This window comes from Acidiferrobacterales bacterium, assembly GCA_028820695.1.
In the GTDB taxonomy this organism is placed as follows: Bacteria; Pseudomonadota; Gammaproteobacteria; order Arenicellales; family JAJDZL01; genus JAJDZL01.
Map to the genome: position 1 here is coordinate 1 of JAPPIB010000027.1, position 51,998 is coordinate 51,998.

Annotated in this window: 45 protein-coding genes; 33 read left to right on the forward strand and 12 right to left on the reverse strand. The window is 53.0% G+C overall.

From position 1 onward, the window contains the following. Nucleotides 1-143: 143 nt before the first annotated feature. Genes OXI60_03890 through OXI60_03900 form a run of 3 tightly spaced genes read right to left on the reverse strand, consistent with a single transcriptional unit; the run spans nucleotide 144 to nucleotide 3,065 of the window. A complete protein-coding gene (locus tag OXI60_03890) occupies nucleotides 144-1,481 on the reverse strand; it encodes an FMN-binding glutamate synthase family protein (protein MDE0308956.1) in 1,338 nt (445 codons plus the stop codon). Next, nucleotides 1,468-2,139, reverse strand: a complete 672-nt coding sequence (locus OXI60_03895; protein ID MDE0308957.1) for a hypothetical protein — start codon at nucleotides 2,137-2,139, stop codon at nucleotides 1,468-1,470. The genes OXI60_03890 and OXI60_03895 overlap by 14 nt, the downstream gene beginning before the upstream one ends. 26 nt (nucleotides 2,140-2,165) lie before the next feature. Continuing rightward, nucleotides 2,166-3,065, reverse strand: a complete 900-nt coding sequence (locus OXI60_03900) for a glutamine amidotransferase family protein (GenBank protein ID MDE0308958.1) — start codon at nucleotides 3,063-3,065, stop codon at nucleotides 2,166-2,168. A gap of 157 nt (nucleotides 3,066-3,222) precedes the next feature. On the opposite strand from OXI60_03900, the gene OXI60_03905 reads away from it, so the two are divergent. The 15 genes from OXI60_03905 to OXI60_03975 all read left to right on the forward strand — a co-directional run bounded on the left by OXI60_03905 (nucleotide 3,223) and on the right by OXI60_03975 (nucleotide 19,254). Continuing rightward, the gene (locus OXI60_03905; GenBank protein MDE0308959.1) at nucleotides 3,223-3,966 is read left to right on the forward strand and encodes a class I SAM-dependent methyltransferase; all 744 of its coding nucleotides are present in this window, start codon (nucleotides 3,223-3,225) and stop codon (nucleotides 3,964-3,966) included. Between the two features lie 435 nt (nucleotides 3,967-4,401). Then, entirely contained in the window at nucleotides 4,402-5,418 is a 1,017-nt protein-coding gene (locus OXI60_03910; GenBank protein ID MDE0308960.1) for a 2-dehydropantoate 2-reductase, read from the forward strand. A gap of 249 nt (nucleotides 5,419-5,667) precedes the next feature. Next, complete coding sequence (locus tag OXI60_03915; GenBank protein ID MDE0308961.1) at nucleotides 5,668-6,387, forward strand: DUF169 domain-containing protein; 720 nt, start codon at nucleotides 5,668-5,670, stop codon at nucleotides 6,385-6,387. A gap of 112 nt (nucleotides 6,388-6,499) precedes the next feature. Continuing rightward, the gene (locus OXI60_03920; GenBank protein MDE0308962.1) at nucleotides 6,500-7,645 is read left to right on the forward strand and encodes a ring-hydroxylating oxygenase subunit alpha; all 1,146 of its coding nucleotides are present in this window, start codon (nucleotides 6,500-6,502) and stop codon (nucleotides 7,643-7,645) included. Between the two features lie 117 nt (nucleotides 7,646-7,762). Further along, complete coding sequence (locus tag OXI60_03925) at nucleotides 7,763-8,521, forward strand: SDR family oxidoreductase (GenBank protein ID MDE0308963.1); 759 nt, start codon at nucleotides 7,763-7,765, stop codon at nucleotides 8,519-8,521. A gap of 45 nt (nucleotides 8,522-8,566) precedes the next feature. Continuing rightward, the gene (locus tag OXI60_03930; protein ID MDE0308964.1) at nucleotides 8,567-9,466 is read left to right on the forward strand and encodes a trypsin-like peptidase domain-containing protein; all 900 of its coding nucleotides are present in this window, start codon (nucleotides 8,567-8,569) and stop codon (nucleotides 9,464-9,466) included. A gap of 324 nt (nucleotides 9,467-9,790) precedes the next feature. Beyond that, nucleotides 9,791-11,464: a phosphoenolpyruvate carboxykinase (ATP) gene (locus OXI60_03935; GenBank protein MDE0308965.1), complete on the forward strand. Its 1,674-nt coding sequence runs from the start codon at nucleotides 9,791-9,793 to the stop codon at nucleotides 11,462-11,464. Nucleotides 11,465-11,530: 66 nt separating this feature from the next. Then, on the forward strand, nucleotides 11,531-12,205 hold the full coding sequence (locus OXI60_03940) for a protein-L-isoaspartate(D-aspartate) O-methyltransferase (GenBank protein ID MDE0308966.1): 675 nt from the start codon (nucleotides 11,531-11,533) through the stop codon (nucleotides 12,203-12,205). Nucleotides 12,206-12,761: 556 nt separating this feature from the next. Beyond that, the gene (locus OXI60_03945; GenBank protein MDE0308967.1) at nucleotides 12,762-13,046 is read left to right on the forward strand and encodes a Fis family transcriptional regulator; all 285 of its coding nucleotides are present in this window, start codon (nucleotides 12,762-12,764) and stop codon (nucleotides 13,044-13,046) included. A gap of 50 nt (nucleotides 13,047-13,096) precedes the next feature. Next, nucleotides 13,097-14,629, forward strand: a complete 1,533-nt coding sequence (gene purH, locus OXI60_03950; GenBank protein MDE0308968.1) for a bifunctional phosphoribosylaminoimidazolecarboxamide formyltransferase/IMP cyclohydrolase — start codon at nucleotides 13,097-13,099, stop codon at nucleotides 14,627-14,629. Nucleotides 14,630-14,645: 16 nt separating this feature from the next. Then, nucleotides 14,646-15,938 (forward strand): phosphoribosylamine--glycine ligase, encoded by a 1,293-nt coding sequence (gene purD / locus OXI60_03955; GenBank protein MDE0308969.1) that lies wholly within the window; start codon nucleotides 14,646-14,648, stop codon nucleotides 15,936-15,938. A gap of 20 nt (nucleotides 15,939-15,958) precedes the next feature. After that, on the forward strand, nucleotides 15,959-16,465 hold the full coding sequence (gene purE, locus OXI60_03960; protein ID MDE0308970.1) for a 5-(carboxyamino)imidazole ribonucleotide mutase: 507 nt from the start codon (nucleotides 15,959-15,961) through the stop codon (nucleotides 16,463-16,465). A 2-nt stretch (nucleotides 16,466-16,467) separates the two neighbouring features. After that, nucleotides 16,468-17,034, forward strand: coding sequence for an L-threonylcarbamoyladenylate synthase (locus tag OXI60_03965; protein MDE0308971.1), 567 nt, complete (start codon nucleotides 16,468-16,470; stop codon nucleotides 17,032-17,034). 25 nt (nucleotides 17,035-17,059) lie between these two features. Beyond that, a complete protein-coding gene (gene hemF / locus OXI60_03970) occupies nucleotides 17,060-17,980 on the forward strand; it encodes an oxygen-dependent coproporphyrinogen oxidase (protein MDE0308972.1) in 921 nt (306 codons plus the stop codon). Continuing rightward, nucleotides 17,980-19,254 carry a 3-deoxy-D-manno-octulosonic acid transferase gene (locus OXI60_03975; GenBank protein ID MDE0308973.1) on the forward strand — a complete coding sequence of 425 codons (1,275 nt, stop codon included), beginning with the start codon at nucleotides 17,980-17,982 and terminating at the stop codon, nucleotides 19,252-19,254. The genes hemF and OXI60_03975 overlap by 1 nt, the downstream gene beginning before the upstream one ends. A 12-nt stretch (nucleotides 19,255-19,266) precedes the next feature. Here OXI60_03975 and OXI60_03980 read toward each other — a convergent pair whose 3' ends face one another. The 3 genes from OXI60_03980 to hspQ all read right to left on the reverse strand — a co-directional run bounded on the left by OXI60_03980 (nucleotide 19,267) and on the right by hspQ (nucleotide 21,742). Further along, a complete protein-coding gene (locus OXI60_03980; GenBank protein ID MDE0308974.1) occupies nucleotides 19,267-20,553 on the reverse strand; it encodes a TolC family protein in 1,287 nt (428 codons plus the stop codon). A 112-nt stretch (nucleotides 20,554-20,665) separates the two neighbouring features. Further along, nucleotides 20,666-21,319, reverse strand: a complete 654-nt coding sequence (locus tag OXI60_03985) for a protein-L-isoaspartate O-methyltransferase (GenBank protein MDE0308975.1) — start codon at nucleotides 21,317-21,319, stop codon at nucleotides 20,666-20,668. 96 nt (nucleotides 21,320-21,415) lie between these two features. Then, the gene (gene hspQ / locus OXI60_03990; GenBank protein ID MDE0308976.1) at nucleotides 21,416-21,742 is read right to left on the reverse strand and encodes a heat shock protein HspQ; all 327 of its coding nucleotides are present in this window, start codon (nucleotides 21,740-21,742) and stop codon (nucleotides 21,416-21,418) included. Nucleotides 21,743-21,869: 127 nt separating this feature from the next. Here hspQ and OXI60_03995 point away from each other — a divergent pair, with 127 nt between their 5' ends. After that, nucleotides 21,870-24,083: a UvrD-helicase domain-containing protein gene (locus OXI60_03995; GenBank protein ID MDE0308977.1), complete on the forward strand. Its 2,214-nt coding sequence runs from the start codon at nucleotides 21,870-21,872 to the stop codon at nucleotides 24,081-24,083. 457 nt (nucleotides 24,084-24,540) lie between these two features. Here the strand turns inward: OXI60_03995 and recQ are convergent, their stop codons facing one another. Further along, nucleotides 24,541-26,367: a DNA helicase RecQ gene (gene recQ / locus OXI60_04000; GenBank protein MDE0308978.1), complete on the reverse strand. Its 1,827-nt coding sequence runs from the start codon at nucleotides 26,365-26,367 to the stop codon at nucleotides 24,541-24,543. Nucleotides 26,368-26,732: 365 nt separating this feature from the next. Here recQ and OXI60_04005 point away from each other — a divergent pair, with 365 nt between their 5' ends. The 5 genes from OXI60_04005 to OXI60_04025 all read left to right on the forward strand — a co-directional run bounded on the left by OXI60_04005 (nucleotide 26,733) and on the right by OXI60_04025 (nucleotide 31,567). Further along, entirely contained in the window at nucleotides 26,733-27,308 is a 576-nt protein-coding gene (locus OXI60_04005; GenBank protein MDE0308979.1) for a phosphohydrolase, read from the forward strand. Between the two features lie 44 nt (nucleotides 27,309-27,352). Further along, nucleotides 27,353-28,279 carry a branched-chain amino acid transaminase gene (locus OXI60_04010; protein MDE0308980.1) on the forward strand — a complete coding sequence of 309 codons (927 nt, stop codon included), beginning with the start codon at nucleotides 27,353-27,355 and terminating at the stop codon, nucleotides 28,277-28,279. Further along, nucleotides 28,261-28,497 (forward strand): zinc-finger domain-containing protein, encoded by a 237-nt coding sequence (locus OXI60_04015; protein ID MDE0308981.1) that lies wholly within the window; start codon nucleotides 28,261-28,263, stop codon nucleotides 28,495-28,497. The genes OXI60_04010 and OXI60_04015 overlap by 19 nt, the downstream gene beginning before the upstream one ends. A 111-nt stretch (nucleotides 28,498-28,608) precedes the next feature. Further along, complete coding sequence (locus OXI60_04020; protein MDE0308982.1) at nucleotides 28,609-30,201, forward strand: hypothetical protein; 1,593 nt, start codon at nucleotides 28,609-28,611, stop codon at nucleotides 30,199-30,201. Between the two features lie 34 nt (nucleotides 30,202-30,235). Then, nucleotides 30,236-31,567: a malonyl-CoA decarboxylase gene (locus OXI60_04025; protein MDE0308983.1), complete on the forward strand. Its 1,332-nt coding sequence runs from the start codon at nucleotides 30,236-30,238 to the stop codon at nucleotides 31,565-31,567. Nucleotides 31,568-31,602: 35 nt separating this feature from the next. Here OXI60_04025 and OXI60_04030 read toward each other — a convergent pair whose 3' ends face one another. After that, nucleotides 31,603-32,214, reverse strand: coding sequence for a c-type cytochrome (locus OXI60_04030; GenBank protein MDE0308984.1), 612 nt, complete (start codon nucleotides 32,212-32,214; stop codon nucleotides 31,603-31,605). Nucleotides 32,215-32,381: 167 nt separating this feature from the next. On the opposite strand from OXI60_04030, the gene yihA reads away from it, so the two are divergent. Next, nucleotides 32,382-32,987, forward strand: coding sequence for a ribosome biogenesis GTP-binding protein YihA/YsxC (gene yihA / locus OXI60_04035; GenBank protein MDE0308985.1), 606 nt, complete (start codon nucleotides 32,382-32,384; stop codon nucleotides 32,985-32,987). 7 nt (nucleotides 32,988-32,994) lie between these two features. Here yihA and polA read toward each other — a convergent pair whose 3' ends face one another. After that, complete coding sequence (gene polA, locus OXI60_04040; protein ID MDE0308986.1) at nucleotides 32,995-34,845, reverse strand: DNA polymerase I; 1,851 nt, start codon at nucleotides 34,843-34,845, stop codon at nucleotides 32,995-32,997. A 482-nt stretch (nucleotides 34,846-35,327) separates the two neighbouring features. Beyond that, complete coding sequence (locus OXI60_04045; protein ID MDE0308987.1) at nucleotides 35,328-36,206, reverse strand: hypothetical protein; 879 nt, start codon at nucleotides 36,204-36,206, stop codon at nucleotides 35,328-35,330. A 208-nt stretch (nucleotides 36,207-36,414) separates the two neighbouring features. Between OXI60_04045 and OXI60_04050 the strand changes: the two genes are divergently transcribed. The 8 genes from OXI60_04050 (at nucleotide 36,415) to OXI60_04085 (ending at nucleotide 46,404) form a co-directional block, all read left to right on the forward strand. Then, a complete protein-coding gene (locus OXI60_04050; GenBank protein ID MDE0308988.1) occupies nucleotides 36,415-37,341 on the forward strand; it encodes an ATP-binding cassette domain-containing protein in 927 nt (308 codons plus the stop codon). Next, complete coding sequence (locus tag OXI60_04055; protein MDE0308989.1) at nucleotides 37,310-37,738, forward strand: hypothetical protein; 429 nt, start codon at nucleotides 37,310-37,312, stop codon at nucleotides 37,736-37,738. The genes OXI60_04050 and OXI60_04055 overlap by 32 nt, the downstream gene beginning before the upstream one ends. After that, a complete protein-coding gene (locus OXI60_04060; GenBank protein ID MDE0308990.1) occupies nucleotides 37,738-38,694 on the forward strand; it encodes an acetoin utilization protein AcuC in 957 nt (318 codons plus the stop codon). Before OXI60_04055 ends, OXI60_04060 begins: the two co-directional genes overlap by 1 nt. A 260-nt stretch (nucleotides 38,695-38,954) precedes the next feature. Continuing rightward, nucleotides 38,955-40,064 (forward strand): glycine cleavage system aminomethyltransferase GcvT, encoded by a 1,110-nt coding sequence (gcvT, locus tag OXI60_04065; protein ID MDE0308991.1) that lies wholly within the window; start codon nucleotides 38,955-38,957, stop codon nucleotides 40,062-40,064. A 32-nt stretch (nucleotides 40,065-40,096) separates the two neighbouring features. Continuing rightward, nucleotides 40,097-40,477, forward strand: coding sequence for a glycine cleavage system protein GcvH (gene gcvH / locus OXI60_04070; protein MDE0308992.1), 381 nt, complete (start codon nucleotides 40,097-40,099; stop codon nucleotides 40,475-40,477). A gap of 100 nt (nucleotides 40,478-40,577) precedes the next feature. Then, on the forward strand, nucleotides 40,578-43,520 hold the full coding sequence (gcvP, locus tag OXI60_04075) for an aminomethyl-transferring glycine dehydrogenase (GenBank protein MDE0308993.1): 2,943 nt from the start codon (nucleotides 40,578-40,580) through the stop codon (nucleotides 43,518-43,520). Between the two features lie 518 nt (nucleotides 43,521-44,038). After that, nucleotides 44,039-44,779: a TRAP transporter small permease subunit gene (locus OXI60_04080; protein MDE0308994.1), complete on the forward strand. Its 741-nt coding sequence runs from the start codon at nucleotides 44,039-44,041 to the stop codon at nucleotides 44,777-44,779. Continuing rightward, nucleotides 44,776-46,404 (forward strand): TRAP transporter large permease subunit, encoded by a 1,629-nt coding sequence (locus OXI60_04085; GenBank protein MDE0308995.1) that lies wholly within the window; start codon nucleotides 44,776-44,778, stop codon nucleotides 46,402-46,404. The genes OXI60_04080 and OXI60_04085 overlap by 4 nt, the downstream gene beginning before the upstream one ends. 35 nt (nucleotides 46,405-46,439) lie before the next feature. On the opposite strand, the gene OXI60_04090 is transcribed toward OXI60_04085, so the two are convergent. Further along, nucleotides 46,440-47,114, reverse strand: a complete 675-nt coding sequence (locus tag OXI60_04090) for a GPP34 family phosphoprotein (GenBank protein ID MDE0308996.1) — start codon at nucleotides 47,112-47,114, stop codon at nucleotides 46,440-46,442. A 265-nt stretch (nucleotides 47,115-47,379) separates the two neighbouring features. Between OXI60_04090 and OXI60_04095 the strand changes: the two genes are divergently transcribed. The 3 genes from OXI60_04095 to OXI60_04105 are packed head-to-tail and all read left to right on the forward strand — an operon-like array spanning nucleotide 47,380 to nucleotide 50,491. Next, the gene (locus OXI60_04095) at nucleotides 47,380-48,309 is read left to right on the forward strand and encodes a hypothetical protein (GenBank protein MDE0308997.1); all 930 of its coding nucleotides are present in this window, start codon (nucleotides 47,380-47,382) and stop codon (nucleotides 48,307-48,309) included. Then, entirely contained in the window at nucleotides 48,306-48,899 is a 594-nt protein-coding gene (locus OXI60_04100) for a hypothetical protein (protein MDE0308998.1), read from the forward strand. Before OXI60_04095 ends, OXI60_04100 begins: the two co-directional genes overlap by 4 nt. Further along, nucleotides 48,896-50,491: a rhodanese-like domain-containing protein gene (locus OXI60_04105; protein ID MDE0308999.1), complete on the forward strand. Its 1,596-nt coding sequence runs from the start codon at nucleotides 48,896-48,898 to the stop codon at nucleotides 50,489-50,491. Before OXI60_04100 ends, OXI60_04105 begins: the two co-directional genes overlap by 4 nt. A gap of 21 nt (nucleotides 50,492-50,512) precedes the next feature. Here OXI60_04105 and OXI60_04110 read toward each other — a convergent pair whose 3' ends face one another. Beyond that, the gene (locus tag OXI60_04110; GenBank protein MDE0309000.1) at nucleotides 50,513-51,649 is read right to left on the reverse strand and encodes a carboxylate-amine ligase; all 1,137 of its coding nucleotides are present in this window, start codon (nucleotides 51,647-51,649) and stop codon (nucleotides 50,513-50,515) included. Between the last annotated feature and the right edge of the window lie 349 nt (nucleotides 51,650-51,998).

Genomic DNA, 51,998 nt, shown 5'->3' on the forward strand with positions numbered 1-51,998 from the left:
CCCCTGTCCCTACGCTGGCGGTGAAATCTCAAAAGTCCAGCGAACAATCGCTTATTGTCACTTTCGAATTTCCCAGCTTTACTCTCCGATTGAAAGGTTTGATATTCCTTAATGAATAATGTGAACCTGCCCTTTGGTTGCGCCTAGTCTTTGCCCGGTATCCACGACGTCCCGGCCAGGGGAACCTGTGCCATCGCCGCAGCCTCGACGGTCAGTGCCACCATGTCTTCAGGCTCCAGGTTCAGAACATGACTCTTCCCGCAGGCGCGGGCCAAGGTCTGCAATTCAAGCACCATGGTGGCGAGATAATTCCTAAGCCACCTTGCGCCTTGCTTTGGGTTCAGACGGGATTCCAGCTGTGGATCCTGAGTCGTGATTCCGACCGGGCACCGACCTGTATGACAGTGGTGACAGAATCCCGGCGCGGTACCGATCGCCGCATAGCCCTCTTCGAATACCGGGCGATTGCAACCGAGAGCCACCATCGCCGCACTGCCGATCGAAACCGCGTCAGCTCCCAGCGCAAGTGCCTTGGCGACATCAGCACCTGACCGAATTCCTCCGGAAACAATCAACTGAACCTTGCGGTGCATGTCCAGCTCAATCAACGAATGCACGGCCTGGCGTACTGCGGGCAGTGTCGGGATGCCGACGTGCTCGATGAATACATCCTGAGTGGCAGCGGTCCCGCCCTGCATACCATCCAGAACAATGGCATCGGCACCGGCTTTGACCGCAAGCGCGACATCATACTTGACCCGGGTAGCTCCGACCTTGATCAGGATTGGAATCTTGTAGTCGGTGATCTCTCGAAGTTCCTGAATCTTGATTTCGAGATCGTCGGGTCCCGTCCAGTCCGGATGTCGGCAGGCACTTCGCTGATCGATGCCTGTTGGCAGATTGCGCATTTGCGCGACTCGCTCGGTAATCTTCTGTCCAAGTAACATTCCACCGCCGCCTGGTTTGGCACCCTGTCCCACAACGACTTCCAATGCGTCAGCTCGACGGACGTCATCCGGGTTCAGTCCATAGCGCGATGGAAGCACCTGATAGATGAGGGTTTTGGAAGAGTTTCGTTCCTCGTCGGTCATTCCGCCGTCACCGGTAGTGGTACTGGTACCCATTTCACTGGCCGCCAAACCGATCGATTCCTTGGCGTTGGCGCCGAGCGCACCGAAACTCATGCCGGCAATAGTGATCGGAATGTCAAGATGAAGTGGACGTTCGGCATAACGGTTGCCGATGATGACATCGGTCGCACATGATTCCCGATAACCCTCAAGCGGATACCGTGACATCGATGCACCCAGGAAAACCAGATCATCGAAGTCCGCAAGCCGCCGCTTTGCACCAAATCCCCGGATTTCATAAACACCCTGGTCAGCAGCACGATGAATTTCTGCGAGTACATGTTCCGGAAACGTTGAAGACGGACGCAAAGCCCGTGTGTCGTAACGTGGTTTGGTGCTATCTGACGGCATCGGCGTTATCAATCTTGAAGTTGTATAGAGCTCGTGCGGACCCGTAACGGCGAAAGTCAGAAGCGGGATATTCAAACCCCGATTGCCGCAAGAGACCTTCGAGTGCTTCAGCATGTTCAGGTCGCATTTCCTTTTCGATGCAGTCCGAACCCAGATTGTCGACATCGCCGCGAACAAACACTTGCGCCTCGTATATCGAATCTCCAAGGTCATGCCCGGCATCTCCGCATATCACAAGCCGGCCCGACTGCGCCATGAACGCGCTGAAATGACCGACTGATCCGCCCACTACAATGTCAATGCCCTTCATCGAAATACCACATCGGGAACTGGTGTTTCCCTTGATAATCAAAAGTCCACCGTGACCGGATGCACCTGCATATTGAGAGGCGTTTCCTTCGATCACGACACTGCCTGACACCATGTTCTCGGCGACGCCCGGTCCTGCATTGCCGCGAACCGTGATATCGGCCCTCTGGTTCATGCCGGCACAGTAGTAACCGACGTGTCCCTCTACGGTGACCTGAACCTGCTGTGTCATGCCCACAGCCAACGCGTGGCGCCCTTTCGGGTTGTGGATGGTTACCTGCCTGACGCCGCAATCGTGCAGAGCCTGATTGACATGTCGCAAAGAATCTGTTGCCAGATCGAATTCCATTGATCCCACACCGACCTGCAAGACAGTCAGTCGCGTCCCCAACTGTAAATTTGAGCTGGCGAAGGTTCCCAGATGTTTGAGTGCTTGGCATCCGGAAGTTTTGCAATCGCGCGGTATTCCGACGACATTGCCACCCAATCATCGTTCTCGGCGAGTACGGCAGGCTTGCACGCGATCGGATCGCGCAGTACAGAAAATCCGTTTTGACTTCCGATTGCGAATGTATAGAACCCGTCAAGTCCGTCGATCGCGGCATGAAGCGCATCAACAACCGAATCACCCTGCGATAGTCTCCATGTGAGAAACCCAGCCGCGACCTCACTGTCATTGTCAGTCTCAAAACGGCCACCCTGTCGTATGAGATATTGTCTGAGCCGATTGTGGTTGGACAATGATCCATTGTGCACAAGGCACAGGTCAAGACCTGTTGAAAACGGATGTGAATGTTCGGTTGTGACCGCGCTTTCGGTCGCCATCCTGGTGTGTGCGATCGCGTGGGTACCGGCAAAATCCCTGAACCCGAATCTCTCGATCACTTCTTTTGGGTGCCCTTTTTCCTTATAGATCTCGATCGACTTGCCAATGCTCATGACTTGCAGGTCCGACCAGTGTTCCCGAATCCATGGTTCGACCAAATCAACCGCAACCCCACTCGCAAGAATAGCATGGCTTGCGTGGACCGACAACTTGAACTCATGCTCGAAGTGAGAGGAGATTTCCTCCTTGCGCCGATTCCAGCTTTCACCCGGGTCGGTACTGAATACAGAGACTTTCGAACCGTTCTCAGGTGCGGGACTTCGGTACAGGGCGACACCTGCGCTGTCAGGCCCCCGGTCACCCATTTCCTCCAGCATGTCGGCTACGAATTCACCGAGACGCGGTTCAAGATCGTGGTTTTTTAGATATATCCCTACAATTCCACACATTGAAGATTGCCAAATAACACCAGCATTGATTTGAGTATGTTCGGACGACACTGAACAACAGCTTGGAACTTTGAGCCGCCCGGTTTGTCGACGACAGCGACTGAACCGAAACAATTTCAGGTGTATATTGTAAACTGAAATCAATCGATTCTGATTGTTGAATTCAAGCGAATTCATCGTAAAACGACGCAAGGAAACCTGGCGCGAGAGACGCGCCCAAAGCAATCATTTCGGGGCTCGGGCCCGCTATACCGGTAATCTGATGAATCTTGTCGACAAAAAAGTTGATCTGTACGCAACCGCCCACTCCGCGCAACCGTCCTCACTGGTTCAGGAAATTGACGATTGGACTGTCGCCAATTCAGATGCATCGAGAATGCTCTCCGGTGCACTGCAGGGTGCGGTGTTGCAATTGCTTGCCCGATTGGTTGAGGCCAGACGAATATTGGAGATCGGGATGTTTACCGGGTATTCCGCCCTGACGATGGCGGAAGTTCTGCCGAACGATGGTGAATTGATCACCATTGATAACGACCCGGAGCGGGAAGCGGTTGCCAGGGCATTTTTCGCGAAAAGCCCTCATGGCGCAAAGATCACCATACGCATAGGCAATGCGCTGGATGTGATTAATGATATGCACGGACCGTTTGACCTGGTCTACATCGACGCAGACAAGTCAAATTATCTGAATTACTATGAAGCTGTTCTGCCGTTAGTCCGCGCCGGTGGCGTGATCGTTGCGGACAATGTACTGTGGAGCAGTGCGGTGCTGGACCCGAAAACTGAGGATGCGCGCAGCCTTCATGAGTTCAATCAGCGTCTCTCAGCAGACGGCCGGGTGATGAATGTTCTGTTGACGGTTCGCGATGGACTGATGGTCGCACAGAAAATCAGCGACTAGTGTGCAAATCGTGCTCGGCACTCGGAATGTGATCCAAAGTCTCTGTCCGGGGTTGGCTGAAAGTGCCTGGAACCTTTCTGCTTCAGTGTTCCGGCGCCGATGTCAGATGGTTCGAAGTGGTTGGCTCGATATCACGGCTCACCTGAAGAGAAAACGTTGAGGAGGGACGTACATCGTACCGCGTTCAATGCAAGTGAGACCGGTGAGTCAGCGAATATGTCCTGACTGGAGTTCAATTCTGTGGTGAGCGATCTGTCAAACAGAATGAACAAGGCGATTGCTCCATTTTGTATTATTATACGGACAGAATAACCACACAAGCAGTCTCGCTCGCGCACTTTTTTATTCCCGATTGGTTTGGTTTAAGGCGTTGGGGAAATCCTGGATCCGGATTCCTCATTCGCAGTGGTTTTGTTTTGAGTTCTGGAGAGTAGTATGAAGATATGTGTTGTTGGTGCTGGCTCGATGGGCGGCATGATGGGGGTCAAGTTTCACAATATCGGCGAGGATGTGACTCTGGTCGCCCGCGGTCCGCATCGGCAGGCGATGGAGGCGAACAATGGCCTTAAACTGATCATGAACGACGGTACAGTAGAGTTCGCGCAAGGTATCAAGACAACAAGCGACATCAGGTCGGTCGGCGAGCAGGATCTTGTAATACTCGGTGTGAAAGCCCATCAGATCGCGCCGATCGTCGATGACATCAACACCCTGCTCGGAGAAAACACCATACTGCTGACCATACAGAATGGAATCCTCTGGTGGTACTTCCAGCTGCATGGCGGGGAATTCAACAACCGGGTTCTGCAGACGGTTGACCCGGGCGGGTCAATCAGCCGCAAGATCGATCCCAGACACATTATCGGTTCCATTTCCTATCCGGCCGCGGAAATCAGCGAGCCCGGTGTGATCAGACATATCGAAGGAATTCGCATGCCGGTCGGCGAAATAGATGGTGTCGAAAAACAGCGGACCCGGGATCTATGCGACCTGTTGAACCGGGCTGGTTTCAAATCCGTAATTCTTGAGAGCATTCGGGCGGAGACCTGGCTGAAGGTTCTGGGAAATCTCAGCTTCAATCCCGTTAGCGCGCTGACGCACTCAACGCTGGTTGACATCTGTCAGTTTCCACCATCGCGGGATCTGATTGACAAAATGATGTCCGAATGCCGCGAGGTCGCCTTGCGACTGGGTGTTGGTATCAGACTTTCCAATGAACGAAGAATCGAGGGCGCAGAGAAAGTCGGAAAGCACAAGACGTCCATGTTGCAGGATGTCGAGGTGGGCAAGGCGCTTGAACTGGAAGCCCTGATCGGAGCCGTAATCGAGATTGCATCCATGACGGGCACAAAGGCACATCATATTGAATCTGTGTACGCGCTGGTTCAGTTGCTCAACCACATGATGCAGCAGGATGGTTTGTACGTGCAGGCAAGGCCACTTGGACAGTAGCCCTGCATGATGTGATCCCAGTGATGATAAGGCGGTAACTCAGCGATTGGAATGTGTCCGATGATTCTTGCTCACTCATGCCGTCCTCGTGACGCCGGGTTGCAGATTACCGGATGCAGAACAAGCAATGGTCGTGCAATGAGTGCGGATTGGTCACAACTTCCGGATGCAAGCTGGAACTGCGGCGAATCTGACAAGAGTCCGCATCCGATTTTTTTAACCTGATTCCATTCACTTCAGGAGAGACAGATGAATATATACCAGACAACCGATAGTCAGCTGAGATCACTGCTCGGGCTGACACATGCCCCGATTGCGATCACGTTCCTCGATCATGTTCCAGATGAGGTTCCCGGCTTTGGATCGGACTACCCTGAGCCGACAGACGATGGCCGCACCGGTGCGGTGGCAGCGGGCTGCGTTTTCTGGACCAAGGCACATGACAGGACGTTTGCAACCACGCCATCTGATCACGGCAATTGCAGTGTTGGCAGTCTTACCCACGGATTGATTTCGCTTGAAGAGGCAGCGACCCGCGCTGATGTCCAGGCGGTTTGTGAGGCGAAGTGGGTGGACCCGGAAATCTTCCCACACATTCCGACCGTCACTGAACGTCCGCAGAGCATCGTATACGGCCCGTTGGCGGATGCAACAACGGATCCCGATGTCGTTCTTCTGCGTCTTGTGGGGAAGCAGGCGATGCAGTTGCATTCGGCGATCCCCTCACTGCAATTTGAGGGCAAGCCGCAGTGTCACATCATACCCATCGCCCACGAACAGCAAAAACCGGCAGTCAGTGTCGGCTGCATGCTCAGCCGGGTGCGAACCGGAATGAACAACAACGAAATGACCTGCGCCATCCCGTTCGCACAGTTGTCGGATACCATGGAGTCCCTTGAGGAAGCATGTGCCGCTGACCGTCTGGTGGCGGAATATGCGAGCAGCGATGCTGCGCGATTTCGCGAGTGATCGAAATGTATGGGATCAGTTGCCAAATTTGATCTGAAAAATCCGCTCTTACGGTGATGCACTCAACTGCAAAATTGTCGATTTGCCTGCAGCCCGAAACCCGGCAACTGTGATGATGAACGCAACACTGAGCCGACAGCAGATTGAACTTGTTCGCCAAGGGTTTGATCCACAGCCTCAGCGCTCCAGTTCAATCAACAAGATATGCTATATCGACCCACACTACCTCGAGGTGGAAAGAGAGCATGTCTTCAAGAAGTCCTGGCAGTTTGTCTGTCATGAGGAGAAGCTCAGGAATGTCGGCGATTATGTCTGCGCCGAGATTCAGGGACACAGTATTTTTGTTGTCCGGTCGGACGACGGAAACTTGAAGGCCTTTTACAATGTCTGCCAGCACCGAGCTCATGAACTTCTGCAAGGAGAGGGGTCAACCCAACGGATTACCTGTCCCTATCACGCATGGGTATATCGACTGGACGGTACGTTGGTCAGGGCCCGCGGAAGCGAGCATTTGGAAAACTTTGATGTCAGCAAAATCTGCCTTACGTCCATCGGTCTTGAAACGTTCTGTAACTTCGTATTTGTGAATCTTGACCGCAGCGCACCCTCGCTGGCACTGCAGACCGAAAACCTGGAAAATGAAATTACGAGTTTTGCGCCCGATATTGCCCGACTGACTTTTGCCCATCGACTGACGTATCGAGTTCAGGCAAACTGGAAGGCGGTAGTTGATAACTTTCTTGAGTGTTATCACTGCCCGGTTGCACATCGTGATTTCTGCTCACTGATCGACATGCAAACCTATCAGGTGCGGACACATGGAATCTACTCGAGCCATATGGCCAAAGCCAAAAGTGCCAACAATGATGCCTACAGCATCGAGAACGCCAGTGTCGACGATCACGCGGTGTGGTACCTTTGGCCCAATATGACCTTGATGCGATACCCGGGTCGGGGCAACTTCATGGTATGGCGCTTTTATCCGATCAGCGAATCGGAAACCTGTGAGATCTTTGACTTCTTTTTAGAAACTGCGCATCCCAATGATGAAGAGAAGGAGGCGATCAGATTTATCGATGAGGTGCTCCAATCCGAAGACATCGCGTTGGTTGAATGTGTTCAGCGAGGCATGCGTACGCCGGCATTTGAACAGGGCCGCTATATGGTGGACCCGAAAGGGAGCGGTTTGAGTGAACACGCAGTCCATCATTTTCACAGCTTGCTGCTGAAAGCTTACGAACAGACAGGGAATCCTTAGGTGCTGACTCAGCCTGTCTTTTACCCGACTGGCCTGTCCGGTGCCGGTTTATTCATTTGTGGAGCGTTGATTCGGTTGATGTCGACTGCGACATATTCCGAGTCGGAGACGCTGTAAATGAGTCGAATGCTTGAGGGAAAGACCGCGGTCGTAACCGGTGGTGAAGGTGGGATTGGCCGGGCAATCTGCAGCCGATTTGCCAGCGAAGGTGCCAAGGTGGTGTCGGCGGATGTCGTTCAGCGTGCCGCACCACAGGAAAATGTTCGATTTGAGAATTTTGATGTTACTTGTGAACATTCAGCCCTGTTATTTTTTGAGGCATTGAGCACGCAATGGGATCGGCTTGACATTTTGGTCAACGCAGCGGGAATCGAAATTGAAAAAACAATCGAGGAAACCTCATTGGAGGAATGGAACCGTATCTTTGCCATCAATGTAACCGGTACATTTCTGGTATCAAAGTCCGCTCTTGCCCTGCTTCGAAAGTCGTCAGGTGCCAGTGTGATCAATTTCGGCTCTTACGACGGATTTATTGCTGACCCGAAGCTGGCAGCCTACTGTGCGACCAAGGGAGCTGTACATGCCTTGACGAGAGCGATGGCCTGCGATCACGGACCGGAAGGTATTCGCGTCAATGCCGTTTGCCCGGGTTACGTGGATACCCCGATGCTGGCCAGTTTCTTCGGTGACCATGCCGGTACGCAAGCGCAGGAAGTTGCTGCTCGGGAGGTACACCCCCTGAAGACATATGGGCAGCCCGAGGACATCGCCAACCTTGTCAATTGGCTGGCATCCGACGAGGCTCGCTATGCCAGTGGACAGTTGTGGGTGATCGACGGTGGTCTGAGTGCACAGGTGCAGCAAATGCGATTGTAATAGTGGCCGGTGATTTTCTGTTGACTGATGTAGGTGAGAGCAATCATGTTCGGTGAGGCTGTAGCAAAAGCCCTCCAATACACCAGACCGATGGTAATTTCAGCTTGTACGGAAAGCGGCGAATGCAGCAGTACGATCGGTACCTATGTCGTCCTCAACAATGAGGGGTGGATTCTTACTGCAGGACACCTTATGGAGATCATCCGCCAACAACACCAAGCTGTCCAGCTTCATGCAGGATATCGAGACAACGTCATCCAATTTGAGCGCGACGTGACCGCGGACAAACGTTATCGAAAAAAAGGGGTACGTACCTTTCAGAAACCCAGTGCGTCAAACCTGCGTCACCATTCGGTCTGGTGGGGAGAAGACGGGTTGCGTCTGGTTGAAGCGAGAATCTTGTTGCCGGCAGATTTGGCGATCGGCCGCCTTGAGCCAATCAGTCCCGATACGTTCACCCATTATCCGATGTTGAAAAATCCCGATAACCACTATCTGCCGGGCACCATGCTTTGCAAACTGGGATTTCCCCTGCATGCCATCACACCCGAATTCGATCCGACCGACAATACCTTTACCTTGCCGGCGGGCTCAGTGCCGCTTCCGGCATTCCCGCTTGAGGGCATTTTCACCAGGGTGATACAGTCCAGTTTGCCAAGCGGTAACAATGAGAAGTCGGGTACATTCATTGAAACATCAACCCCCAGCCTGATCGGAATGATGGGAGGCCCTGTATTCGATACGAATGCCGCCATCTGGGGAATACAATCTCATACGATGCATCATGGTCTCGATTTTCAGACTGTGGTTCGATCACGCTCTTCCAAGATTCACACTCAACAGTTTCTGAACACCGGACTTGCAGTCCATGCAACCGCGATCAGGGACTTTCTGAATGCGCATTCCATCAATTACCAGACTGAGACGTCGCAAGATTCAATTTGAATCATTACCGTATTCCGATTCCACCTATCCATCAGCAGATGCGCGTGAAGATTTCTGTCGCATTTGAAAAATTGTTGAGAATCAACTCTTTGTCGCTCAACATCATCGTAACGAGAACAGGACTTTCGCACACACAATCACGCGAACATTGTGAACCGATAAAACAACTCGAAAAATTCCCCAATCAGTTGATTCAGACTGCCTTGATTCAGGCCACATTGACAGTAAAAATAAGTGTTGAAAGTGGTATAAATTAACCCGAACCTTGATGCTTTTAAAGTTGCACAGAAGGCCCGGATTTATCTGGCCTCACACGCCAGCAAAATGACAGATATCAGTCAGTTACTCAGGTCCCAATTTGGAATCGACGTCCCTGAGATTTACCACAACCTCTCCTGGGCGGAACTGTTCAGGGCTTCTTTAAACCATGACCGCGGGCGTATCGATCGCCAAGGCGGGTATGACGAGCAAAAGGCATACGCCACCAAACTGAAAGCAGACGGTCCGATTGTCTTTCGTACAGACCCGGATTGCACCGGTCGACCGGTTTCAGATACATACGCCGTCGCCTGGCCGGAGGTTGAGTCCGAAATCTGGTGGCAGGACAGTCTGCAGAAGTTCGACCCGGACAAGTATCAGCAATTGCTGTCTCGGGTGATCACACATCTCAACGAGCACTGCGGCCGACTCTTTGTTCAGGACGTCATCGTCGGTCAGGATCCGGAGTGCTCAATTCCATATCGGATTATCGGTCAGTATGCGATTCACTCAATGTTTGCCAGAAACATGTTTATCACGTCTGACACCACCGGCGGTACTTGCGATGCATCTGCCGATGGTTGGACCATGCTGAATGTCCAGACGTTCGAATGCGATCCGGAACGCGACGGTTGTCGATCCTCCAGGGTCGCTGTTCTGGACTTTCGGAATCGGATCTGCCTCGTCGCAGGCCGGGCGGACTATTGCGGATTGGTCAAGAAGTCGATTTTCACCGTGATGAATTACCTGCTGCCGAAACAAGGCATTCTGTCCATGCACAGCTCGGCGAATATCGGCGCGGACAATCGTTCCGCAATTCTTTTCGGTCTGTCGGGAACCGGCAAGACCACACTGTCTGCCGATCCTCAGCGTAAACTGATTGGGGATGACGAGATCTGCTGGACGGATTCCGGGATATCGAATCTCGAAAATGGCTGTTACGCGAAGCTTATCAACTTGGATAAGGCCGCTGAGCCGGTCATCGCTGATGCGCTGTCAATGAAAGGGACGCTGATTGAGAATGTTCCCCATCTCGACGGTATCCCGTATGAGGAGACGGACCCGCAGGATTTTGATCTGTATGACAAGTCGATCACTGAGAACACGAGATTCTCCTATCCGCTTTCGTGCAATCCCAATCTCGCGGAAGGCGGACGCGGCGATCATCCGTCCACCATTGTCATGCTTACAGCGGATGCGTTTGGTGTACTGCCTCCGATTTCCATTCTGGATGAGGACGAGGCGATGTATCACTTTGTGCAGGGATTTACTGCGCGGGTTGCTGGAACCGAGATCGGGATCAAGGAACCCGAAGCCACCTTCAGTTCATGTTTCGGTGCGCCCTTCATGGCACATAAACCTATGGTTTACGCCAATCTGTTGAAAAACAAGATGCGACTTGCCAACGCACGCTGCGTACTGTTGAACACAGGGTGGATCGGTGGCTCCGCGGCAAACGCACCGCGCATATCAATCAGTGCCACACGGACGTTGCTTGATGCGGCGATGCGCGGAGACTTTCATAATGGCGCTTCAGGCATTCGGTTTTCGAAACATCCGATTCTGGGTATTCGTCATCCTGTTACCTGCCAAGGTCTGGACTCCTCCATCCTTGATCCGCGAAATTGCTGGAGCGATAAAGGCGCGTATGACCGGGCGACTCACCGGCTCAGAGACATGTTTCGCCACAATTTCAGCAAGCATCGGTTTGCGAGTGCCGGTGTACCGGAAATGATCTGACGGTGCCCCTTTGACCGATCACAATGTCACTGGGAAACTCTTTCGGGTTTGCGAAGCTTTCAAGTCATGACCGATCCGGAAGAATCTCATTTTCAGACCCTGCGCAGGGATATGTTATTCGTCATCGCAGCCCATGTGATGGCATCCAGCGAGCTTACGGGCCGCTCAGTTCTGTCAGAATCCGTCATGACCGCCATGCTGAATGTGAGACGTCATTATTTTGTGCCGGACCAGGTACGTCAGATTGCCTATGATGATTCCCCCCTTCCGATTGGACACGGCAAGACAATCTCCCAGCCATTCATTGTCGCATTGATGACCGATCTGCTTGATCTGGAGAAAGCGGATCGAGTGCTTGAAGTCGGAGGTGGACTTGGTTATCAGGCCGCGATAATGGGATATCTGGCGAAAGAAGTCCACACGGTCGAAATTATCGAGGAACTCGCTGATGCCGCTCGTGAAATAATGCACAGGCTGGACATTGACAATGTTCATGTACATCCGGGCAACGGCGAGTTCGGACTGAGTGAGCATGCGCCATATGACAAGGTGATCGTGTCGACATCGGCTGACCGGGTTCCGCAGGCCCTGGTCGATCAGCTCAAACCTGGCGGGCGATTGATCATGCCCGTCGGTCCGGAGGATGATGAGAATCTGGTCTTGGTTCAGAAGGGAAAAGCAGGTACATATACCGACCGAATTTTACCGGTACGGTTTTCCCGAATGACTCTCTCGCACTGACCGCGATACGTTTCCGCATCCGACCTGAATCGTCAGTTCCGACATCTGACCGGTCAGGACTGATGCCCGGTTGCGCTGCGCCGGAATCTGATAGAAGTTACGCAGCTGCTCGCGCCTAATTGTTACATGCTCTATCGCAATAAACATCACAATTGACAACATCTATGAGGCTGGATATCGAGTTACGCCGCAAAAAAGACGGGCGAAGTGCCACAATCTCAAGTGTTCAAAAATTTGCGAGTACTCAGGCCGGCACTGTTTGCGATGACGACTGCTATCGCCCAAACAACTGTCCGTCAGGATATGTAAAATTTAAGGGCGAGTCGTTACAAAACTGCAAAAATAAACGCTAAAATGATTTTGTATCCGAACCGCGATCCGTCCACTCAGTTACATCGAGTTCTGTTCGGAAAAATCGCCGGCTGGGGACTGTATTCCGTCAGCCAGGCAGGCGATGACCAATAATAATTTTTTGTATTTTGTAGTTGGGGGCCTAGTGGGTTGAGCACACATCATGGCGTCCAAACTGTATAGTTCGAAGGAGTGAAGGACAACAATGGGTTCAAAAAAGAAGGTGAAACCGCTAAGCCGCTATATCAGACGCTCATTGAAACAGTATTTCGATGATCTGAACGGTACAGACCCAAGCGGTCTTCACGTTCAGATGACGCAGGAACTGGAAAGACATCTCTTTGATTATGTGTTGAAGCATACGAACGGAAATCGAAGTCGGGCGGCAGCCATTCTGGGAATGTCCCGAAGTACGTTGCGCAAGAAGCTGACCCAGTACGAACTTGCCGCAGTGGAGTCTCGAACGCTCACCACAAACCGAGAGCGCTGAGGAGAGAATCGATTAACACCGAACATCTGATAAAACCTTCCAGGGCGCTGATCAGCGTATCCGACAAGACAGGCATTACCGACTTCGTCAATGTATTGGCTGAGACCGGTGTAGAGATACTATCGACCGGCGGGACAGCCCGGGCACTTGCAGGTGCCGGAATCGAGGTCAAGTCGGTATCCGATCACACCGGCTTTCCTGAAATGATGAGTGGCCGGGTGAAAACCTTGCACCCGAAGATCCACGGAGGCATACTGGGGCGAATGGATGTCGATCTCGACGAGATGCAGCAAAATGATGTCCAGCCCATAAATCTGATCGCAGTCAATCTTTATCCATTTGAACAGGTCTGCGGCGACCCAGCGGCAAGTTTCGAGACTGTAATCGAAAATATCGATATCGGCGGTCCGACAATGATCAGGGCAGCGGCCAAGAACTTCGTCTGGACATGTGTCATTGTTGACAGTTCCGACTATGAGGTGGTGACCCGGGAAATTCAGTCTCTTGGTGGAACCCGTCTTGAAACGCGGCGTCGACTGGCAGCCAAGGCATTTGCAAGAACGGCCTACTACGATTCAGTCATTGCGGACTATATGCGGCGGCAAGATGAGGATAACTCGGGTTATCCGGACACGCTGAGTCTCCCATTGCGCAAGATTCTGGACATGCGCTATGGAGAGAACCCGCACCAGTCAGCCGCATTTTATGCCACAGGCACTGATGCAGCCGGATGGCTTGAGAAGGCCAGGATGCATCAGGGAAAACCGCTATCTTACAACAATGTGGCCGACGTGGATTCAGCCTATTGCTGTATCGGCGACTTTGATGAACCCGCCTGCGTCATCATTAAGCACGCCACACCCTGTGGTGTCGCATGCGCCGCTGACGTTGCCACCGCGTACGAGTTGGCGTACCAGACCGATCCGACTTCAGCGTTCGGTGGCATCATCGCAGTCAATCGCACACTCGATACGTCGACCGCAAGACGGATTGTTGACAATCAGTTCGTTGAGGTCATTCTGGCCCCCGATGTCGAAAAAGAAGCCCTGGACCTGTTTGAGCGCAAGCAGAATATCCGGGTACTGGAACACACGCCCGGGAATCGGGCGTTGGCACCCGGTATGCTTGTGAAGTCAGCCTGTGACGGTGTCCTTTTGCAGGACTCCGATTCAGGAATAATGGCGCATGATGCGCCTCAGGTGGTGACTTCTACAAAGCCGGATGAACGACAGATGCAGGATCTGATGTTTGCTTGGCGCGTCGCGAAACACGTCAAGTCCAACGCGATTGTATATGCTAGGAATCGGACAACTGTCGGAATCGGTGCCGGTCAGATGAGTCGTGTCGACTCGGCGCAGATTGCCGCATCGAAGGCGGCGGCAGCAGGGTTGGAGGTTACCGGCGCGGTGATGGCATCAGACGCTTTTTTCCCGTTTCGGGACAGCATTGATGCGGCAGCAAGTGCAGGGATAACAGCAGTGATCCAGCCTGGTGGCTCCATGCGCGATGATGAGGTGATCGCGGCCGCGAATGAGCACAAGCTTGCGATGGTATTCGCCGGCATGCGTCATTTTCGCCATTGATCAGGAGTCTGATTGGATGCGGGTTCTCGTAGTCGGTGGCGGAGGTCGTGAGCATGCGCTGGCATGGGCAGCCAGGCGATCGGATCTGGTTGAGCACGTCTTCGTTGCACCGGGCAATGCCGGAACCTCGCTCGAGCCTGATACCACCAATGTCGAAATCAGCGCCGAGGACATTCCGTCTGTTTTATCCTTCGCACAACAAAACGCAGTTGATTTGACGATTGTCGGTCCGGAAGTCCCCCTGACACTCGGAATTTCAGACACTTTTGCCAGCCACGGTCTTCGATGCTTTGGTCCGTGTGCAAATGCCGCAAGGCTTGAAGGCTCCAAGGACTTCACAAAAAGATTTCTGAGTCGTCATGGCATACCGAGTGCGCAGTTCCAGACTTTTGATGACATTTCGCAGGCACGCGAATACATTGATCGTCGCGGAGCGCCGATTGTTGTCAAGGCAGATGGGCTGGCTGCTGGAAAAGGTGTCATTGTCGCCGAGACGGTCGCCGAGGCGAAACATGCGGCCACTGACATGCTGACCAACCTCAGGTTCGGAGCCGCGGGTGCAAATATTGTGATCGAGGATTTCCTTGCCGGAGAGGAAGCGAGCTATATCTGTATAGTTGATGGCGAGGACGTCATCCCACTTGCCTCGTCGCAGGATCACAAAGCAGTGTTCGATGGTGATACCGGTCCCAACACCGGTGGCATGGGGGCCTACTCGCCGGCACCGATTGTCGACTCGGCACTGGAGCGCAGAATACTTGATGAGATCATTCGGCCCACCGTGAGGGGGCTGATGAGCGAGGGCATCCGATACACCGGATTTCTCTATGCCGGCCTGATGATTGACGATCAGGGGAATCCACAGGTACTTGAATACAACTGCCGTCTGGGCGATCCGGAGACGCAACCGCTGATGCTTCGCCTGCGATCGGATCTGGTTGAATTGATCCTGGCGGCACTGGACAACAGACTTGCGGGGATGAATCCGAACTGGGACGAGCGTGCAGCGCTCGGTGTGGTCCTGGCGGCCAAAGGCTATCCGGGTGACTATTCGATAGGACATCGGATTACCGGCGCGGATGAAGTCAGCGCAGGGGATGTCAAAGTGTTTCACGCAGGTACTGCGTTTGATTCGGATGGCCGGCTGATTTCTGCTGGCGGTCGCATACTTTGCGTGACCGCATTGGCACCGTCTGTCAGGCAGGCGCAGACTCGGGCCTATGCGACGATTTCGCAAATGTCAATGGAAGAGGTGCATTTTCGCACCGATATCGGTAACAAGGCTTCGGCCTACACGTTGGTAGTTTGATTGGTAATCGGGAGGTTACGTTGAGCAATAGTTTTGTCGCTGTCATGATCGGGTCGGATTCCGATTTGAAAGTCATGAAGTCAACATTGGATGTATTGGATGATCTTGGGGTGTCCTGGGAGATAAGAATTCTGTCGGCCCATCGAACACCCGATCAGGTACGCGAGTATCTGGCGAGTGCCGATGAGCGCGGCTGTGCCGTGTATATTGCGGCTGCCGGATTGGCGGCCCACCTTGCCGGCGCGGTTGCCGCACACACGCTAAAACCCGTGATCGGTGTGCCGCTTGACGCAGGTACGCTGGGTGGACTTGATGCATTGCTTGCAACTGTTCAGATGCCTGGAGGAGTTCCCGTCGCATGCGTTGCGGTGGGAAGTGCGGGTGCGAAGAACGCCGCTTATCTGGCCGCCAGAGTTTTGGCGTTGGGCGACGATTCGGTGGCGGGAAGTCTTCGCAGATACAGAGATGACAATCGAGCGTCTATTCTCCAGAAAAACGAGCAGCTGCAGTCCGACCTCAAGAACTGACTGTGGGACAGTTGAGCGCGACCGGCGTTGCCAGAGCCGCTGATCTGATCGGAATGGGCGGCGTGGTTGCCTACCCGACCGAGGCGTGTTTCGGTTTGGGGTGTGACCCGGAAAACCGGTCAGCGTTGAAAAGGATCCTTCGGATCAAGAGTCGACCCGCGGGAATGGGGATGATTGTGATTGCGCATTGTATCGAGACTGTGCTGCCGTATCTTTCGATCAGACATGAGGGGATGCTCGATGAGCCGCTGGCGAGTTGGCCGGGTCCGTATACGTGGATCTTTCCAGCCAGCCGGAAGGCTTCGCAGTTGTTGTGCGCGAATCGCAGCACCATTGCAGTAAGAGTCACCGCCCACCCCATCGCCGCACAATTGACGCGGTTGGCCGACAGGGCCATTGTCTCAACTTCGGCCAATCGACATGGCCGGCTGCCGCTTCGGGATTATGGCATGGTTCGAAGGCAGATGGGGTCTAAACTGGATTTTGTCGTTCGAGGTCCGATCGGCAGGCAAAGAAATCCAACTGAGATCAGGGACGCACAGAGCGGCCGACTCCTGCGCGCTGCCTGATGACGCAATCCCGAGGTATCCTGACGTGACGGTGACTCCAGCCCAGAACCGGGAAGTTGAGAACTATCTCAGACAATTGCAGGATCGGATCTGTGATGAGCTTGAGTCTCTGGATGGTGTGGGCAGGTTTGACCGCGACGAGTGGGAATTTGTTGACGGTGGCGGCGGTGATTCGCGTGTATTGGAATCGGGGAAGGTGTTTGAGAAGGCTGGAGTGAACTTCTCTTCGATTCGCGGCGCCAGCCTGCCGGTGGCAGCGACTCAAAAGCGAACTCATCTGGAGAGCCGATCCTTTACCGCAACCGGCATCTCACTCGTAGTCCATCCACTGAACCCTTATGTACCCACGACGCATATGAATCTCCGATTCATTTGTGTAGAGGGAGGTGAGTGGTGGTTCGGCGGTGGTTTTGATCTGACGCCGTATTACGGTTTTGTTGACGATGCGGTTCATTGGCACCGGACAGCCGCCTCGGCCTGTGCCGGTTTCGGTGAAGACCTTTACCCGCGACTGAAAAAGTGGTGTGATGACTATTTTTATCTGAAACACCGGGAGGAGAATCGCGGCATCGGCGGCTTGTTTTTCGACGATTTCAAACAAGGCGGATTCGCCCGCTCGTTTGAGTTTGTACGCAGCGTCGGATCACATTTTCCAAAGGCGTATGCGCCGATCGTCAAAAAAAGAATGAATCAGGCTTTCGGCGACCGGGAAAGACAGTTTCAACTGATTCGTCGCGGGCGTTACGTAGAGTTCAATCTTGTATATGACAGGGGCACCTTGTTCGGACTTCAGTCAAAGGGCAGAACCGAATCAATCCTGATGTCGCTCCCGCCGAACGTTGTCTGGCGTTACAACTTCCAGGCGGAACCCGGTTCTGCGGAGCAGGAACTGACAGATGTTTTTCTCAAACCGCGCGACTGGTTGAGCGAGACCGGTGATCCGTAATGGGCAGGATGATTCTCGCAGTCTATCGCACACTGATGCTGATGCTGTTGCCTGTGATATTCGTTCGATATGTGCTGAAGGCCGGACTCACACCGACTTATCGGCGCAGGCTCACCGAGCGGTTCGGGGTTCTCCCCAACCGTATTCCCACCGGAATTATCTGGGTCCATGCGGTATCAGTTGGCGAGGTCAACGCTGCCGTCCCCATGATTGAAAATCTGCTCCAGACCCAGAATCGACCGGTGCTGGTCACCTGCGTGACACCGACCGGCTCGGCGCAAATCCGAAAGTCACTCAATGATCGGGTTGCTCATGTCTACGCCCCGGTCGATGCCGGTGTCATTGTCAGGACCTTCCTGCGCAAGTTCAAGCCAGTGATGATTGTGATCATGGAAACAGAAATGTGGCCGAATCTGATTCATTACGGGACTCGCGCGGGTGTTCCGGTGCTGTTCGCGAACATGCGTCTTTCCGACAGAACTTTTGCAGGAGCTGTCAGACTCAGGCCGTTCAGCAGGTATGTGCTCAATCAGGTCAGCGCGTTTTGTGTCCAGACTGAGGATGACCGTCAGCGAATCGCAGACATCGGAGTGCCTGACTCAAGGATCAGTGTGACAGGCAATCTCAAATTCGATGTCACAGCACCGCCGGAGGTACTGACGAGCGGAAAGCGGATCCGGGAGCGTCTTGGGGGAGATGATGTCCGTGTTGTCATATTGGGGAGCTCACACGACGGTGAGGAATTGAGGTTTCTTGACGTGTTTGAGCGGGTACGAGAAAAGTTCCCGATGCTTCTCGGGATTATCGTTCCGCGCCACCCGGAGCGATTTGACGCGGTCTATCGGATCATCGCCCAACGCGGTCTGCATGTTGTCCGCACAAGTCAATGGAGTGGTCAGTGGCCGCAAGAAGCCGACATCCTGCTGGTGGACTCAATGGGTGAGTTGATGAACTATTACGCCGCTTGCGATGTCGCCGTGGTCGGTGGAAGTTTTGTACCTGTCGGCGGTCACAATGTGCTCGAGCCGATGATGACGGGTACCGTGTCGATTTTCGGCCCGCAGATGTCAAATTTCCGGCTGATTGCCCGACTTGTACTGTCGGCGCAGGCAGGTCTTCAGGTATCTGGTATGGAAGAGTTGGCAGAAAGTATCGGGAAACTCATGGGAGATTCTGACTTACGGCAGGAAATGGTGGGCAGGGGATATCAGCTACTGGCGGAAAATCGGGGCTCAGTGACGCGCACGTGCGAAAGATTGCTGTCAGTGTTGTGAATTTTCCCGGTATCAGGGTCGTTCAAGCAGGTTATTCATCACCTCCAGATCGAACAGGTCAAGCGTGCCGGCCAGTTGTCTGATCACAATGGAGTTGTTCAGGTAATCATAGCGGGCGCGGTGCAGGTCGCGTGTCACCTGAAACAGATCGTGTCGTGCATTGAGCACGTCGATGGAGGCGACAGTGCCCACAAGAAAACTCTGCTCGGTGACATCCAACGCAATCTGACTTGCACTTCTTGCCGTTTCCAGCGCTCTGATCCGATTGTAGAGACTCACCAGATTGAAGTATGTGCGCGACACACTGCTTCTGACTTGCTGAGTCGCAGCAAGTTCTCTCTGAACCTGGGCCTTGTGATTCAGTGTTGCCTGTTTCCTGAGTTTCTGATGGTACCCGCCGACCGAGAATGACTTGCTGATGCTGAGGGTGATCTTGGATCGCTCTGGGTTCGGGTTTCTGGGTTTGTCAGCGAATTCCCGACGAGACAGTCCAAGCATCACATTGGGGCCTGTCCGTGCACCGGCGGCTTGGATTGCGTATTTCGATCGATTGACCAATTCACCCTGAATAGCGAGATCTGGATTGTTTTCCAGCGCCAGATCAATCCAGTGTTCGACGTTGTCGGGCATGAGTACCGGTACTATGAGATTTTCCGCGAGCCGATTCAGTTGATCGGGTCGACTGCCGGTTATTTCCATCAGTGAGATCCAAGCGGCTTCTATCGCGCTTTCGTCGCGGATTTGTGCCGCCCTTGCCAACGCCTCGCGCGCGGTCGCATTCTGTATGTCACTTTCGGTTCCCAGACCAACATCAAAGCGTGTTCGGGTGACTTTCAGAAACTCGGCGATCGCCTTGACCTCACTGGCGGAGGTGTCCAGATCATCCTGAGAGGCCAGAACGTCGAAATAGGCGACTACAACCCTGCGATACAGATCTTGCCGGGCTTTCTGAAGTCGAAGTTCACCGATGACCACGTCGGCTTCAGCCGAATCCAATGCCGGTTTGAGTTCGGCCATATAAAGTGGAACGTCGAGAACAACCTCTCCTGAGGTGGAATTGACCTCGTTGCTTCTCGCGATGCGCTGTTCTTCGTATCTCCCGCGCAACGACACGGTAGGAAATGCCCTTGATCGGATAATCGCATTGTCCAAGGAACTCGCTTCGGTGGCAAATTTCTGCGAATTCAATGTTGCGTCGTTTTCGAGCGCAAGTTGGTAGATATCCAGAAGGTCTGAAGCGAAGACTCCCGAAGTGAATATACAGCCGAGGATAAAGCCGATTGTTCGGCTGAACTTCATCGGACTTGGGCCGCTTGGCGACCTGAAGGGTTTGAATTGCATGCTGAACACCGCATATGCCAGCCTGCTGTGGATTTGACTGAAATCTTCACAACTTCGGCCCGGGATGAATCTAGAACACGAAACGACTGGGTTGCTCGATATGATCCAGTGCCGGCAGGATTGTCTCGAACAGATACGTGGTTTTCCATGAAGCCGGGCCTGTTCTTTCAACCAGAATTGCATTCATGACCGGTTCGTCGCCGACAATGGCCACCAGCCGTCCACCGACGTTCAGCAATTTGCGATAACTGTCCGGCAGTTCAATGACCGAACCGGATAGAAATATACAGTCGAACTGATGATCTGACTGCCATCCTTGCCCACCATCACCTTCGATGACCTGCACATTACTGGATTTGTTCTCGATGAGATGATCGGTTGCTGCTTCAGCAAGGGCTGGCCGGATTTCCACGGTTTGAACAAACTTCGCACAATGCGCCAACAGTGCGGCCATGTAGCCGCTACCGGTTCCAATTTCCAGTACCAGATGCTCCGGATCGGGTTCAAGTGCCTGCAGTAGTCTGGCTTCGACTTTCGGCTGCATCATGACCTGGTTATCGCCGATTGGGATATTCATATCGACAAAAGACAGTTCGCGATGCTCTTTCGGAACGAAATGTTCCCGTGGCACAGTCGAAACCGCTTCCAACACTTTGGGGTCCAGCACATTCCATGGCCGGATCTGTTGTTCGACCATATTGAATTTTGCTTGTTTGATGTCCACTACTGCGTCGATTCCGTGGATTATGCCTGAAGTTCGAGTAACCGAAAGATTTATAATGACCGGTTTCGAAGGCCAGCCGATCTCGCTTTCACTGGATCAGTGGAATTGCTCTGACGGGACCGTGTATTGACCGCCATCAAGATCACCGAACAGTTTTGTGACTGCCGGGTGATCGACAGGAATTCCTGTTTCGTCCGGTATCAGGTTTTGTTCAGAAACATAAGCAACATATGTGGACTTTTCGTTTTCAGCCAACAAGTGATAGAACGGCTGATCTTTTCGGGGACGTATTTCGTCCGGAATCGCATCATACCATTCCTCGGTATTGTTGAACTCTGGATCGACATCAAAAATCACACCTCTGAAAGCGTGGTACCGATGACGAACAACTTGCCCCAGTTTGAACTTCGCTGATACTGACATCTCGACCTTACCGATATTACAGTAGATTGTACTTTCATATATACGTTCCAATCGGTCAATTTCAAGTCAATTGCAACTTGGGTTTCCATCCTGACCATGCATCGTCGGCCATGAGGTTGGTTGAACTGTGACGGATGTCACGACTGTCCTTGAGGGGTTGAACGAGCAGCAGCGCGAGGCAGTTGTAGCCTCGCCGGGACCGTTGCTCATTACAGCCGGGGCTGGCAGCGGCAAGACAACCGCAATCACCCGACGGATTGCCTGGCTGATTGAGGCCAATGGCGTTTCTCCACATCAAATTCTTGCGGTGACCTTCACCAACAAGGCAGCGAGGGAAATGAAGGCGCGTGTGGAACAGCTGCTCGGGACAAATGCAGCACCCGGCGGGATCGCTACATTCCATGGATTCTCCTGCCGGTTTCTAAGGATCTATCATGAGGCCGCACGACTGCCGCGGGACTTCACGATACTGGACCAGGATGATCAGAAGTCATTCATCAACCGGTTGATCAACGACAGTCAGCTGAGGATCGGGAAGTGGAATGCCAAGGATGTACAGTCCTATATCAACGGCAAAAAGGAACGACAGTTACGCGCATCGAAAACGCATGAGCCTTCAAGTCGCCGTGAGGAGATCATGGGTCCGATCTACGAGCTTTATGAGCACGAGTGCAATATCCGGGGCCTGGTGGACTTTGCGGAAATCCTGCTGCGGACTGTCGAGGTGATGCAACGCAATGAGCTTGTGCGAAGTGAGATTCACGAGCGCTACCAACATATTCTGGTTGATGAGTTTCAGGACACCAATGCAATCCAGATTGAATGGCTGAAACTGTTCAGCAATCATCTGAATTACATTACCGCAGTCGGCGATGAGGATCAGTCCATCTATGGCTGGCGCGGAGCGGTAGCGAAGAATATGCTGAGTTTCACATCGCTTTTTCCGAATACCAGATTGATTCGTCTCGAAAAGAACTATCGGTCAACACAGACGATCCTGACTGCCGCCAACTCGGTCATAGCCCGAAACAGCGACCGGTTTGAGAAGAAACTGTGGACTGATCAGGATAGCGGGGAACCGATCGGGTTTTTCACTGCATCCGACCATCAGGATGAATCGTGGTTTGTTGCCGAGAAAGCCAAGGCCCTGCATGAGGCCGGGTTTGCGTATTCAGACATGACGATCCTTTATCGGACGCATGCGCAGTCAAACATTTTCGAGACGACGCTGTCCTCGTATCGGATTCCATTCAGGATCTACGGCGGTGTCCGGTTTTTCTTGAGAATGGAGATCAAGCATGCACTTGCCTATTTGCGACTGATTGTCGATCCTGACAACGGTCCGGCGTTTCAGCGGGTGATCAATGTACCGCCGCGCGGAATCGGTGAGGTCGCTCAGCGAAGGGTTTTCGAAGTTGCCAGGCACGAAGATATCTCCTTGATGCAGGCTGCGAGAATAATCGCGAACGATGGGTCGGAACAGTCGCGGATCAAAACCCCCTTGGGTGAGTTCATCGAGTTGATAGAACGTATGGAAACTGACTGTTCCGGTTTTGGTCTGACTGAGACGATCAAGCATGTCAATGCCCATTCGGGCCTTCGCGACCTCTACCTTTTGCGGGATACGGAAATCGACAAGCCGCGCGTAGAGAATCTCGACGAGCTGATCAACGCGGGCGCGAACTTCATTCAGATGAACATTGATCACGGGACTTCAGGTGAGTCGGCTGCCGACGGGCGTGAAGCAATCATTTTGTTTTTGGATACTGTGGCACTGGATGCAGGCGATACATTTGACGAGACGTCGGATACCCTGAGCCTGATGACCCTGCATCAGGCCAAGGGACTCGAGTTTCCTGTGGTCTTTCTGGTCGGCATGGACGAAAAGCTATTGCCTCATGCGAACGCGCTGGAATACGGCCGCGTACGTAGGACATTCGACCAGGTCGAAGAGGAGCGTCGCTTGTGCTATGTGGGTATGACAAGAGCAAAGAAGCAGTTGTACCTGACACGTGCCAAACTTCGCATGTATTTTGGACATCTCACTCCTTACGTACCATCGAGATTTATCAATGAGATTCCCAAACAGTGTATCCGGAAGGTGACACCGGATTTCGCTGCCGGACAGTCGGATTCCGATACATCTGTCGCGACATTGGACTTGGAAGAAGAACTGGAAGATCTGCGCGGCAGACGGGTTCGCCACAAGAAGTTCGGTGAAGGCACTGTGACCGACATCACTGTAGGACAAGGACATACGATTGTCCAGATAAGGTTTGAGGATGTTGGCGAGAAACTGCTGTTGTTGGAGCAGGCAGGGCTGGAATTCCTCGACAATTAGGAAAAGCCATCAAGCGCTTGGCCGGCTCCCAAGGGAATCCTGCATCACCGACCACTGATGTGGACGCTGCGCTGAGTCCGGAATTGAGACGTCAGTTACGCCATATCGCGTGCGTAAACGGTTTCGTGAAGATTCAACTCGCTGTCTTGTGGCCCTTGATCTGCTGGTGCAATATGAAGGTGGGTGGCTGGGTTTTGAGATCAAGTTCAATGATGCACCGAAAGTCTCAAAGTTGCTGCGAGATTCAGCTCGGTTGCTCCGACTCGATCATCTTTTCGTTGTTTGTCTCGCGCGCCGGGTTTATGCAGTTGGTGAAAACATCAGTGTATTACCGGCATCCGAAATTCACGACCTGCGCTCACACATCAAGGCATCGCTGGATCAGCAGACAACTTATCCGGAAAGCTTTGACTTCAAAGATAGGCGTCAGGTATTTCGCATCAGCCGTGCTCCTGAATCAGCAACTGTCTTGCGGATCTTTCGCTATTTCAGCAAGAAACACTTCAGCGAATTCACGCAACTTGGTTTCACCGATACCACTGAGTTCGGAAAACTCTTCAGGCGTCGTCGGACGGCGGTATGCCATCGACTCAAGCGTGCGGTCGGAAAATATCACATAGGCGGGCACTTTTCGTTCTTTGGCAATTCTCATCCGCAACATCTTCAGTCGGTTGAACAGCAACTCATCTTTCGAACTCAAGTTTGCCGCCAAGTTCAACTTCCTTGAACTTTGAGATTCTGACCGACGTGCGCTCCCGGGCGGTTTTCGATATTCAAAAGTGCACTTTCCCCTCAGCAGATCATATCCGGAATTGGTAATTCGCAATCCGCCGTACGCCGCAATGTCCTGAACCGCAAATCCAGAACTGACGAGTTGGCGAATCAGCACACGCCATTCCCGTACCTTAAGTTCCGTACCCACCCCAAATGTCGGAAGTCGGTCGTGGCTCGCCTTTGTAACTTTCGCTGTCTGATTGCCCACGAGCACATCAACAATATGCATCGCACCATAGCGTTGTCCGGTTCGATAAATCGCAGACAGCGCCATTCTTCCGTATTCAGTACCATCGGCGAGCTCAACGGGGTGCAGACAGGTGTCGCAATTGCCACACGGCGCGATCTGCTCTCCGAAGTATGCGAGTAAAGCGCGCCGCCGACATGTTGGGGACTCGCAATAGCCAATCAGCGCGGTCAGTCTTTGGTGCTCCCGACGCTTGCGGTCTTCTCCGGCATCTTCCTGGTCGATGAACATCCGACGCATACGCATGTCATCGAGTCCAAACAGCAGATGGGCCTCGGCTGGCTCACCGTCTCGGCCTGAGCGACCAATTTCCTGATAGTATGCCTCAATGGACCCGGGCATATCTGCGTGCAGTACAAACCGGATGTCGGATTTGTCAATTCCCATGCCGAACGCGATGGTCGCCACTATGACAACCCCGGGTTCGGTCATGAAGATGTTTTGATTTTCATCGCGCTCGTCCTTATCCATACCGGCGTGGTAGGGCAGCGTGCGGTAACCCGATTGCGCAAGCAATGCCGCTGTACTCTCGGTTTTCTTTCGGGACAGGCAGTAGACGATGCCGCTTAAGCCCCGATGAGGTGCGAGAAAATCCAGCATCTGGTCAGTTTCTCCGACCTTGGCCGCAGCTGACAACATGATGTTGGGTCGGTCGAATCCCTGAACATGAACCGAAACGTCACCTGCGAACAGGCGTGTCACAATCTCTGAACGCGTGACTTCGTCGGCCGTCGCCGTTGTCGCAAGAATCGGCGTATCCGGAAACAGTTCGTGCAGTTGAGACAACTGAGCATATTCCGGACGAAAAGCGGGGCCCCACTGAGATATGCAGTGCGCCTCATCGACCGCGATCAGGGTCAGATGTCGCGGTCTGAGAAATTCCAGCATTGGTTCTGTCATCAGTTTCTCAGGCGACAGATACAGCAACTTGAGCGTACCGGATTTCAAACGCGACCATACGGCGATTTTGGTTTGCTGATCACTCGACGAATTAATTGAATCAGCGTCAACCCCGGCCAGCTTAAGGGCGCTGACCTGGTCACGCATCAAGGCAATCAATGGAGAGACTACGATGGTGAGTCCATCGCCCATCAGAGCGGGCACCTGGTAGCAAAGAGATTTTCCCGAACCGGTTGGCATCACAGCCAGCACATTTTGACCTTGCGTCAGCTTTTCAATCACCGTTTCCTGGTTAGGCCTGAACGAATCGTAGCCAAAAACCTCGCGCAATATTTCGTGCCGGCGTTCTGAATGATGGAGCAATGTGGCGTCTCCTGTTTTGTAACCAATCACTCCAAGGTCGAATACCTTGACGCGCTCTTAGCGCAATTGACATTGAAGTGGTGGTGACATTGTACGCGGTTGCAGATACAGCAAGGTTGGATTGCTGGATTCATTGAGTTTCAATTCTTGATTCGCAGACCTTCACCAGCCAATTTTCGAGTTGGTTTGACATACTGATACGCCGGTGCCAGCAGGTTATTCTGACATGCCGGCATCGCACGGTAACGTCGCTCCTTCTCCCTTCGGTCACCTTGGCGCAAGTGTATAATGCTCTGTCCAATTTCCTTGAATGCGAATTGCTCGTCCGATCGAACAATTTGCGATAACAACGCACCGACGACCCAGTGGAAGAAACGAACCAGACTGTCAAATTTACCCAAATGAAAGAAGGGTCATTTGACGACTACCAATTGCTTCACGGTCTTGAGCGGGATTTCTCAAAAAAGACCGCTGACCGCGTGCTTGAGCACTTGCTGGCGCTTGACAACAGTTTCTCCGGATACAAGGTTTCCAGACTGGAACACGCCCTTCAGTCCGCCACCCGGGCGTGGCGGGACAATGCCGGCGAGGAGATGACCGTAGCGGCCCTGTTGCACGACATAGGGGATATTCTTGCTCCGGAAAATCACAGTGAGATGGCGGCCGCATTGCTTCGTCCCTATGTATCGGAGAAAACCTATTGGATCTTGAAGCATCATGGAGTTTTTCAGGGATACTACTTTTTTCATCACCTGGGCGAAGACCGAAATGCCCGCGATCTGTATAAGGACCACGAACACTACCAGGCCTGCGCTGATTTCTGCGAAAACTGGGACCAGAACAGCTTCGACCCTGACTATGATTCTCTTCCGCTTGAGTTCTTCGAACCCATGGTCCGGCGAATTTTTGACAGGGTGCCATTCGGCGAACATGCCGGGTGACATCAGGCAATCAACCAACTTATTCAACAACTGATTCAAATCATATGACTACTTCATTCAGCGATCGAGACGGTGTCATCTGGAATGATGGAAAATTGGTGCCTTGGCGCGAGGCAACCGTTCATGTGCTTACGCATTCACTGCATTATGGCGTCGCGGTATTCGAAGGTATCCGGGCATACAAGACTGACAAGGGTCCAGCAGTATTTCGGTTGCAGGACCATACCGACCGGTTCATGAACTCCGCGCATGTCATGCGAATGGACATGCCGTTTGACCGGGATACCCTCAATGAGGCCCAGTGTACGGTGATTCGGGAAAACAATCTTGAAAGTTGCTATATCCGGCCAATCGCATTCTATGGTTCAGAAGGCATGGGACTGCGGGCGGACAATCTGTCGACTCACGTGATGATCGCGGCCTGGGACTGGGGCGCGTATCTGGGAGCCGATGGACTTGCAAACGGAATCAAGGTCAAGACTTCCTCCATCGCACGGTTGCACGTCAATGCGCAGATGTGCAGGGCCAAGGTCTGCGGACACTATACCAACTCTATTCTGGCACTTCGGGAGGCGATGGAATATGGGGCCGAGGAAGCGATGCTGCTCGATACCGATGGCTTCGTCATGGAGGGTTCGGGTGAGAATCTGTTTATCGTGCGTGACAACAAGGTACTGACCCCCGACCTTGCCTCGACACTGGAAGGAATAACCCGGTTGACAGCAATGCAGCTACTTGGTGAAATGGGCTATGAGGTACACGAAAGACGAATCACGCGCGATGAGGTCTATATTGCCGATGAGGCATTTTTTACCGGAACCGCGGCAGAAATCACACCGATCCGAGAGCTTGATGGAAGACTGATCAGTGGTGGCGAACCCGGACCGATCACGCTTGCGCTGCAAGCCAAGTATTTTGACGTGGTGAAAGGCCGGAGCGAAGAGCATCAGCATTGGCTGACGTACGTTTGATGGGTGATGTGATGAGTTCGGATAGTTATCAGCCCAAACAGGGTGAGACTGCAAATTCACAGATGCTGATCAAGGTCACTGAAGCGGATCTCCCTCTGCACTGTCCGTCGGAAGGTATGAGACTGTGGGATTCACATCCGCGCGTATATCTGCCGATCGAGAAAGAAAGCAGTGTGCTTTGTCCGTATTGTGGAACTCACTACGTTCTGGTCAAGTGAGAGACCGCCTCGCCGCCAGGTACCCAGATATCCATTGGAAGTTCATGTCCTGACATCTTCCGTCAGGTTATGCCATCCAGCATCAACTGAACGGAATCGGTGAACGCGGTCATGTCTTCAACAACTCTGGTTCGGAAATCCGATCCGATTGACGATCGCTTCCAGCATTACAGAAAAGCACTCGCTGAGCGGGGTGTACGGTCCAGATTGTTCCAAAACGATGTGAGCATCTGGCGCGACATTCTCGGGTCAGCCGAATCCGCGCACTGTGCCGACTGGACGGATTCCCTGAGGCGTTCGATGTCGACAGTCTCCGAGGTTCCCCGGCTTCGTGCGGATTGTGAAACCGTCGTTCTGATAGGAATGGGAGGGGCGAGTCTGTCGACAAGAGCATACTCAAGTGTGTTCGGATATGCGACGGAGATCCAATTACAGGTTGCAGACAGCACATCACCGGAATTTCTCCGTCCGATTCTTGACAATGCTGCCTTGCCAAACAGGTTTTACGCGATCGCGAGCAAGTCGGGCGGCACTATTGAGACTCTCGATATCGCAAGAAGCCTGCATGAATGTGTTGGCGCGTCTGACAGGTTCTGCGCCATCACAGATCCGGCACCGAATCCCTTGAGAGAGTGGGCGCAAGACAAAGAAATTCCGGTGTATTCCTCGGACCCCTTTGTGCCCGGACGGTACTCGGCACTCAGTACACTCGGTCTTTTGCCGATGAAACTGCTCGGACATGATCTTGAAGGAATTAGAGCCGGCTTCGATGAATTTGTCGAAAACATGTTGGATGACAGCTCAAGCGACAGTCAGAAGGTAGACGAAACGGCGGCTGTACTGGCTTCACTCGTCTGCGAACCCGGCAGTCGACTCATGCTTGAAGCCGAAATTCATTTGCTGCCCGTACTGCAATGGGTTGAACAGATTGTCTCGGAGAGTCTCGGCAAGTCCGGTCTGGGCATTCTTCCGGTGATCAGAACTGTCCAGGCAGGGGGCACGCCGAGAAGTCGGGTGAGGTCGAACGCGGTATTGGAAAATCAATACAACTGTCCGATAGACGATTGCGAGCTGACCGAACCGAGACAGATTGCAAGGTTTTTCATGTTTTGGCAAACCGTCATCTCCATGACAGGGAGTCTCGCGGGAATTGATCCATTTGGCCAACCCGATGTCGAGCAAAGTAAACGCAAGGTCCTGGAAATCCTTCGAACGCGAGATGCGCACACTGGGTACGCCGAGGCCCCGGATCAGGCAGTTGAGGAAACGGAAATGTCGGCTGACGCGATACGGTCGACATTGCAGCACATAAGAGAAAACGCGCGAACTCACGACTATATCGCATTGCTGGCATTCGCTGAGCCCAGCGGCGAAATGCTGGAATTGCTTACACAGCTGCAAGCAATTTCAGGTAAACTTACCGACCTGACAACAGTGCTGAACTTCGGTCCACAGTACCTGCACTCTACCGGCCAGTTTCATAAAGGTGGCCCCAGTAGCGGTCACTATCTGACGATCGGCGCCGAGGAAAGTGTTGACTTGTCGGTCAGTGAGCGTCCCTATACGTTCGGTCAGCTGTTCGATACCCAGCTTCACGCGGACATGGAGGTCCTCAGTCAGTCCCAACGCCCGGTTCACTATTTGACGCTCAAGCAGCCCGTGTCGAAAAATTTGCGCGAAGTCATCGAGCAACTCCAGAACTGACAAGACCGATTGAATCCAACGAAAACCAAATGACATGTCATCAATAAGCCTGAGCCAACTGCTGAATATCGTTGCGGACACCGGTGCCGACCTGTTCAGAAAGTCGTCGACGAAGAAAACCACGCCTGCCATGTTGAACTCATGGTGCGAGGAATTGCTTTCCGCAGCAGGGGAAGCGTCGGGCATCACGCTCGCCCGACAGATCGTGAATGGCTACGCCACATTGCCAGACAAGGAAAAGATCAAGTTTTTCAGGTTCTTGAATAAGAACTACGAAGTGGATGCCGACGAGATTCTGAAACTTGCGAATGACTTCCATGCCACACACGACGCTCGCAGTTACACCTCACTGGTTTCAGCGGTCGAGTCCGGGAGGCAGGAAATTTTCCGGAGAATCAATCAGGCGCCGGACGGAATCTCGACATTGGTTGCGATGCGTCGCGATCTGCTGCACCTCAAACTTGAGGACCCGAGCCTCGCCTTGGTGGAGAATGATCTGGCCCACCTTCTGAGTTCATGGTTCAACAAGGGATTCTTGACTCTGCGCCGGATTGACTGGAACACGCCCGCAGCGATTCTCGAAAAGGTCATCCAATACGAAAGCGTACATGAGATAAAAGACTGGCGGGACCTGCGCGGTCGACTGGCCGCGGATCGCATGTGCTTCGCGTTTTTCCATGGCAACATGCCGGACGAACCGATCGTATTTGTGGAGGTCGCACTCGTCAATGGCATGTCAGAATCAATTGAGGCGCTGATCGACCGGGAACGCCGCGAGACGAACCCCGCCAAGGCCGATACTGCGATCTTCTATTCGATCAACAACTGCCACGAAGGATTGATCGGGATTCCTTTTGGCAGCTTTCTCATAAAGCAGGTGCTTCTCGAAATCCGAGCTGAGTTCCCAAAAATAAGAACCTTTGCCACCCTGTCGCCCGTGCCCAAGTTCAGAAAATGGCTCAAGGCAACATTGGAGGACCCACAAGGTTGCCGTGTCTCGGACGATGAGAGAGCCGTGCTCAAACTGCTTGACAAGCCAGGCTGGAACGAAAATGAAACGACAGCTCAGCAACTCAGTCCGATTCTTCTTCGTCTGGCGGCGCGTTACTTCCTGAATGCAAAGTCCGGAAAGGAACCCTACGATCCTGTTGCCCGATTTCATTTGCGCAACGGCGCAAAATTGGCGCGGATAAACTGGCTCGCAGATCGGTCCTCAAACGGATTGCGGCAGTCTGCCGGAATATTGGTGAACTACGTCTACGATCCGGATGAGATCGTCAGGAATCATGAAGAGTACTCGGTCAATCAGACCATCGCGGCTGCACCGGCAATCAGGAAACTGGCGCGAAAACAAGCCGCCAGATGATCGGCTGCCAATCAATTCGGCAACCGGGAAACCGATCAGTCCAGTCCGTGCAGATAGGTTGCGAGATCCGCAATCTCCTGTTCGGTGAGACGAAAGGCGATGGTGTTCATCTCCTCGTTGACTCGTACCCCGGACTTGAAATCGCGTAACGAAGTGATCAGATAATTCTTGTATTGACCGGAAACTTTCGGGTAACGGGCAGGAATTCCATCTCCTGAAGGTCCGTGACACGCCATGCACGCAGGCACCGCATATTGCGTGAGACCACGCCTGTATATTTCGCGACCTCTATTGGCGGAGGCCAGATCAGACTCTCCGATACTCGCTTTGGAGAATTGGAACTGAGAGTAATAGGCATCGAGGTCCTGCATGTCCTGTTCGGTCAGATTCGTCATCATCCCCATCATCATCGCACTTTTGCGCTGACCGGACTTGTAGGCGGCCAACTGGCTTGCGATATAGCCTGGAATCTGGCCTGAAATCTTGGGAAAGTCAGGCGCGACACCGTTACCATCGGCACCATGACAGGCGACGCATGTAATGGATTTTTCCTTACCGGCTGCGGCATCGCCAGCTGCGAACGCCGGGATGGTCAGGCCCCAAAGGAGCCCGATTGACGAAATCAGGGTAAATAACTTCCTTAACATTGACAATCTGTGCTGCGTTGAAACTCCGAGTGTACGATCGACCGACTCTGACGATTGCCGCCAGAGTCTGGAATCACGCGCTAAATATATCATGTATGGGACATCGTCCATATAATTTAATGCCGCACCATTCTAAGTCATCGAAAAATTTGTCATGGTGAGAGGTTGTGACGCTAAATCTGAACAATGCCAGGTTCGTAACCGCGGCACACAAACCGTCGCAGTGGGTACAAGATCATGGCTGCGAGGTTGCCTTCGCAGGCCGGTCGAATAGTGGCAAGTCAACCGCGCTCAACGCCATTGTCGGGCACAGGCGGCTTGCGATCACCAGCAAGACACCCGGCCGCACCCAGCAGATTGTCTTTTTTCAGATCGACCCCGAGCACCGACTCATTGATCTCCCCGGCTACGGCTACGCCAAAGTTCCCCCCGAAGTTCAGCGGCACTGGGCTGGCGTCATCGAACGGTTTCTTACAACACGACGCAGTCTGCAGGCGATGATCTTGACTATGGACATCAGACATCCTCTGAAGCAATTGGACACTCAGTTGCTCAACTGGTGCATTGAATCGGCAGTGGACGTTCATATCCTGTTGACAAAGGCGGATAAATTGTCCAAGTCGAAACAGGCAAATGCAAAAAGAACTGTTGAGGACGAGTTCAAGGGTGTATCCGGTGTCTCCGTGCAGGTTTTTTCAGGCAGAACCGGGTTGGGAGTTGAGCAGGCGCGAGCGCGGGTCATTTCGCTGCTCAGGAACGACTCGACGGGATAAGGGTCCGTTATTCGTGGGCCTGTGCCCAGTTCATGCCAATCCCGGCATCCGCAACCAGCGGTACCAGAAGCTGTGTTGCATTCTCCATGAGTGACTTTACGTTTTCGCAAACCGACTGCTGTTCGGATTCGGCGACTTCCAAGACCAGCTCGTCGTGGACCTGCATGATCATGCGGGATGACGGTGCGTTGTCCGCCAGCCAGCGATCCACCTCGATCATTGCCAGTTTGATGATATCGGCAGCTGTTCCCTGAAGTGGCGCGTTGATCGCAGTCCGTTCCGCGTGCTGGCGGCGGCCGTACTGCTTCGAGTTGATGTCGGCCAGATACAGACGACGACCGTAAATGGTTTCAACATAACGATCGCGGCGCGCTTTTTCGCGTGTCGAGTCCATGAATTCCCGAACTTTCGGATAGCGGGTGAAATACTGTTCGACGTAGTCGTTCGCTTGGTTGACCTCGATCTGAAGTTGACGTGAAAGCCCATATGGCGACATTCCATACATCAATCCGAAATTAATCGCTTTCGCATGCCGCCGCTGATCAGCACTGACCTCATCGATGGTGATGTCAAACACCTCCGATGCGGTGAATCTGTGCACATCCTCTCCTTTTTCAAACGCATCGACGAGCCCCGGATCCTCAGATAGATGCGCCATGATGCGAAGCTCAATCTGGGAGTAATCGATCGAAACCAGCACAAATCCCGGTTCCGCTATGAATGCCTCCCGAACCCGTCTGCCTTCGGCAGTCCTGATCGGTATATTCTGAAGATTGGGGTCCGATGAGGACAGTCGACCGGTCGCAGCAACCGCCTGGTGATAGGAGGTGTGTACCCGTTGGGACTTTGCGTCGATCATTTCCGGAAGCTTGTCTGTATAGGTGGATTTCAGTTTGGCGACACTTCGATGCTCAAGTATCCATCGGGGAACATCATAGCGCACCGCAAGATCGCTGAGAACTGATTCAGAAGTGGATGGCTGTCCGGTTGAAGTCTTTGCGGCAATTGGCAGTCCCAGGGTTCCAAACAGGACCTCTCCAATCTGCTTCGGTGATGCAATATTGAACTGGATCCCTGCACCGGCAAAGATTCTCTGTTCGATCGACTTCATTTCACTGTGAAGTTCAGCGCTTTGACGAGCCAGTGAATCCTGATCGATCTTGACACCATGTCTTTCCATTTTCAGCAGGACCGGCATCAACGGCATGTCGATCTTCTCAAATACGGTCTGAAGGCCGGAACTCGATTCGATTTTCGGCCAAAGTTTCTCATGCAATCGGTAAGCGATATCAGCATCTTCTGCCGCATAATCGGTCGCGGTATCGATCTCGACGCGATCAAATGTGAGCTGATTCTTCCCCTTTTTGCCGGCAACGCTCTCAAATTTGATCGTTGTGTGGTCGAGATACTTCAGTGCCAGATTATCCAGGCCGTGCCGGGAAACGGCGGTACTGTTCAGGACGTATGACTCAATCATTGTGTCGAACAGTCGGCCTTTGACTTCCAGACCGTATTTGGCAAGAACAACCGCATCGAATTTCAGGTTCTGGGCGACTTTCGATATTTCAGGATTTTCGAAAACTGGCTTGAGCTGCTCGAGCACGCAGTCCCGGTCCAATTGTTCCGGCACACCGGGGTAGTTATGGCCGACCGGTATGTAAAAGGCCTCGTTCGCCTGCATGCTGAACGACAGGCCGACCAAGTGCTCATGCCTCATGTTGAAGCCCGTTGTCTCGGTATCGAAGGCGAAAATCTCGCATCGTGAAAGTCTTTCAACCAGATCGGTCAGCGCATCGGCAGTCATCACTGCGTGATTTGTCGCGGACTGTGGCGGTGAACCCTGGCGGCAGTTTAACATTCTGGCTATCTTTTGAGGGTATCACATTGTGATTTTGGCTCAATTTTAGCCGGAATCTGCCTCTTTTCGCCTCCTTTTCGGCGTTTATGGACATATATCATGCTTAAAATGCCGTGCTTCAGAATTGTAGTGTCATCTTCGTATTTATCCCCTTCCATTCGCCGCTCCCTTCCCCAAAAATACACCCCCATGTTCATCCGCAAAAACCAAAACAGGCACCCGCCCAGACGGCTCTACCAAACACAGCTACCGCCTGGTGTCGAGAATATCCGTGCCGGCGATAAAATCAAACAACAGCCAGTGCCGATGCGGACCAGGCTGCGATTTACAAAGCTATGGGCATCGCCCCTCCGCCCCGCAAGCTTCACACAACAATCGTTTAATTCGTTCTGCCGAATAATCCACCGGCTGTAAAATAGTCGGTGGATTCCTGTTTGTAGTGCCACCCCATTTTTTTACAATCAAAATATCAACCACTTACGTCACCGAATGTTAAACTTCAGCTGGGCGGACTCCAACTCCGCCAGCCACGAACTGAACTCAAGATCCGAGTAGATTTCGTGCAGACGATCCGCATCGATAGCGGATTTGACAAAACTACCCAGATCGAACTCAACGTCGACATCGGTTTTCAGGGTGACCAGCTGTCTTGCGAGGGCCAGTTGCTGCAGGGAGTTTCGAAGGTTGTCGCCGGCTTTACCGGTGAAACTGTCGGCGTTGTCGACAATGCTGTCCAGTGAACCGAATTTTGCCAGCCACGTCGCCGCAGTCTTTTTACCGACGAGCGGAACTCCGGGAATATTGTCGGACGAGTCGCCCACGAGAGAAAGATAATCAACTATCTGGTCCGGCCTCACGCCGAATTTCTCCTCAACCTCAGAAGGGCCCAGCATCATTCCTTTCGGCTGGTCCAGTATGGCTATGTTATCGGTGACCAGTTGGGCAAGGTCCTTGTCACTGCTGGCGATGAGCGTTTGCAGTCCGGACTTCGCAGCTTCGACGGCAAGCGTGCCGATCACATCGTCCGCCTCGACCCCTGTGATGGAAATTGACTTGATTCCCATTGCCACGACCAGTTCGCGTACGATCCCATACTGGGTACGCAGATCGTCCGGCATCGGCGGGCGGTTGGCTTTGTACTCGGCATAGATGTCATCCCGGAACGTCTTTCCTTTTGCGTCAAAAACAACGACGAGGTAGTCGGGAGAATAATCCCGGATGATCCCATTGAGCATGTTTGCCATGCCATAGACAGCACCTGTGGGCCGTCCGTCTGCTGTATTCAGATTGAAGGCGTGAAACGCACGATACACATAGGCTGTGCCGTCAACCAGAATGATTGTTGGATTCTGTTTTGTCAATGCGGTGGTCCGTCGGAAAAATACTGTTGGGCTGCACGATGATTATCTTATAGTTCTTCAATGCGCCGTCGGCCGACCGATACGCTGGCTTGAGCATGGCTGTCGCAGCCAATATAGTTCGATCTCATCGAGTTCGTCGCTCGGTCTGCCTAACATAATAAAATATTCAAATCGTTCAGATTCATAAATCACTCCAATGTCAGACTCAATGATCAGCGTCGCAAATCTCACGAAACGGTTCGGTCAGACCGTTGCGGTTGATGACCTGACATTTTCTGTGCGCAGGGGGGAGGTGCTCGGCTTTCTCGGACCGAACGGTGCAGGCAAGTCGACCACGATGAAAATGATTGCCGGCTTCCTCGACCCTGATCTCGGTTCAGTACACATCGAGGGCATTGCAATGGCGCATGATCCTATCGAAGCCAAGAAACGACTCGGGTATCTCCCCGAAGGCATTCCGCTTTACGGTGACATGACGGTACAGTCGTTTTTGACCTTTATTGCCAGAATTCGCGGCATTGGCAATTCACAAATTGCAAATCGGATCGCTGAGGTGATCACCGACGTCCAGATCGGTGATGTGCTCGAACAGCCGATTCATACGTTGTCAAAAGGCTACAAGCGCAGAGTCGGGATTGCACAGGCTTTGCTGCATGACCCCCAGGCTTTGGTGCTCGATGAACCAACTGACGGATTGGACCCGAATCAGAAAGATCAGATCGCGGCCCTGATCGGAAAGATCTCCCGGAAAAAAGCGATCATCCTGTCCACACACATCCTGACTGAAGTGGAATCGGTCTGCAACCGGGTGATGATCATCAATCAGGGAAAGATTGTAGCGGACCAGCCGCCTGCAACCATGGTTGAGGCGTCACAGTTGCACAACTCGGTTCAGCTTCGGTTGAGCGGATGCGATTCTCAGGCGGTCAGGCAACTCCTTTTGGGTATTGATGAAGTTGCAGACGTGTTGTATAACAAAAACAATGATTCGTTTCGATTGATTTCCAAAACCGGTCGTTCGCTGGTGGATCAGGTGTGGCAGGTAGCGGAGTCAAACGGCTGGGATGTACGAACACTGTCTGAACAGAAAGGGAAACTTGAGGATGTATTCCGTCAGCTCACGGGCAAACGATAATCCTGGCTCAACCTGGTTTCGATCGGGCTGCGCTTTGGCGTTGTTCTTGCTGGCGGCCGCACCGGCTCATTCCGATCAGGGCGGCACGCTGGTCGATGAGGTTACAATCTCCAGTCAGCCTGCAGTCGTGAGCGGTGAGACGATCACCATTGCCGATGACGTCCAATCGACCGCGATCGTAAGTGAGCCTGCCGATACCGACGAATCCTCCGGCAATATAACCTACACCGAGTACCGGTATGGCGCCTCGACAGTCAGGGAATTTCGATCCGGCGATACATTGATGTATATCGAAATCACGCCGGACAACGGCCCTGCTTACATCATCAACCGAACCGGCGATCAGAACCCCGGGTCAACCCGAAAACGATCTGGCATGGTTGTCACAAGCTGGTGATGACAGATTCCGTCCGTACCGGTGTTTATGTCGGCGAAAACCTGAAGCGCTACGGCTTCCCCGCCGGTCATCCGTTCGGTGTGGACCGCCACGATGCATTCTGGAATGAGGCGGTCCGAATCGGATTGGACAAGCAGGTGGAAGTTCTCACACCGGTAGCCTGTGCCGAAGACGATCTGCTTCGCTTTCATGACCCTGGCTACGTGGAATTCCTCAAACGGAAATCCAAACAGGGCACCGGTTATCTGGATGGCGGCGACACGCCGGTATTCCCCGGTGTGTTTGAAGCGTCATCCTACGTTGTGGGCAGCGATCTTGATGCGATCGACAGAATGATGAAAGGTGAGCTCAGCCGGATATTCATTCCGATTGCCGGGCTTCATCACTGCGGGCCCGCTTCGGCAGCCGGGTTTTGTGCGATCAGTGATCTTGGCGTCGTGATCCAAACCTTGCGCGAGCGCTATGGCATCCAGAGGATTGCGTATGTGGATATCGATGCCCATCACGGTGATGGCGTGTTCTATGCATTCGAGTCAGATCCTGATGTCATCATCGGCGATATTCACGAGGATGGACGATTTCTGTATCCAGGTACTGGATTCGCTTACGAGACCGGCAAGGGCGAGGCCGCGCAGACGAAATTGAACATACCGGTGATGCCGGGCAGTCGCAACGACGTATTTTTTGAGTCGTGGGGGAAGATTGAAGAGTTCATCCGTGCGTTCAAACCGCAGTTCATCATTTTGCAAGCGGGCGCTGACAGTATCGCCGGCGATCCGATCACGCATATGGAGTTTACCCCCGAAGCCCACGGACACGCATGCCGCAGGCTGTGTCAGATCGCTGACGAATTCTGCGAGGGCAGAATCATAGCGACGGGCGGTGGCGGATACAACAGGCGCAATATCGCACTCGGCTGGTGCGAAGTTCTGCAGGCAATGGTTGACAGCGCCTAGCCGCAACATTGTTGTCGGGTGGTTTCTGACAATTGAACCAGTCTCAGCGAACACACATGACAGCCAGATTCCGTGGTGATTCTCAAGTCCAATTGCTGTAAAATTCCTATCCCGTCAATCCTCCGATGCCAAAGCGGAATAATGTGAGATATCGGATCTTGTTTCGTGCCTGGAACTGCCGGATTTCGCAACCTGTTTCGGGTCGCGATTGATCAGTACCAGACCTTGATTTCCACAACGCACCTGGACGCGAGAATAAATTGTCTCTTCTAGTCAGTCCCCTGAACAGTCTTCATCTGGAACTTGGCGCAAAAATGGGGCCTTTTGCCGGTTATTCCATGCCGATCTGGTATCCTGAGAAAATCATTGCCGAACATAACCACACCAGAACACAAGCGAGCCTGTTCGACATATCGCACATGGGACAATTCAGCGTTGTTGGTGCTGACGCAGCCAGAGTCCTGGAGGCTCTGATTCCGACTGACCTTATGGAATTGCCGTCTGGAAAAATGAAGTATTGCTGCCTTACCAACAACCAGGGCGGAATTCTTGACGATCTCATCGCGTCGAAATTGGGTGCGGACTACTTCGTGGTGGTGAACGCCGCCTGCAAGCAGCAGGATCTGAAACACTTGCGCGAGAACGTTGCGGCATCTTCAATCGTTGAACATTCTGAAAACGCCCTGTTGGCATTGCAAGGCCCGAAAGCCGAGCAGGTGCTGGCGGCGTTCAATCCTGACATTGCCGAACTTGAGTTCCTGACCATCGATAAGTTTGACTTAAACGGTGTATCGTGCACTGTGAGTCGTTCCGGCTATACCGGAGAGGATGGATTTGAAATCTCGGTAGCGGCACGCAATGCGGAAGAACTGGTCCGCAAGCTGCTGAAACAGCCGGGAGTCAAGCCTGCCGGACTCGGGGCGCGGGATTCGTTGCGGCTCGAAGCGGGACTGAGACTGTACGGACAGGACATGGATACCGCGACGACGCCTGTCGAGGCGGGTATCCATTGGACAATTCCAAAAGTCCGGCGTCTCGGCGGTGAGCGGGAAGGTGGGTTTCCTGGTGCCGATGTCATACTGAAGCAGTTGGACCAAGGGCCGACGCGACGCCTGGTCGGCCTGCGTCTGCATACCAAGGTACTAGCCCGCAGGGACACCAAAATCCTTTCGGCCGACGGTACCCAGATCGGCATCGTAACCAGCGGTATGCTTACGCCGACTGTGCAGATTCCGATTGCGCTGGGTTATGTCGAATTGTCACAGGCAAGCGTTGGGACAACCGTCAACCTTGAAGTTCGAAAATCCCTGGTTTCCGCTGAAGTCGTAAGATTACCTTTTGTCAGACATCAATATCGCACTGTTGCATAGATATCAAACATCCCTACTGGAGGGTATCAAAAATGAGTGAGATTCGATATACACAGGATCATGAATGGGTTCGGGTTGTTTCCGAGAATATTGTTGAAATTGGAATAACCGATTTCGCTCAGGACCAACTCGGTGATATCGTTTTTATTGAGCTTCCGCAAGTCGACGTCAGCGTTGATGCGTCGGATGAGATCGCGGTGATCGAATCTGTCAAGGCGGCAGCAGAGTTGAGATCACCCGTATCCGGTACGGTTGTGGAGAGCAATGAGGAATTGGAGGAACGACCCGAACTGGTCAATGAGAATCCGACCGAGGATGGCTGGTTTTGCAAGTTGGAGATGTCCAGTCCCGAAGAGCTGAACGATCTTCTCGGTGAAGACGAATATAACGAATACGTTGCCAGTCTTGAATGATTTTCGTTGTGTGGCTGTTCGCAATGGAGAAACACGATGACCGGCATGCCTGTGATGCGCCATAAAATCCCACAACTGCCATACCCAGACCGGAATTTCGATGTCTAAAGATCAATCCAATTTTTTACCGAACCTTGACCAATTGGAAGTCGAGAACGACTTCGTTCGTCGGCATATAGGCCCCGGGGCGCCTCAGATTCAGCAAATGCTGGAGGCGCTTGGCCTAAAGTCACTCGATGAACTGATTGATCAGACAGTTCCGCCGAATATCCGCTTCAATCAGCGCATGGATCTGCCAATACCCGAAGGCGAGAACGAAACAATCAGTTACATACGAAGAATGCGTGAACGCAATGTGGTCATGACCTCGATGATCGGCATGGGCTACCACGCAACGGTTCTGCCAGGGGTGATTCGAAGAAACATATTCGAAGACCCGGGTTGGTATACGGCATACACGCCTTATCAGGCCGAAGTCAGCCAAGGTCGCCTGCAGGCGTTGTTGATTTTTCAGGAAATGGTAGCTGATCTGACCGCAATGGATCTGGCCAACGCATCATTGCTTGACGAGGCGACGGCAGCGGCCGAAGCAATGACGATGGCACAGCGCATCGCGAAAGTAAAGTCAAGGAAGTTCCTGGTTTCCGACGACTGTCATCCCCAGACAATCGCGGTGGTCGAGACTCGCGCCCGGTCACTCGGTTACGACGTGGTAGTCGGTGATATCGAAGACCTCGTCGAGACAGAGAATAACTTCTTCGGCGTTCTTTTGCAGTACCCCGCGTCCAGCGGCAGAGTGTTTGACATTTCGAAAGTTGTGGACAGCGCACACTCCGCCAAGGCGATTGTCACGGTCGCGACCGATTTGCTCGCTCTTTGCCTGCTGAAACCACCGGGAGAGTTCGGAGCTGACATCGTCATCGGCAACAGTCAGAGATTCGGAGTGCCAATGGCGTATGGCGGCCCGCATGCAGCCTTTCTCGCAACCCGTTCGGAGTTTCGAAGAACAATCCCCGGTCGCCTGATCGGAGTATCGGTCGACTCCAGCGGTAAGCCCGCGCTTCGTATGGCTTTGCAAACCCGTGAACAGCACATTCGCCGAGACAAGGCCACCAGCAATATCTGCACCGCCCAGGTGTTACTGGCGGTGGTCGCCGGCATGTATGGCGCCTATCACGGCCCCGACGGCCTGACAGCCATTGCCGCAAAAGTTCACCGATTCATGCAGATCGCAGCAGAAGGAATTCGCCGGCTCGGCTACGAAACGGTACACGATAGCTATTTTGATACTGTGACCATCAGTGCGCACGGTCAGGCGCGGCGTATTGCGGCACGTGCCCGAGAAATCCGCATCAACCTGCGCGTTGTCAATGCCGACCAACTGGGGATTTCGTTTGACGAGACAACAAAAAGAGTACATCTGGAACGTCTGTGGAGTATTTTCGACACACACGCCAATTCGAGAATCACGATTGACCAGCTTGACGCTGAAATAGGCGATTCCATCCCGCAGGAACTGAGGCGAACCAGTGCGTTCATGACCCATCCGAATTTCAGTCAGTATCACTCCGAAACGCTGATGCTTCGCTTTATCCGTCAGCTTGGACAGAAAGACATTGCATTGAACCGATCCATGATTCCGTTGGGATCGTGTACGATGAAGCTCAACTCTACAACGGAAATGACCCCGGTCACCTTTCACAAGTTCAGTGCAATTCATCCATTCGCACCGCTGGATCAGACGCAAGGATATCACCAGCTGGTCGAAGAGTTGGAGGCCATGCTCTGCGAAATAACCGGATTCAGCGCGATTTCGTTCCAGCCAAACGCCGGCTCGCAGGGCGAGTATGCCGGACTTCTGGTAATCAAGCGCTATCTGGAAGAGCAGCGACAAGGTCACCGCAATATCTGCCTGATTCCGCAATCCGCACATGGCACGAATCCGGCCAGTGCCGCCTTGGCTGGAATGCGCATCGTTGTCGTGAAGTGTGATGATCAGGGCAACGTGCAAGTTTCGGACCTGGCTGAAAAACTGAAAAAGTACAGTGGTGAAGTGGCGGCCTTGATGATTACTTACCCATCGACACATGGCGTATTCGAGGAAGCGATTGTAGATATTTGTGACATGGTTCATCAGCACGGTGCCCAGGTATACCTGGACGGTGCGAATATGAATGCCATGGTTGGAATTGCCCGTCCCGCGGACATCGGTGCGGACGTCGCCCACCTGAATCTGCATAAGACATTCTGCATACCCCATGGTGGCGGTGGCCCGGGTGTGGGACCCATCGGCGTCAAACCGCATCTTGCACCCTATCTCCCGGATCATGCCGTCGTCGAAGGTGTAAATCCGTATGCCGGCAACAGGCAGACCGTGGGTACCATCTCGGCCGCACCCTGGGGATCGGCCGGTATACTGCCTATTTCCTGGGCTTACATTTCATTGATGGGCGCGAAAGGATTGCAGTTCGCCACCCAGATTGCGATTCTGAATGCAAACTACATGGCAATGAAGTTGGACCCCCACTTTCCGATTCTCTACAAGGGAAGAAATGGTCGGGTAGCCCATGAATGCATCGTGGACCTGCGACACATCAAGAAGTCGACAGGTATTACAGTTGAGGATGTCGCAAAACGACTGATTGATTTCGGGTTCCATGCACCGACAGTGTCATTTCCCGTGGCGGACACCATGATGATTGAGCCGACCGAAAGTGAAGCCATGCGTGAAATCGATCGCTTCTGTGATGCGCTGATCGCAATTCGCCAGGAGATCGATGACATTGAGTCCGGCAAGCTGGACCCTGACAACAATCCTCTGAAGAACGCACCTCACACATTCGACTTGCTCGTGCAGGATCATTGGGATTTGCCGTACTCCAGGGAACAGGCATTCTTTCCATTGAAGTGGGTATGGCATGACAAGTACTGGCCGCCGGTAGGTAGAATCGACAATGTCCACGGCGATCGCGAGTTGATTTGCAGTTGTCCGCCCATCTCTGCCTGGAGTGACGAGGGAGCAGCCGAGTCCGAAGCCGCCTAGACCACCATTGTGACCTTGGCGCGATGGTGAGCGACTTGCAGACCGGGTCGCCGACATGTCAGATGGCGAGATGACCGTCAAGGCCGAAAGTTTACGAATTCGTTCTTTGCATCTGCGCTGTTCAGCCTGATTCCAGCGCGACTCGACGTCATCGGCGACGCCGTTCGCGATGTTCTGTCACCGCTGGAAACACCGACCCGGTGACCCGAGAGACCGATGATGAATTGACGACTTCCCGACAGGATGCTCCGGCGATGTTCAGGTTGTCTGGCAAGACAAGCACGAATCAGCACCTGCCGATGGACTATTATTCCCCAGTACTGTTGGTTCATTTGTGGTCAAAACGGGTGAACCCCTCCATAATAGTGGAGCGGATTCGCCATTTTGAGGACATCTGCAAGATTGGTTGTTCGAAGTGTGATGTCATACCGCGAGGACTTTGCCGGCAAAGACGGCAGACCCTCAATTCTCTGGATGTGATGTCCAGTCTCACTGACACGTGACCTTGGTTGTTTCAAGTGAATATTGATTTGATAGAACTTTGGCATTCTCTGGACCGACTGCCGTTTGTGTTCAGCATAACTGTTTATGCGCTGGTCTTGACGACGGTCGCCGCTTTCCTTGTCATTCCTGTCGTGCTGATGTTTCGCTCTGAGCCACATCAGATCATCCGCAGTTTTCAAGCTGACAGGGAAGTTGCGAAATCGATGGATGGATATCGAAGCGCTTTGCAGCGGACTGCCTCCTGCCTCACGCTGTTCAACACAGTGATCGGTCGGTTTGTGGCATGGCTGGTGCTTTTCATGACGTTGATGCAGTTTGTGGTCGTCATCATGCGCTACGTTTTCACCTACGGGTCGATACAGATGCAAGAGTCGATCTGGTACATGCATGGCCTTTTGTTCATGCTTGGTGCCGGCTACACGCTGGCAAAAGAGGGACACGTCCGACTTGACGTGTTTTACCGCGAGATGACAGAACGAACCAAAGCCTGGATCAATCTTGTCGGCTCGGCGATATTGCTGCTTCCCTTCTGTATCGTGAATTTCGACTTTGCGTGGTCATTTGTTCTCAATTCCTGGGCGGTAAGGGAAGGTTCTGCCGAAACGGCGGGACTGCAGTACATTTACCTGTTCAAGACGGTCATTCTCGTATTTTCGGTCCTGCTCGTCATTGAGGGCATCTCATTGGCGGTCCGCAGTGTTTTGCAACTCACGGCCCCTCCCGATAAATCGTCCCGACATCGGGCACTCGAATGATTGCGTTACTGACAACACCTGAATTCCTGTGTGCGGCACTGTTCGTTTCGGTGATCGTGCTTTTGCTGTTCGGTTTCCCGGTGGCATTCAGCCTGGCGGGCGCCTCATTGCTTTTCGCATTTGTCGCCGCCGCATTCGGGTTGTTTGATCTAGCCTATATCTCCGCCTTGCCGCAGAGAATATTCTCGATCATGCGCAATGAGGTGCTGGTCGCTGTACCTCTTTTTGTGTTTATGGGAGTGACTTTGGAGAAGTCGAAAATTGCCGAAGAACTGCTGGATAACATGGGCAGACTGTTCGGCAGCATACGAGGTGGCCTGGGATATTCGGTATGCATAGTCGGCGCTTTGCTCGCCGCGTCGACCGGCATCGTGGGTGCAACTGTTGTCACGATGGGACTGCTGTCTTTGCCGACCATGCTGCGTCGCGGCTACAGCCCATCATTCGCTTGCGGCTCCATCTGCGCGTCCGGCACACTGGGCCAGGTCATACCACCTTCGATTGTCCTGGTTCTTCTGGGCGATCAACTGTCAACCGCATTCCAGCAGGCACAGTTTTCGAAGGGAAATTTCTCACCTGCCGCACTATCGGTCAACGACCTGTTCGCGGGCGCACTGATTCCTGGTCTTGTACTCGTCGGCATGTACATCATTTACCAGATCTTCATTGCGATCACCCGTCCTGACGCCTGCCCGGCAGTCCCGCGTGATGAGATTACGACACTAGAAGACAAAACCATGCTGAGAACGATGGTGTCGACACTGTTCGCACCGCTGGCCCTGATTGTCGCGGTGCTAGGCTCGATCCTGGCCGGATTGGCCTCACCCACCGAGTCCGCCGCCATGGGCGGGATTGGCGCACTGATGATGGCCGGCTACAAAGTGGATCCAGGACGCGGACGTCTGATCGCGACTGGCGCAATCTGTCTCGCGGTCATGCTGCTGATAACGTTGCTGTTCGATCTCAGGATGCAAAGACAGACGCTTACCGCGATGGAGTGGACAGCGGTGTTCGTGGCTCTGGTTTGCGCGCTGGGACTGGTGCTGGGAATTCTCACCGCGATATTGCGTGTTTACGGCACGCGGGACCGGAAGGGTGATTCCATCTTACCGCAAATCATGCAACAGACCCTGATCGTGTCGACCATGGTTTTTGTGATCCTGATCGGAGCATCAATGTTCTCGCTTGTATTTCGGGGTCTGAACGGCGATGAGGTGGTTGAGGCCGTGCTGCATAACCTGCCAGGCGGAACGCTGACCGTCCTGTTGCTGGTCATGCTGGTGATGTTCCTGCTGGGTTTCATCCTCGACTTTTTGGAAATTATTTTTATCGTCGTGCCGATCGTGGGTCCGGTACTGCTTCAGATGGAGATTGCACCCGGTGTGCCGATGAATCCGGTGTGGCTGGGCGTGATGATGGCCGTCAACATTCAGACTTCATTTCTGACGCCACCTTTCGGTTTTTCTCTTTTTTATCTTCGCGGTGTGGCACCTTCATCGGTCCAGACCATGCAGATCTACAAAGGCGTCATCCCCTTTGTACTGATACAGTTGCTGATGTTGGTGGCGCTTTGGTTCTTCCCGGCTCTTGCGACATGGTTGCCGAGCGCGATATTCGGGCCTTAGTCGATCGCCAATTGAGCCGGTGTCCTGTCAGCGGTTCAGAACAGCGGCGCATGAGCCGCGACCAAGGCCACCTGAATTTCCCGAATCAATTTTGTAGTTGCCTGACCGATCAGGTCGAGTTGGATGATCTGGTCGATCCGGGGCCGCAATCGGGCAAGCTCTGCCTGGCCGATCAGTGCGCGAAGCATATTACTGGCATCCAAAAGACATAGCAGGACGATGTCTTCCTGATCCGGAATCTCATCGCTGTACAGAAGGTTCAAGACACGTCGCTTGCTCTCTCTTTCAACAGTGTCGTCGATCGTCGAATAGGACTCGGTTTTGACCAGCCATAAGATCTTTTTTTCGGTCCTGCCTAAAATGCCTCTTTCGATCAACCGGTTGATACTGTTTTCGAGAAGGTCCCCGCCCTCGTCGGCGATGGCGTTGACCCAGTACTTCGAGTCCTGATTATTTTCGGCACTGCTGATTTTAGCCAGCACGCCATCAAGAACCGGTTCACCGGTCGGGTCTGTATTGATGACGAAAAATGAATGAAGATCGTTGTCTACCCTGTTTCGGATAGCCAACTCCATCAATACGGCGCCGGCAAGAACGAAATGCAGTGTCAACTGGGGAACTTGGATCAAAGTTCCCTTTTTTTCGTCCAGTAGCAGAAGCAGGACCTCTTCCGCGATAGTAACATTTCTACTTTCGGTGCTGTCGCTCAAGATTGCAACTCCATATGAGGCGTGTATTCCAAGTTCAATTGCAATGCCTTATTTTGATTGGCCTGACTAATTTTAAGTCGAACAATTGCCCAAATGCAAATTTGGCAAATTTTCGGGGCGAATTTGTGCGGTTAATGTATTATTTTGACTGATTGAGCTGACGCAGTCGCGCTCAGACCGGATACACCTCACTTCAATGGTGTAATGGTGATTTGACCGCACAAAAATGAATCCGCGCAGCGCAAAGACGGACCGGAACCACAGCATGACAGATTCGGAATCGCATTTGAACAACGGCGAAGTATCCGAAATTGACAATGTCAAACGAGTTTTCTTTGACGGATATTGGATACGCTATTACAGCCCGCCCCAGGAGACCTGGACAGCAAAAAAGAATTTGATTTCCGGACTGACGAGAAGAACGTTCCACCATACAGAACCCGGAATCAACACGCCTGGAGAAAATCTTGAGCGTGCCAGGCTGGCCTATGAGGAGGCGGAGTCAAAACAGGAGAAACGGGTTAACGCAGCGATGCTGGCAGGCGCCCTCTTCAACCGGGCGACCGACATCATTACATCGGTGGTGGAGCTTGAGGACAAAGGTGTCCACATCAGTCTGGACAACGAATTGGTGAAGCAGTGCGGCGAGTGTCTTTCCGAGGCGATGGAATTGGGAAAGTCGGTTCGACATATCAGCGGCAACGAGGGGATCGACGAGTTGTGGGGAGAGCCGCTCAAGGCATTCTCGATGTCGACCGTCGATTTCTACGATTCCAGATACATCAAGATCGCACAGACAATGCGGGATATCGACCGAATCAATGACGTTCTGGTACAAACGCTGGAGTCCTTTGCGGAATTCGAAAATGCATGGCCGATACTGGATGACTATGCGCAATTCGCAAAACTCAACTGTGAAATCATGAAAACCGATCCGGACTATTTTTCCATCTGGCCGAAGTTTGTGAAGAGTTCCGAGCAGTTGCAGGAGTTGGTCGAGACGATTCTTGATGACAACAGAGGTCACATCGAGCAGGAAATTCTGGACGGCTGCCTGCTATTTGAACAGGGACGCAATCTGATCGCATACATATCAAGCGCGCGCGTTCCGATGCCGAAAACCATGAATCGTTTTTTTGATGACTGCGATGAGTTTTCGCACAACAGATATCGCGCACAGGGAGGAGGACAATGACTGCAACCGAACACAGACGAAACGCAGTGCGTTCCACAGTCGAACGCATCAGAAACATAGAGGCAACACTCGGAGTGACCACAACCGGACTTGAGCAGATCGAATTGCAGCTGCGAGAACTCGCGAGTCATACCGAGTGGTTCACAGAGAACGAGTTTCCAGCACCGCAACCCCGGTCCGAAGACTCGTCGTTCGTCTATCGAATTTCGGAAGATCCACAGGACAACCGATTTGCATTGTATATCCAGTCGGCGCGTGCGCCGACGAATACGCCTGCGCACAACCATGACACCTGGGCGGCGATCACCGGTATCCGGGGCGAAGAACTCAATCGGTTCTATCGGCGCAGCAACGGTGGAGTCGAAGTGGTCGGTTCGCACGTGGTGCGGCCCGGTTCCGGAGTCAGTTTTCTTCCGGATGATCTGCACTCCATTCATATCATCGACGACGAGACCGTTATCAATTTTCATATGTATGGACTTGGTCTGGAATATCTGACCGAGCGTGAATACTACGACAACACGACCGAAAGCTGGAAGAAGTTCAAGGATCGCAGCAATATCGTTGATGCAGGATACGTGACCCGATGAATCACGAGATCGGTGCGACGCAGCTCAAGCAGCGCATCCTCGCGCGTGAAGAGATTGCAATCATCGATGTTCGGGAACAAGGCATCTATTTCGACTGTCATCTTTTCTGGGCAACCAATATCCCCCTGAGCCGCTTGGAATGTCTGGTTCGTGACCTTTTGCCCCGGCGCAGCGTACCGATTGTCGTCTATGACAGCGGTCCGCCGGGCAAGGAAACAGCCGCTCGACGTGCACGTGATCGCCTGGTAGATCTGGACTACACGGATGTCAGTGTACTCAAGGGCGGAATCGATGGCTGGAAAGCTGCCGGTCTTGAGTTGTTCTCAGGATTGAATGTGCCCAGCAAGACTTTTGGGGAGTATCTGCTTGAGCAAAGAAAGCCACCCGAATTACTCGCCGAGACACTGCACGCCCGCCTGCAAGCGAATGATGATATTGTCGTATTGGATAGCCGTCCGATGGATGAGTACAACGAAATGAGCATTCCCGGTGCCATTGACGTGCCTGGAGCGGAACTGGTCTATCGGATATTCGAGGTGGCTCCAAATCCTGAAACCGACGTCGTCGTCAACTGTGCCGGCCGCACTCGCAGCATTGTTGGCGCCATGTCGCTGATCAACGCCCGGATTCCGAACAATGTCAGCCTGCTTAAGGACGGTACGATGGGGTGGCATCTGGCCGGGCTGCGACTGGATCATGGAAAGTCGCGGGAGGGTGCGCCACCATCGGAGGAAAATCTTTCCAAGTCGGTTGATGCCGCATACCAGGTTGCCGAGCGGTTTGATGTTTCCTTTGTGGACTATCCGACGTTGTGTGGATGGAAACGCGATCCCGAGCGGTCGCTGTATGTTTTTGATGTCCGCACGCAGCAAGAATTTGAGACCGCACATGTGATCGGATCAATTCATGCCCCCGGAGGCCAGCTGGTGCAGACAACCGATGAGTTCATCGCTGTTCGCAATGCCCGTACGGTACTGGTCGACAACAAGGAAGTGCGTGCGATCATGACGGCTTCATGGCTGATGCAGATGGGACATCACGATGTTCACGTACTCAAGGGTTCATTAGACGATATGGAACTTGAATCGGGAGCAAGGAAGGAACATGTCGCGGGCTATCGGCAGTTTGAGACGATCAGGCCCGGAGAGTTGAGAGCAGCATTGCAATCGGGTGAGAAGATGATGGTGGTTGATCTGTCCTCAAGCCGAAACTATCGGCAAGGTCATATTCCGCAAGCCCACTGGTGTATCCGGCAAAGGCTTGAGTCAGCACTCGTCTTTCATCAGCCGGTCGGGCTTTTGGTACTCACGTCTGAGGATGGTTTACTGGCACATCTGGCAGCCGCTGACCTGATCAGGTCAGATCCCAGACAGTTGATTCGCGTTCTCAATGGCGGCAATCACAGTTGGAAGGCTGCCGGCTTCCCCCTCTGCGATGGTATGGACAATCTGCTGACAGATGTGACTGATGTCTGGGACAAGCCGTACCATCATGAGACAAATCAGGAAGACAGAATGAGATCCTATCTTGAATGGGAAGTCCAACTCATGGAACAGGCCGATCGCGATGGTACTGTTGAGTTTTTCTGTTAGTTGATCGTTCGCGTGACGGATTCAGTCCGTGACCCCGACCAGGGTCTCTTTGACGATGAACTTGACCACATCCACCAAAGCCAGTTCGTTGGACCGGCCTTCAGAGATTGACTGGTTGTATATCGCCAGCTGCCGGTGGGCGCTCGTGCCCCGGTTGATTATGTTTCTGATATTCTTCACCTCCTTGACGCAATCAAAATACTGCGCGTCTTCGGCTGTCAATTCGATAATCTCCTCGGCCAGGTCCGGATAGTCAACAATCTTGCGCTGTCCGAAGTCAATCAGTCCGCGGTCAATACCATAACGTTGGGCGCGCCACCGGTTCTCCTGCACCAAAAACGCTGAATACTCCCGCCAGCGTTGATTCTGCAATCTCAACCGATGCAGCAATCTCAACCAGCACCGGTAAACACAGGCCACTGTGATTGCGTCTTCAACATTGGTGCACACGTCCGTCAATCGCGATTCAAGCGTCGGGTAGCGCCAGCTGGGTCGCAGGTCCCACCAAATTTTAGTGGCGTCCTCGATGATACCCAGATCAACCAGGATATTGACGTGACTCATGTAATCCGTATAGCTATGGAACTGCGGTGGCAGGCCGGTTCTCGGCAACTGATCGAAAACAGATACACGATAGGATTTCATTCCGGTATCCTCGCCCCTCCAGAACGGTGATGATGTACTCAGTGCGAGAAGGTGAGGCAGGATGTAGGAAGCTTGGTTCATCAGATCGATTCGCAGCTCGTCGTTTGGAATTCCCGCATGGACGTGCATACCGCTGATGTACAGCCGGCGCACGATCAGCTGCATCTGTTCGGCGAGGTCCAGATATCTTTCGTCATGGGTCAATTGTGTCGTGCCAAACGAAAACGGGTGGGTCGACGCGGCCATGATCAGGCAGTCATGCCTGCGGGCGATTTCGGCGATCGTGCCGCGCAGTCGCACGAGTTCCTGTCTGAGTTCCTGAGTGCTGGTACAGACGTTGGTGCCGACTTCAATCTGGCACTGCAGAAGTTCTTTGGCAACCTGGCCCCCGAGTTCTTTCGCACAATCTTCCATCAGGGCCGGAGGCATCTTGGAGACGAGGTTCAGGGTGCCGATGTCGACGACAAGGTACTCTTCTTCAATTCCGATGGTGAATTCAGGTGGATCGTTCACTGGATTATCCTGAGTGAAGGGTTAAATTCAACGTCCTGGTCAACATTCGAACCGGCATGACTGCGTCTTGAGGATCTGGTACTTTGATCTGTTCCCCCAAATGTCGGGTACGCGTGTATGGTCGATGCGTGAACCTGATGCATACACACTGAACGAACAGATATGCGAGATTATAACGCCCTCCCGGATCAGGGTCGATTCAGCGCGGAACCGCGTCAAGGCAAATTTATTCTTTTTTGGACTGAGTAATCCTTCAACGTCTGAGGGTGGATCTTTCTAGCAAGACGATTTGATGTGCGTATTCGTGTCTCCGAGTTGTCATTTTGACACACCGAAGCGGCATTTTCTA

Coding starts and splice junctions, on each gene's coding strand:
- OXI60_03890 (MDE0308956.1), bottom strand. CDS start 1,481: ATGCCGTCAGATAGCACCAAACCACGTTACGACACACGGGCTTTGCGT.
- OXI60_03895 (MDE0308957.1), bottom strand. CDS start 2,139: ATGGAATTCGATCTGGCAACAGATTCTTTGCGACATGTCAATCAGGCT.
- OXI60_03900 (MDE0308958.1), bottom strand. CDS start 3,065: ATGTGTGGAATTGTAGGGATATATCTAAAAAACCACGATCTTGAACCG.
- OXI60_03910 (MDE0308960.1), top strand. CDS start 4,402: ATGAAGATATGTGTTGTTGGTGCTGGCTCGATGGGCGGCATGATGGGG.
- OXI60_03915 (MDE0308961.1), top strand. CDS start 5,668: ATGAATATATACCAGACAACCGATAGTCAGCTGAGATCACTGCTCGGG.
- OXI60_03920 (MDE0308962.1), top strand. CDS start 6,500: ATGATGAACGCAACACTGAGCCGACAGCAGATTGAACTTGTTCGCCAA.
- OXI60_03925 (MDE0308963.1), top strand. CDS start 7,763: ATGAGTCGAATGCTTGAGGGAAAGACCGCGGTCGTAACCGGTGGTGAA.
- OXI60_03930 (MDE0308964.1), top strand. CDS start 8,567: ATGTTCGGTGAGGCTGTAGCAAAAGCCCTCCAATACACCAGACCGATG.
- OXI60_03935 (MDE0308965.1), top strand. CDS start 9,791: ATGACAGATATCAGTCAGTTACTCAGGTCCCAATTTGGAATCGACGTC.
- OXI60_03940 (MDE0308966.1), top strand. CDS start 11,531: ATGACCGATCCGGAAGAATCTCATTTTCAGACCCTGCGCAGGGATATG.
- OXI60_03945 (MDE0308967.1), top strand. CDS start 12,762: ATGGGTTCAAAAAAGAAGGTGAAACCGCTAAGCCGCTATATCAGACGC.
- purD (MDE0308969.1), top strand. CDS start 14,646: ATGCGGGTTCTCGTAGTCGGTGGCGGAGGTCGTGAGCATGCGCTGGCA.
- OXI60_03975 (MDE0308973.1), top strand. CDS start 17,980: ATGGGCAGGATGATTCTCGCAGTCTATCGCACACTGATGCTGATGCTG.
- OXI60_03980 (MDE0308974.1), bottom strand. CDS start 20,553: ATGAAGTTCAGCCGAACAATCGGCTTTATCCTCGGCTGTATATTCACT.
- hspQ (MDE0308976.1), bottom strand. CDS start 21,742: ATGTCAGTATCAGCGAAGTTCAAACTGGGGCAAGTTGTTCGTCATCGG.
- OXI60_04010 (MDE0308980.1), top strand. CDS start 27,353: ATGACTACTTCATTCAGCGATCGAGACGGTGTCATCTGGAATGATGGA.
- OXI60_04020 (MDE0308982.1), top strand. CDS start 28,609: ATGTCTTCAACAACTCTGGTTCGGAAATCCGATCCGATTGACGATCGC.
- OXI60_04025 (MDE0308983.1), top strand. CDS start 30,236: ATGTCATCAATAAGCCTGAGCCAACTGCTGAATATCGTTGCGGACACC.
- OXI60_04030 (MDE0308984.1), bottom strand. CDS start 32,214: ATGTTAAGGAAGTTATTTACCCTGATTTCGTCAATCGGGCTCCTTTGG.
- polA (MDE0308986.1), bottom strand. CDS start 34,845: ATGTTAAACTGCCGCCAGGGTTCACCGCCACAGTCCGCGACAAATCAC.
- OXI60_04050 (MDE0308988.1), top strand. CDS start 36,415: ATGATCAGCGTCGCAAATCTCACGAAACGGTTCGGTCAGACCGTTGCG.
- OXI60_04055 (MDE0308989.1), top strand. CDS start 37,310: ATGTATTCCGTCAGCTCACGGGCAAACGATAATCCTGGCTCAACCTGG.
- OXI60_04060 (MDE0308990.1), top strand. CDS start 37,738: ATGACAGATTCCGTCCGTACCGGTGTTTATGTCGGCGAAAACCTGAAG.
- gcvH (MDE0308992.1), top strand. CDS start 40,097: ATGAGTGAGATTCGATATACACAGGATCATGAATGGGTTCGGGTTGTT.
- gcvP (MDE0308993.1), top strand. CDS start 40,578: ATGTCTAAAGATCAATCCAATTTTTTACCGAACCTTGACCAATTGGAA.
- OXI60_04085 (MDE0308995.1), top strand. CDS start 44,776: ATGATTGCGTTACTGACAACACCTGAATTCCTGTGTGCGGCACTGTTC.
- OXI60_04095 (MDE0308997.1), top strand. CDS start 47,380: ATGACAGATTCGGAATCGCATTTGAACAACGGCGAAGTATCCGAAATT.
- OXI60_04100 (MDE0308998.1), top strand. CDS start 48,306: ATGACTGCAACCGAACACAGACGAAACGCAGTGCGTTCCACAGTCGAA.
- OXI60_04105 (MDE0308999.1), top strand. CDS start 48,896: ATGAATCACGAGATCGGTGCGACGCAGCTCAAGCAGCGCATCCTCGCG.